The 57,671-nt window shown below is 44.6% G+C and carries 52 protein-coding genes and 1 other annotated feature (1 of these 53 only partly in view); of the genes, 39 read left to right on the top strand and 13 right to left on the bottom strand.

All coding sequences use genetic code 11. The features are described 5' to 3' along the window. Positions 1-140, top strand: partial view of a phosphotransferase gene (locus tag ACNAZ4_RS15340; protein ID WP_415815680.1) — the end only. 634 nt of this gene lie to the left of the window's left edge; the window shows 140 of its 774 coding nt (coding positions 635-774); its start codon lies off the left edge, out of view; it ends in the stop codon at positions 138-140. 7 nt (positions 141-147) lie between these two features. Here the strand turns inward: ACNAZ4_RS15340 and ACNAZ4_RS15335 are convergent, their stop codons facing one another. Continuing rightward, positions 148-426 carry a YtzH-like family protein gene (locus tag ACNAZ4_RS15335; RefSeq protein WP_415815678.1) on the bottom strand — a complete coding sequence of 93 codons (279 nt, stop codon included), beginning with the start codon at positions 424-426 and terminating at the stop codon, positions 148-150. A 147-nt stretch (positions 427-573) separates the two neighbouring features. Between ACNAZ4_RS15335 and trmB the strand changes: the two genes are divergently transcribed. Both trmB and ACNAZ4_RS15325 read left to right on the top strand, forming a co-directional pair. After that, a complete protein-coding gene (trmB, locus tag ACNAZ4_RS15330) occupies positions 574-1,218 on the top strand; it encodes a tRNA (guanosine(46)-N7)-methyltransferase TrmB (protein ID WP_415815676.1) in 645 nt (214 codons plus the stop codon). Positions 1,219-1,506: 288 nt separating this feature from the next. Continuing rightward, positions 1,507-2,346: a YtnP family quorum-quenching lactonase gene (locus ACNAZ4_RS15325; RefSeq protein WP_415815674.1), complete on the top strand. Its 840-nt coding sequence runs from the start codon at positions 1,507-1,509 to the stop codon at positions 2,344-2,346. Positions 2,347-2,378: 32 nt separating this feature from the next. Here the strand turns inward: ACNAZ4_RS15325 and ACNAZ4_RS15320 are convergent, their stop codons facing one another. After that, positions 2,379-2,693 carry a PepSY domain-containing protein gene (locus tag ACNAZ4_RS15320; RefSeq protein ID WP_214709135.1) on the bottom strand — a complete coding sequence of 105 codons (315 nt, stop codon included), beginning with the start codon at positions 2,691-2,693 and terminating at the stop codon, positions 2,379-2,381. A gap of 203 nt (positions 2,694-2,896) precedes the next feature. Between ACNAZ4_RS15320 and ACNAZ4_RS15315 the strand changes: the two genes are divergently transcribed. The 8 genes from ACNAZ4_RS15315 (at position 2,897) to murC (ending at position 13,894) form a co-directional block, all read left to right on the top strand. Then, positions 2,897-3,970 (top strand): M42 family metallopeptidase, encoded by a 1,074-nt coding sequence (locus ACNAZ4_RS15315; RefSeq protein WP_415815672.1) that lies wholly within the window; start codon positions 2,897-2,899, stop codon positions 3,968-3,970. Between the two features lie 102 nt (positions 3,971-4,072). Beyond that, positions 4,073-4,600: a DUF84 family protein gene (locus ACNAZ4_RS15310; protein WP_415815670.1), complete on the top strand. Its 528-nt coding sequence runs from the start codon at positions 4,073-4,075 to the stop codon at positions 4,598-4,600. Positions 4,601-4,781: 181 nt separating this feature from the next. Continuing rightward, positions 4,782-5,285: a hypothetical protein gene (locus ACNAZ4_RS15305; protein ID WP_415815668.1), complete on the top strand. Its 504-nt coding sequence runs from the start codon at positions 4,782-4,784 to the stop codon at positions 5,283-5,285. 1,067 nt (positions 5,286-6,352) lie between these two features. Further along, positions 6,353-6,667: a thioredoxin family protein gene (locus ACNAZ4_RS15300; RefSeq protein ID WP_415815666.1), complete on the top strand. Its 315-nt coding sequence runs from the start codon at positions 6,353-6,355 to the stop codon at positions 6,665-6,667. 86 nt (positions 6,668-6,753) lie between these two features. Next, a complete protein-coding gene (locus ACNAZ4_RS15295; protein WP_415815664.1) occupies positions 6,754-7,548 on the top strand; it encodes a DUF1444 domain-containing protein in 795 nt (264 codons plus the stop codon). A 205-nt stretch (positions 7,549-7,753) separates the two neighbouring features. Further along, positions 7,754-11,149: a DNA translocase FtsK gene (locus ACNAZ4_RS15290; RefSeq protein WP_415815662.1), complete on the top strand. Its 3,396-nt coding sequence runs from the start codon at positions 7,754-7,756 to the stop codon at positions 11,147-11,149. Between the two features lie 84 nt (positions 11,150-11,233). Next, the gene (locus tag ACNAZ4_RS15285) at positions 11,234-12,352 is read left to right on the top strand and encodes a nicotinate phosphoribosyltransferase (protein WP_415815660.1); all 1,119 of its coding nucleotides are present in this window, start codon (positions 11,234-11,236) and stop codon (positions 12,350-12,352) included. A gap of 240 nt (positions 12,353-12,592) precedes the next feature. Continuing rightward, positions 12,593-13,894: a UDP-N-acetylmuramate--L-alanine ligase gene (gene murC, locus ACNAZ4_RS15280; protein WP_415815658.1), complete on the top strand. Its 1,302-nt coding sequence runs from the start codon at positions 12,593-12,595 to the stop codon at positions 13,892-13,894. 197 nt (positions 13,895-14,091) lie between these two features. Here the strand turns inward: murC and ACNAZ4_RS15275 are convergent, their stop codons facing one another. Next, on the bottom strand, positions 14,092-15,207 hold the full coding sequence (locus ACNAZ4_RS15275) for an aminopeptidase (RefSeq protein ID WP_415815656.1): 1,116 nt from the start codon (positions 15,205-15,207) through the stop codon (positions 14,092-14,094). A gap of 476 nt (positions 15,208-15,683) precedes the next feature. Here ACNAZ4_RS15275 and ACNAZ4_RS15270 point away from each other — a divergent pair, with 476 nt between their 5' ends. The 3 genes from ACNAZ4_RS15270 to ytxJ all read left to right on the top strand — a co-directional run bounded on the left by ACNAZ4_RS15270 (position 15,684) and on the right by ytxJ (position 17,140). Next, positions 15,684-16,163, top strand: coding sequence for a DUF948 domain-containing protein (locus tag ACNAZ4_RS15270; protein ID WP_415815654.1), 480 nt, complete (start codon positions 15,684-15,686; stop codon positions 16,161-16,163). 18 nt (positions 16,164-16,181) lie between these two features. Further along, positions 16,182-16,664 carry a YtxH domain-containing protein gene (locus ACNAZ4_RS15265; protein ID WP_415815652.1) on the top strand — a complete coding sequence of 161 codons (483 nt, stop codon included), beginning with the start codon at positions 16,182-16,184 and terminating at the stop codon, positions 16,662-16,664. 146 nt (positions 16,665-16,810) lie between these two features. Then, complete coding sequence (gene ytxJ, locus ACNAZ4_RS15260; protein ID WP_415815650.1) at positions 16,811-17,140, top strand: bacillithiol system redox-active protein YtxJ; 330 nt, start codon at positions 16,811-16,813, stop codon at positions 17,138-17,140. A 215-nt stretch (positions 17,141-17,355) separates the two neighbouring features. Here ytxJ and ACNAZ4_RS15255 read toward each other — a convergent pair whose 3' ends face one another. After that, positions 17,356-19,521 (bottom strand): cell division FtsA domain-containing protein, encoded by a 2,166-nt coding sequence (locus ACNAZ4_RS15255; protein WP_415815648.1) that lies wholly within the window; start codon positions 19,519-19,521, stop codon positions 17,356-17,358. A 360-nt stretch (positions 19,522-19,881) separates the two neighbouring features. Here ACNAZ4_RS15255 and ACNAZ4_RS15250 point away from each other — a divergent pair, with 360 nt between their 5' ends. Together ACNAZ4_RS15250 and ccpA are read left to right on the top strand one after the other, a co-directional pair. Next, positions 19,882-20,955: a bifunctional 3-deoxy-7-phosphoheptulonate synthase/chorismate mutase gene (locus tag ACNAZ4_RS15250; protein WP_415815645.1), complete on the top strand. Its 1,074-nt coding sequence runs from the start codon at positions 19,882-19,884 to the stop codon at positions 20,953-20,955. Between the two features lie 262 nt (positions 20,956-21,217). Continuing rightward, complete coding sequence (gene ccpA / locus ACNAZ4_RS15245) at positions 21,218-22,216, top strand: catabolite control protein A (RefSeq protein ID WP_415815643.1); 999 nt, start codon at positions 21,218-21,220, stop codon at positions 22,214-22,216. A 374-nt stretch (positions 22,217-22,590) separates the two neighbouring features. Here ccpA and ACNAZ4_RS15240 read toward each other — a convergent pair whose 3' ends face one another. Genes ACNAZ4_RS15240 through ACNAZ4_RS15230 form a run of 3 tightly spaced genes read right to left on the bottom strand, consistent with a single transcriptional unit; the run spans position 22,591 to position 25,086 of the window. Continuing rightward, positions 22,591-23,763, bottom strand: coding sequence for an acetoin utilization protein AcuC (locus tag ACNAZ4_RS15240; RefSeq protein ID WP_415815641.1), 1,173 nt, complete (start codon positions 23,761-23,763; stop codon positions 22,591-22,593). Further along, positions 23,760-24,407 carry an acetoin utilization AcuB family protein gene (locus ACNAZ4_RS15235; protein ID WP_415815639.1) on the bottom strand — a complete coding sequence of 216 codons (648 nt, stop codon included), beginning with the start codon at positions 24,405-24,407 and terminating at the stop codon, positions 23,760-23,762. The genes ACNAZ4_RS15240 and ACNAZ4_RS15235 overlap by 4 nt, the downstream gene beginning before the upstream one ends. Before the next feature lie 46 nt (positions 24,408-24,453). After that, entirely contained in the window at positions 24,454-25,086 is a 633-nt protein-coding gene (locus ACNAZ4_RS15230) for a GNAT family N-acetyltransferase (RefSeq protein ID WP_415815637.1), read from the bottom strand. A 224-nt stretch (positions 25,087-25,310) separates the two neighbouring features. Here ACNAZ4_RS15230 and acsA point away from each other — a divergent pair, with 224 nt between their 5' ends. After that, positions 25,311-27,029 (top strand): acetate--CoA ligase, encoded by a 1,719-nt coding sequence (gene acsA, locus ACNAZ4_RS15225; protein WP_415815635.1) that lies wholly within the window; start codon positions 25,311-25,313, stop codon positions 27,027-27,029. Between the two features lie 106 nt (positions 27,030-27,135). Here the strand turns inward: acsA and ACNAZ4_RS15220 are convergent, their stop codons facing one another. Next, on the bottom strand, positions 27,136-30,060 hold the full coding sequence (locus tag ACNAZ4_RS15220; RefSeq protein WP_415815633.1) for a transglycosylase domain-containing protein: 2,925 nt from the start codon (positions 30,058-30,060) through the stop codon (positions 27,136-27,138). Positions 30,061-30,202: 142 nt separating this feature from the next. Beyond that, positions 30,203-30,421, top strand: a binding site (T-box leader). Between the two features lie 72 nt (positions 30,422-30,493). Here ACNAZ4_RS15220 and tyrS point away from each other — a divergent pair. Then, positions 30,494-31,753, top strand: coding sequence for a tyrosine--tRNA ligase (gene tyrS / locus ACNAZ4_RS15215; RefSeq protein WP_415815631.1), 1,260 nt, complete (start codon positions 30,494-30,496; stop codon positions 31,751-31,753). 257 nt (positions 31,754-32,010) lie between these two features. On the opposite strand, the gene rpsD is transcribed toward tyrS, so the two are convergent. Continuing rightward, positions 32,011-32,613 carry a 30S ribosomal protein S4 gene (gene rpsD / locus ACNAZ4_RS15210; protein ID WP_041965450.1) on the bottom strand — a complete coding sequence of 201 codons (603 nt, stop codon included), beginning with the start codon at positions 32,611-32,613 and terminating at the stop codon, positions 32,011-32,013. A 452-nt stretch (positions 32,614-33,065) separates the two neighbouring features. On the opposite strand from rpsD, the gene ACNAZ4_RS15205 reads away from it, so the two are divergent. Both ACNAZ4_RS15205 and megL read left to right on the top strand, forming a co-directional pair. Further along, the gene (locus ACNAZ4_RS15205) at positions 33,066-34,952 is read left to right on the top strand and encodes a sensor domain-containing diguanylate cyclase (RefSeq protein WP_415815628.1); all 1,887 of its coding nucleotides are present in this window, start codon (positions 33,066-33,068) and stop codon (positions 34,950-34,952) included. A gap of 291 nt (positions 34,953-35,243) precedes the next feature. Continuing rightward, positions 35,244-36,455 carry a methionine gamma-lyase gene (megL, locus tag ACNAZ4_RS15200; protein WP_415815626.1) on the top strand — a complete coding sequence of 404 codons (1,212 nt, stop codon included), beginning with the start codon at positions 35,244-35,246 and terminating at the stop codon, positions 36,453-36,455. Between the two features lie 53 nt (positions 36,456-36,508). Here megL and ACNAZ4_RS15195 read toward each other — a convergent pair whose 3' ends face one another. Continuing rightward, positions 36,509-36,988, bottom strand: a complete 480-nt coding sequence (locus tag ACNAZ4_RS15195; RefSeq protein ID WP_415815624.1) for a GAF domain-containing protein — start codon at positions 36,986-36,988, stop codon at positions 36,509-36,511. A gap of 153 nt (positions 36,989-37,141) precedes the next feature. Here ACNAZ4_RS15195 and refZ point away from each other — a divergent pair, with 153 nt between their 5' ends. Further along, positions 37,142-37,777, top strand: coding sequence for a forespore capture DNA-binding protein RefZ (gene refZ / locus ACNAZ4_RS15190; RefSeq protein ID WP_415815622.1), 636 nt, complete (start codon positions 37,142-37,144; stop codon positions 37,775-37,777). Positions 37,778-37,802: 25 nt separating this feature from the next. Here the strand turns inward: refZ and hisJ are convergent, their stop codons facing one another. Next, on the bottom strand, positions 37,803-38,600 hold the full coding sequence (gene hisJ / locus ACNAZ4_RS15185; RefSeq protein WP_415815620.1) for a histidinol-phosphatase HisJ: 798 nt from the start codon (positions 38,598-38,600) through the stop codon (positions 37,803-37,805). A 203-nt stretch (positions 38,601-38,803) separates the two neighbouring features. On the opposite strand from hisJ, the gene ezrA reads away from it, so the two are divergent. From ezrA to rarD, 7 genes are all read left to right on the top strand, one after another. Then, positions 38,804-40,495 (top strand): septation ring formation regulator EzrA, encoded by a 1,692-nt coding sequence (gene ezrA / locus ACNAZ4_RS15180; RefSeq protein ID WP_415815618.1) that lies wholly within the window; start codon positions 38,804-38,806, stop codon positions 40,493-40,495. A gap of 129 nt (positions 40,496-40,624) precedes the next feature. Further along, positions 40,625-41,770: a cysteine desulfurase family protein gene (locus ACNAZ4_RS15175; RefSeq protein ID WP_415815616.1), complete on the top strand. Its 1,146-nt coding sequence runs from the start codon at positions 40,625-40,627 to the stop codon at positions 41,768-41,770. Next, positions 41,767-42,975, top strand: a complete 1,209-nt coding sequence (gene thiI, locus ACNAZ4_RS15170) for a tRNA uracil 4-sulfurtransferase ThiI (protein WP_415815614.1) — start codon at positions 41,767-41,769, stop codon at positions 42,973-42,975. The genes ACNAZ4_RS15175 and thiI overlap by 4 nt, the downstream gene beginning before the upstream one ends. Positions 42,976-43,066: 91 nt before the next feature. Then, the gene (locus ACNAZ4_RS15165; RefSeq protein WP_214708315.1) at positions 43,067-43,273 is read left to right on the top strand and encodes an alpha/beta-type small acid-soluble spore protein; all 207 of its coding nucleotides are present in this window, start codon (positions 43,067-43,069) and stop codon (positions 43,271-43,273) included. 195 nt (positions 43,274-43,468) lie between these two features. After that, positions 43,469-45,049 (top strand): acyl-CoA synthetase MbcS, encoded by a 1,581-nt coding sequence (gene mbcS, locus ACNAZ4_RS15160; RefSeq protein ID WP_415815612.1) that lies wholly within the window; start codon positions 43,469-43,471, stop codon positions 45,047-45,049. Between the two features lie 103 nt (positions 45,050-45,152). Further along, positions 45,153-45,458, top strand: a complete 306-nt coding sequence (locus ACNAZ4_RS15155; RefSeq protein ID WP_415815610.1) for an iron-sulfur cluster biosynthesis family protein — start codon at positions 45,153-45,155, stop codon at positions 45,456-45,458. Positions 45,459-45,784: 326 nt separating this feature from the next. Further along, positions 45,785-46,720 (top strand): EamA family transporter RarD, encoded by a 936-nt coding sequence (gene rarD / locus ACNAZ4_RS15150; RefSeq protein ID WP_415815608.1) that lies wholly within the window; start codon positions 45,785-45,787, stop codon positions 46,718-46,720. Between the two features lie 234 nt (positions 46,721-46,954). Here rarD and ACNAZ4_RS15145 read toward each other — a convergent pair whose 3' ends face one another. Further along, the gene (locus ACNAZ4_RS15145; RefSeq protein WP_415815606.1) at positions 46,955-47,755 is read right to left on the bottom strand and encodes an NAD kinase; all 801 of its coding nucleotides are present in this window, start codon (positions 47,753-47,755) and stop codon (positions 46,955-46,957) included. A gap of 144 nt (positions 47,756-47,899) precedes the next feature. Here ACNAZ4_RS15145 and sppA point away from each other — a divergent pair, with 144 nt between their 5' ends. The 11 genes from sppA to ACNAZ4_RS15090 all read left to right on the top strand — a co-directional run bounded on the left by sppA (position 47,900) and on the right by ACNAZ4_RS15090 (position 57,242). Continuing rightward, positions 47,900-48,910 carry a signal peptide peptidase SppA gene (sppA, locus tag ACNAZ4_RS15140; protein ID WP_415815604.1) on the top strand — a complete coding sequence of 337 codons (1,011 nt, stop codon included), beginning with the start codon at positions 47,900-47,902 and terminating at the stop codon, positions 48,908-48,910. Positions 48,911-49,278: 368 nt separating this feature from the next. Then, positions 49,279-49,728 carry an RDD family protein gene (locus tag ACNAZ4_RS15135; protein ID WP_415815828.1) on the top strand — a complete coding sequence of 150 codons (450 nt, stop codon included), beginning with the start codon at positions 49,279-49,281 and terminating at the stop codon, positions 49,726-49,728. 74 nt (positions 49,729-49,802) lie between these two features. Beyond that, a complete protein-coding gene (locus ACNAZ4_RS15130; RefSeq protein ID WP_415815602.1) occupies positions 49,803-50,498 on the top strand; it encodes a DUF2953 domain-containing protein in 696 nt (231 codons plus the stop codon). Positions 50,499-50,516: 18 nt separating this feature from the next. After that, on the top strand, positions 50,517-51,023 hold the full coding sequence (gene ytfJ / locus ACNAZ4_RS15125; protein WP_415815600.1) for a GerW family sporulation protein: 507 nt from the start codon (positions 50,517-50,519) through the stop codon (positions 51,021-51,023). 151 nt (positions 51,024-51,174) lie between these two features. Further along, positions 51,175-51,675, top strand: a complete 501-nt coding sequence (gene tpx, locus ACNAZ4_RS15120) for a thiol peroxidase (RefSeq protein ID WP_415815598.1) — start codon at positions 51,175-51,177, stop codon at positions 51,673-51,675. A gap of 315 nt (positions 51,676-51,990) precedes the next feature. Further along, the gene (locus ACNAZ4_RS15115) at positions 51,991-52,986 is read left to right on the top strand and encodes a class I SAM-dependent methyltransferase (protein ID WP_415815596.1); all 996 of its coding nucleotides are present in this window, start codon (positions 51,991-51,993) and stop codon (positions 52,984-52,986) included. Positions 52,987-53,239: 253 nt separating this feature from the next. Beyond that, positions 53,240-54,427: an acetate kinase gene (locus tag ACNAZ4_RS15110; protein ID WP_415815594.1), complete on the top strand. Its 1,188-nt coding sequence runs from the start codon at positions 53,240-53,242 to the stop codon at positions 54,425-54,427. Positions 54,428-54,619: 192 nt separating this feature from the next. Continuing rightward, positions 54,620-55,456, top strand: coding sequence for an EcsC family protein (locus ACNAZ4_RS15105; RefSeq protein ID WP_415815592.1), 837 nt, complete (start codon positions 54,620-54,622; stop codon positions 55,454-55,456). Between the two features lie 3 nt (positions 55,457-55,459). Continuing rightward, positions 55,460-55,972 (top strand): MogA/MoaB family molybdenum cofactor biosynthesis protein, encoded by a 513-nt coding sequence (locus ACNAZ4_RS15100; RefSeq protein ID WP_415815590.1) that lies wholly within the window; start codon positions 55,460-55,462, stop codon positions 55,970-55,972. Between the two features lie 596 nt (positions 55,973-56,568). Then, complete coding sequence (locus tag ACNAZ4_RS15095; RefSeq protein WP_415815588.1) at positions 56,569-57,078, top strand: GNAT family N-acetyltransferase; 510 nt, start codon at positions 56,569-56,571, stop codon at positions 57,076-57,078. Further along, positions 57,075-57,242, top strand: a complete 168-nt coding sequence (locus ACNAZ4_RS15090; protein WP_415815586.1) for a hypothetical protein — start codon at positions 57,075-57,077, stop codon at positions 57,240-57,242. The genes ACNAZ4_RS15095 and ACNAZ4_RS15090 overlap by 4 nt, the downstream gene beginning before the upstream one ends. Positions 57,243-57,280: 38 nt before the next feature. Here ACNAZ4_RS15090 and ACNAZ4_RS15085 read toward each other — a convergent pair whose 3' ends face one another. After that, a complete protein-coding gene (locus ACNAZ4_RS15085) occupies positions 57,281-57,598 on the bottom strand; it encodes a hypothetical protein (protein WP_415815584.1) in 318 nt (105 codons plus the stop codon). Between the last annotated feature and the right edge of the window lie 73 nt (positions 57,599-57,671).

The following is a 57,671-nucleotide window of genomic DNA, read 5'->3' as shown; positions in this document are numbered from 1 at the left end:
TCAGCCTGACACAGAACCTCAGGCTGCGAATGAAATGGTACGCGCTGGCCCAGTCGCTCTCATCGATTCAATGGCATAAAAACCAGAACCGCATTCCAGAAATGGAAAAATGGATTGATTTTTTAAAGGGACTTTTTTAATTTTTTCTTATGAGAATTGACCGATATCATCCACCCATTGGGATAACTGATTCCGGTTCGTTTCGATATGCTGTTCCAGGTCAGAGGCATTGACGCCGTTCTGGCTGTACTGATAAACATCCTGGAGAATCGTTTTGATGTTGCCATCCACATTCGTGTTGACCATCAGCGATTTGATCAGACGTTCCAACTGTTGATACTCTGCAACAGATCCGCAGCAGTCAGTATGCTGGTTGCTTAAAATATCCTTTAATAAATTTACCTGGTCATGGTGGCTTATAGGCACAATGATCACCCTTTCTTTTAAAAGGAATTCACATATAGATTGTGGATTCCTTTTTACGTTTATGCAGCCGGGAGAAATTTCACCTTGAAAACAGCTGGGTTGCATGATATTGTTTGAAACGAATGAAAATAGTACAGAGGTGTCAGTATGAGACTAAGAAACAAGCCTTGGGCTAAAGATAAATTGCATGAATATTCGAATTTAGTGATTCAGGAGCCGGAAAGCCATCGCGGCAATTGGGGAGAGGTTTTTGAAAAGGATCAGCCGCTCCACATCGAAATCGGTACCGGGAAAGGCCAATTCATTACAGGGATGGCCAGAGCCAATCCGGATGTTAACTATATTGGTATTGAATTGCAGGAAAGTGTGATTGTCAGTGCGCTCGACAGGCTGATTGAAGAAGATTTGCCAAACTGCAAGCTGATGAATGTGAACGGAGCAGAACTTGCCAAGTATTTTGAAAGCGGGGATGTCGACCGGGTTTATTTGAATTTCTCTGATCCATGGCCAAAAACACGCCATGAAAAACGCAGACTGACGTTCAAATCTTTCCTTGAAGTATACGAATCCATTCTTGTGAAAAATGGTGAAATCCACTTCAAGACGGATAATCAGGGTCTGTTCGAGTACTCGCTCGTAAGCTTTTCACATTACGGCATGAAGCTGAATTACGTCAGCCTCGACCTGCACAACAGCGATTTTGAAGGCAATATCATGACCGAATACGAAGAAAAATTCTCGTCACGAGGCAGCCGGATTTACCGATGCGAAGTGCAATTTATTTCTGAATAATGAAGACGAACAAACCGGGAGATTTTTTATCGACCGGTTTTTTAATTAAAAAAAATGCAAGTTATTTTCCAGTTCGCCAATAAACCTTTGAAAATGGCCAATAAAAATTTATTTTCGCCATTAAAATCTTAAAAATCGCTAATAAAAAGGAATGCCAATAAAAAGAAATCCGATTGATTGATCACTCAAAATTGATCGCCCCAATCCTGTTAAACCAAAAATAGAAGCTGAATTATTTAAAAATTTAAAATCCAAGTGTTACAATCATAAGAAAAAGGGGGATTGGTTATGGAAAACCTGGAGCTTGGAACTGTAAAGCTGAGGTGGCTGAACGGCGGGGTGACCCACTTGGATGGCGGAGCGATGTTCGGCGTCGTACCGAAAGCGCTTTGGACAAGAAAATATGAAGTGAATGATAAAAATCAAATAGAATTGAGGACAGACCCGATTTTGATTCAGGCAGAGGGAAAGAATTTCCTGGTTGAAAGCGGGATCGGAAACGGGAAACTGAATGAGAAGCAGAAACGCAATTTTGGTGTCCTTGAAGAATCAAGCCTTGATGCCGGACTTGAAAGCCTGGGGCTGACAGCCTCTGACATTGATTATGTTTTTATGACGCATATGCACTTTGATCATGCCTGCGGGCTGACGAAAGAGGTCAATGGTGAACTGGAACCTGTTTTTGAAAATGCGAAAATCATCACCTCGAAGATTGAGTGGGATGAAATGCGCAATCCGAATATTCGTTCCAAGAGTACATACTGGAAAGAAAACTGGCAGGGGATTGAGCAGCAGGTTGAGGCTTTCGATGAAGAATGGTCGTTTGGGCCGCTCAAGTTGGTCCACACAGGAGGACACAGTGAGGGCCATTCGATACTGATCATTGAGGATGGGGATTCAACCGTGGTCCATATGGCTGATATCATGCCGACCCATGCCCATCAAAACCCTCTCTGGGTAATGGCATATGATGATTACCCGATGGATTCTATTTTTGCCAAACAGAAGTGGTTTGAATATGGAATCAGCAGGAACGCCTGGTTCACATTTTACCATGATTCGGTTTACAGGGCGGTCAAGTTCGACGAGGCTGGTAAAAAAACTGAAACCATTGAAAGAAAAAAATAGACCTGCCGCGGCAGGTCTGGATTTCATTTTGTTTAATTTAATGGGTATGCATCGAGGATTGCTCCTGTTGACGCATCTGCGATGAATTCGAATTGCTCAACCTTGCCGTCAACATTGCGTGAGATTCCGCCTTTGTATACCTGGTATTCAATTGGCGGTTTGGAGTATGGTTCGACCGTCATATTGATCCATGAACCGCTGATGGGCCCGGATTTTTTAAAAGCGGCCTTTGCATCATTCAGTACTTTATCAGCTGAGACTGTTTCTTTTTGTGAGGCAAGTTCCTTTACGGCATACGCACCAGCAAGGCCGGCGCCAACGCCAAGGACAAAGGCTTTCCAGTTCATAGTCAAGTACCTCCAAGGTTATATATGGAATTTCAAGTTATCTCCATCATAACAAATCCGTATGCAGGAGCAAAGGATTAATGACTCCTTATATAGGTGGATGGCCAGGAATAAGACTGGCAAGTATCGGGAATGTTCTGTAAAATGGATGATATACATATTGTTTAGCAAAACTAAATTTTTTGGTGAAAAGGAGCAGTTAAATGAACGAGCAAACATTAAGCCTGTTTAAAACTTTAACCGAATTGCCAGGAGCTCCAGGCAATGAGCATGCCGTACGCAAATTCATGCGCGAGCAGCTAGGACAATACTCTGATGAGTTGATCCAGGATAAATTGGGAAGTGTGTTCGGAGTGAAGAAGGGAAATCCTGATGGACCGAAAATCATGGTCGCCGGCCATATGGACGAAGTCGGTTTCATGGTCACATCGATCACGAAAAACGGAATGATCCGGTTCCAGACTCTTGGCGGCTGGTGGAGCCAGGTGCTACTGGCTCAGCGTGTGCAGATCATCACGAACAATGGACCGGTTACTGGTGTGATCGGCTCGATCCCGCCGCATCTATTGGATGAGGCAAAACGCAACAAACCGATGGAAATCAAGAATATGCTGATTGATATCGGAGCAGACGATAAGGAAGATGCCATCAGGATCGGCATCAAGCCGGGGCAGCAAATCGTGCCGATCTGTCCGTTCACACCGATGGCAAACGAGAAGAAGATTCTCGCAAAAGCCTGGGATAATCGATATGGCTGCGGCCTGGCGATCGAATTGCTAAAAGAAACAAAGGACATCCAATTGCCGAATATGCTGTATTCCGGTGCGACTGTCCAGGAGGAAGTCGGTCTAAGAGGCGCTCAAACGGCTGCCAATATGATCGACCCGGACATTTTCTTTGCGCTAGACGCAAGCCCGGCTAATGATATGTCAGGGGATAAAAATGAATTCGGCCAACTTGGCAAGGGAACATTGCTGAGGATTTTAGACCGCTCAATGGTCACGCATCGCGGTATGAGGGAATTCATCCTCGACATGGCTGAAACAAATGATATTCCTTACCAGTACTTCGTTTCCCAGGGTGGAACCGATGCGGGCAGGGTCCATACTTCCAATCAAGGGATCCCGAGCGCGGTCATTGGCATCTGCTCACGCTATATCCATACGTCAGCATCCATGATCCATGTCGATGACTATGCGGCAGCGAAGGAATTGCTCGTCAAACTTATCAAGGCAGCTGATAAAACAACGGTTGAAACGATTAAAAATAATAGTTAATCTTACCAGACAAATAACGGTCGAAACTCAAAAATATTCTTACTCGTAATGAGGAGCAGCTGATCACTGCTCCTTTTTCATGGATGAAAGGTGGAATTGTATATGAAAGTGGCAGTAGGCTCAAAGAATCCTGCGAAAATCAATGCAGTAAAGGAAGCATTTAAAGAATCAGCTTTCGAGATTGTCTCGATTGATGCACAATCTGGTGTAAGCGACCAGCCGATGTCAGATGAGGAAACCATCAAAGGTGCTGTCAACAGAGCCATCGAGGCTGCCGAAAAAGTGGGAGCGGAAATTGGCATCGGCCTCGAAGGCGGAGTCCAGCAAACGCCATACGGACTGATGCTTTGCAATTGGGGGGCTTTGGCAGTGAAAGGGATGGACCCGATTATCGCCGGTGGGGCGAGGATTCCGCTCCCTGATGAAGTAGCACAGCAATTATTGGCAGGCTCCGAACTGGGCCCCGTGATGGACGAGTATGCCAAAAAACAGAATGTAAGTAAAAATGAAGGAGCTGTAGGGATTTTTACAAACGGACAAATCAACCGCAGCGAAATGTTCACACATGTCATGAAGCTGCTAGCAGGTCAATTTGAATATAGAACGAAGCAAAACGATAAGACAGTCTAAACAGGCTGTCTTTTTATTTGGAAACCAACTAAAAATAAGTTGAAAATAAAGATTTATCGACAAATTTCTGAAAAATGTCTTTATTTCCAACAAAAAATGCTTTTGAAGCCTTGTAAGTTAACAAACAAGCAAGGTATGATAGAAACGGAGTGGTTAAGTCCTTAGCAAGGGGGAAAAAAGTATGATGAAGTTCAGAAGGGCATTTGGGCTCGTTATAGTAGGAGTATTTCTGCTGAGCGCTTGTTCTGCCTCGTATTCGGAACAAAAGGCTGAAATAAAAAAAGAAGTTTCCGATACATTTGAAAGCCAGCCTGAGAAAACGAATAATAGTACGAAAGACATAGATTACTACTTGCCATCAAATTTTAAGGTTGAAGAGGAAACGCCAAATAATGTCTTGTTCGAAAATGGATCTAAGACCTATATCCTTTTCTATAACCAACACGAGAAAAAAGACAGTAAAGTAGTCTATGACTCCACTGTCAAGCAGCAGAAAGAATGGGACGGCAACGAAACATTCAGTAAAAATGGCAAATTCGGCTATATGCTGGTCAAGCAGCTGAAAGAAAATCAATATCAGTTAATTGTCGGCATCGGCGGTGTCAAGCTTACCACAGAAACCGAAAACGTAAAAGAAGATGCAGAAGCCATGATGGAAATCGCGAATTCTGTCAAAGTAAAGTAATCTCAATCTTACGCTGTCTGAAGCTAATTTAAGTTCAGACAGCTTTTTGTTTTTTTTCGTGAGAGAGCTGTCCGAAGTAGGGCTAAGTTCAGACAGGTTTTTGTGTTTTCCCACCAGAGCTGTCCGAAGTAGGGCTAAGTTCAGACAGNTTTTTGTNNTTTTCCNCCAAAGCTGTCCAAAGTAGGGCTAAGTTCAGACAGCTTTTTGTATTTTCGCGCNAAAGCTGTCCGAAGTAGAGCCAAGTTCAGACAGCTTTTTGTCTTTTCCCGCCAAAGCTGTCCGAAGTAAGGCTAAGTTCAGACAGCTTTTCGTCTTTTCCCGCCAAAGCTGTCCGAAGTAGGGACGAGTTCAGACAGCTTTATGTATTTTCGCGCAAAAGCTGTCCGAAGTAAGGCTAAGTTCAGACAGCTTTTTGTATATTCTCACAAACGTTGTCCGAAGTAAGGGCAGGTTCAGACAGCTTTTTGTATTATCGTGCCAAAGCTGTCCGAAGTAGAGCCAAGTTCAGACAGCTTTTTGNAATTTCCCGCCAAAGCTGTCCGAAGTAGAGCTAGGTTCAGACAGCTTTTCGTATTTTCGCGCAAAAGCTGTCCGAAGTAGGGACGAGTTCAGACAGCTTTATGTATTTTCGCGCAAAAGCTGTCCGAAGTAGAGCCGAGTTCAGACAGCTTTTTGTATTATCGTGCCAAAGCTGTCCGAAGTAGAGCCAAGTTCAGACAGCTTTTTGTCTTTTCCCGCCAAAGCTGTCCGAAGTAAGGCTAAGTTCAGACACCTTTTCGTCTTTTCCCGCCAAAGCTGTCCGAAGTAGAGCTAAGTTCTGACAGTTTTTCGTGTTTTCCCGCCAAAGCTGTCCGAAGTAGAGCCAAGTTCAGACAGCTTTTCGTCTTTTCCCGCTAAAGCTGTCCGAAGTAGAGCTAAGTTCAGACAGTTTTTCGTATTTTCCCAAGTAGGGCCAGGGTTTGCTGATCCAGGTAAAAGTCCCGGTGCGTAATCAGATTAGTTTCTTTTTTTATCATGCATGGGTACAATAAGAAAAGTAAATGGAGATTTAATCGGGAGGTACCACTATGAAAACTTTGGAGTCAATGGAACAATTCGAAACGTTGAAAAACGATGGAAAACATATATTTTTATTCACTGCGGGCTGGTGCCCTGACTGCCGTGTGATCGAGCCGGTTTTGCCTGACATTGAAAGCAAGTACAGCGAGTATGAATTTGTCTCAGTCGATCGTGATGATTTCATAGATCTTTGCATCCAAATGGATGTCTTTGGAATCCCAAGCTTTGTCGCGTTTGAAAATGGCAAAGAACTTGGCCGATTTGTCAGCAAGAACAGAAAGACACAGGCTGAAATCGAAAACTTTATTGAAGGCCTCGCTTAATTCTTTCCCTCCATCTTTTGAGGTGGAGGGAAATTTCATGTAAAATGAGTTGCAGAAACTCCTTGAGAAATGGAGGGATCCCAGCAATGGACAGCAGAAAAATGCGTAAAGAACTTGAGAACCGCCTGCAGCATCCTGACCGGACTTTTTCCTATGACCGGGAAAAGGACACATTAAGGATCGAAAATAAACATACTGGGCGAGGGATCACGATTGCCCTTCCAGGAATTGTCGCCAAGTGGCAGGACCAGAAAGAAAAGGCAATTGATGAGGTTGTTTATTATGTTTCAGAAGGCTTGGGTGCAATGGAGAGCCAGCTTGAGCTGTCTGGCAAGGAAAAGAACATTTTCCCTGTCATCCGCTCGACATCATTTCCGTCAGAAGCAGAGGAAGGGGTTCCTTTCCTTTATGATGACCATACCGCTGAAACCAGAATTTATTATGCTTTGGATTTAGGCACTACATACAGGCTGATTGATTCGAAGCTTTTGAAAAAAGAAGGATGGTCAGCTGAACAGGTCCGGGAGACGGCTTTGTTCAATGTCCGTTCGCTTTCCGTCAAACTGAAAGAGGACCGTGTGGCCGATAACACCTTTTACTTCCTCAATACCAATGATGGCTATGATGCGAGCCGCATCCTGAATACGAGCTTTTTGAATGAAATGAAGAAAAGAATGAAGGGGACCATGGCTATAGCCGTTCCCCATCAAGATGTCCTGATCATTGTTGATGTGGAAAACAACACAGGCTATGATATCCTGGCCCAGATGACAATGAGCTTTTTTGCGAGTGGAAGGGTGCCAATCACAGCCTTAAGCTTCTTATATGAAGACGGAGAATTGGAGCCAATCTTCATCTTGGGCAAAACAAAAAAGGAATAGCACCGACAAGAGATGAAAGCCCGATAATCCGGGCTTTTTTCCTTTATGTCCTTATGATGTAAGGTTTTGTAAATATCTGAGCCTAAAGTTGATTCTTACTGAAGAATTCTTCTCGTAAAAAATGCTCATTCTTTCAATTTATCTCGAAAAATATTGAATTACTGTTAAAATAAAGAATGAAATGCGAAAGAAAGAGTGATTTAAATTGAGTTGGATTAAAAAAATTTTTACGATGTTCCAAAATGATGATGATGAATTTGAAGATATTGAGAGAGAGCAGCCAGTCCAAAAACTAACTAAACAAGAGCGCTCCGAAAAGAAAGATCTTGAAGCAAAGGTATTATACCAGTATCCAAAGGGGCAGTTCAGGTTCCCTTTGATTCCTGATGGCCAGCCAGGGAATGAGAATCCGAGAAAAGAACGGAAAGAAAGGGTTAGTCCTGCTGAAGAAATAAAGCCATTTATCAATGAAAAAGGCTCGATCAGCTTTAAAGGTGACAGCATCACGCAGATGGACTCCAACCCGAAACCGCGGCGCAAAGCTGTAGTGAATACTAAAGACAAAGACAGAACAGCAAGAGCGGGGAAAATGAAGGAACCGGTCAAGCCTGTAAGACATGAGGAACCTGCTTCGAAATTCCGCTATGAGCCGAGAAAAGACAGCGGGCCGAAATTCACACAGCCATTCAAGCCGACGGAGATTCCTTCACCAATCTATGCATTCAACAGGCCGCCCAGAAAAGACCAGAATCAAAAGAGCCTGGAAGATGTAGAGTTTGAATTGACCGGGTTTGAAAAGCCTCAGGAAAACAAGGGAACAAGACCTGTTCGAAGGGATATCGATTTAATCCATAAAGAGCCGGTTCAGGGAGAACGGCCAGAACAGTTGGAAAAGCAGAATGAAATAGTGAAGCAACAGCCTGTTCAAAATGGAATGCAGAATGAAATAGTGCAGCAACAGTCTATTCAGAATCCGATGCAAAACGAAATAGTGCAGCAACAGCCTGTTCATATTGGGATGCAAAACGAAATAGCGCAGCAGCAGCCTGTTCATGTTGAGATGCAAAATGAAATAGCGCAGCAACAGTCCACTCAGATTGAAGTGCAAAAGGAAAGTCTGCCAGAACAGCCAGATCTGGAACAGGATCGATACATAGAAGATGATCTTGCAGAAACCCAGGACCTTGAGGCAGCTGAAATAGAGGATGAAATTGAACAATTCAATCTGGAAGCCGAAGCACTCGATGTAATTCTTCACGGTGAAGTGAACGATAATCAGGTTTCTGGAAATGGTCTGGTATATGGCGATAAATTAGAAGAAGATGTCAAAAGCCAGGCTGAATCTGTGGAGATCGATGAAATTACAGAAGTATTGATTCCTCGTCAAAGCGAGCCAAAGTTGGCAGAGTTTGAAGAAGATACAGATGTTTTTGTTCCTCGTCAAAACGAGCCGGAGTCAGCAGATGTTCGTGAGGATGCAGAGATATTCGTTCCTCAAGCAGAAGCGGGTAAAGTACAGGAACCGATAGAAATGGGCGCTCCATCAATGGAAGATGCTGTCGAGATGGAGGCTCACCCAACCATCGCAGAGGATGATTCCCAGCCAATCGCAGCCGAAGAGACGGTATCTTATACAGAGATAGTCCAGCCTACTGAAGCTGAGGATCTTCATTTGCCTGAAAACTCATTTGAAGAGTCTGATACGGATCAAGGCGTCGAGAAGGAAGAGGGAAAACCGGCAGAACCAAAAAGGCAGCTTCCTTTCAATGTCCTCATGCTTAAGCAGGATAAAAGAAAATGGGAAGCACGCAATATGTCTAAATATCCTTCTTTCATGACAGATGGGAGAAGAGCAGATGGGCAACAGCAGCCAAGTGAAGGCATGAAGGAAACCCATGAAAGAACAGTAACTGAGGATTCTTCATCAGCTGTCACTGATTCTCCAAATATTGTCATGCCGGCCAATCCGCCAGCAGAAGCAAATACTGATGTCCAGTCACTCGAACGTGAAGCACAACCAGCAGCACAGGAGAAATTGAATGGCGAACCAGTAGCGGATGTAGAAAAGGTGCAGCCAATAAGCCAGCCGGCTGAAGAGTTGGCACCATCTCCGGTAATGGGGAATGAACAAGAAGGAAGTAAAAAGGATGATTCTTCTGAAATCCATCCGGCAGCGGTATATGATTTCCCGCCGCTTGATTTGTTGAATCCCCCTGTGTTCAAGGCTCCGGATCCGGAATGGCTGGCAGAACAGGAACATATGCTCAATGAAACGTTGAGGAACTTCAATGTCGGCGCAAGAGTGGTCAATGTGACTCAGGGCCCTTCTGTAACCCGATTTGAGGTCCAGCCTGAACCTGGTGTGAAGGTCAATAAAATTACCAACCTGTCAGATGATATCAAGCTGAGCCTCGCAGCGAAGGATATCCGGATTGAAGCGCCGATCCCTGGAAAGCACACGATCGGGATAGAGGTGCCGAACCATTCGAGCAGGCCGGTATTATTGAGTGAAATTTTACAGTCTGCAGGGTTCATGGACATTGAGTCTCCTTTATCGGTAGCGTTGGGACTGGATATTGCCGGAAATCCGATTGTGACTGATCTGAAGAAGATGCCGCACGGACTGATTGCCGGTGCGACTGGATCAGGAAAAAGTGTCTGCATCAACACGATGCTGGTCAGCCTGCTTTATAAAGCCCATCCAGATGAGGTGAAGCTGCTGCTGATTGACCCAAAAATGGTTGAACTGGCACCATATAACCGAATTCCTCACCTGGTAAGTCCGGTCATCACTGATGTAAAGGCAGCGACAGCCTCGCTCAAGTGGGCAGTTGAGGAAATGGAACGCCGTTACGAATTGTTCGCACATACAGGTGTCCGCGATATCAGCAGGTTCAATGAACTTGCCGAGAAGCATCGAAGGTTTTCTGATAAGCTGCCATATATCGTCATTGTCATCGACGAGCTGGCAGATTTGATGATGATGGCACCAGGCGATGTCGAGGAAGCAATCTGCCGTATTGCCCAAAAAGCGCGTGCCTGCGGTATCCACTTGATCATTGCGACACAGCGGCCATCCGTCGACGTCATTACAGGCCTGATTAAAGCGAATGTCCCTACAAGAATAGCGTTCTCTGTTTCCTCACAGGTGGACTCAAGGACGATCATTGATATCAGCGGGGCAGAAAAGCTGCTTGGCCGCGGGGATATGCTGTTCCTTGAAAATGGTTCATCAAAGCCATTTCGTCTGCAGGGCACATTCGTAACGGATAATGAGATTGATGACATTGTTGCATTTGTCAGGGAGCAGAGGGATCCACAATACCTGTTTGAACAGGAAGAACTGCTGAAAAAAGCCCAGGTGACCGAAGACGAAGATGAGCTTTTTTATGAAGCCTGTGAATTTGTCATTGACCAGGGAGGCGCTTCTACTTCAAGCGTGCAGCGCCGTTTCAAGATCGGCTATAACCGCGCAGCGAGACTGATTGAGATGATGGAACAGCAGGGATTCATCTCCGAAGGAAAGGGAAGCAAGCCTAGGGACGTCCTTATAACGGCTGCGGACCTCGAGTCTCTCCAGGAAACTAGTACATTCAATTAATAAATGGTATTCTTTATTAGCATGTACTTATAATAAGGAATAACTGATTATAGAAGTTGGGTTGTTATTGAAGGAGCTTTTTGGATGAAGGAAATTGAATTGAAAATGCAGGGGAAAATCAGCCGCCTGACCAATCATACATTCAAGTTTGATGAAAGGATCCGGGATGGCTGGTTTTCAGCCGTGTATTTTCTCAAGACTCAAGAGCTAGTGAAGAAATACCATGAAGACAATATCATCACCATGCAATTTTTTCAGAAGGATGAGGCAGTCCTTTGCGGAACAGATGAAGTAATCGCCCTGGTAAAAACGTTTGCCGACCGTCCTGAGGAACTCGAGATTTACTCGCTGAAGGATGGAGATAAGATTTCTCCATTCGAAACGGTCCTGACCATTACCGGTCCTTACCAGAGTTTCGGGTATCTGGAAGGAATCATTGACGGCATCCTGGCCAGAAGGACCTCTGTGGCAACGAATGTTTATAATGTCGTCAAGGCCGCAAGCTATTCCGGCAAGCAAAAACCAGTGATCTTCATGGGCGACCGTGACGATCATTATACGACACAGGCTGGAGATGGGTATGCTGCCTATATCGGAGGAGCCACAGCCCAGGCAACACACGCGATGAACGAATGGTGGGGCAAGCACGGTATGGGAACGATGCCTCATGCTTTGATCCAGATGTTCGACGGTGACATTGTGGCAGCAACAAAGGCCTATCATGAAACTTTTCCGCATGATGATTTGATTGCGCTGGTGGATTATAATAATGACGCGATTACAGATTCATTGAAAGTCGCGAGGGAATTCGGGGAAAAGCTAAAGGGAGTAAGGGTTGACACATCCCGTACGATGATCGACCAGTATTTCCTCCGCAACCAGCACCTGCTTGGAACTTTCGATCCCCGAGGCGTGAATGCTGAATTGATTTTTGCATTAAGAAAAGCCCTTGATGATGAAGGGTTCCATCATGTGAAAATTGTCGTGAGCGGCGGCTTCAGCGAAAAAAGGATTCTTGAGTTTGAAAAGCATCATGTTCCAGTCGACATGTATGGAGTCGGCGGCAGCCTCTTGAAATTGAAGATTGGTTTTACCGGAGATAATGTGATGCTGAATGGGAAACACCAGGCGAAATCAGGGAGAAAGTTCAGGCCCAACCCTCGTCTTGAAAAAGTTGAATTCGAAAAGATATGGAAAGTTTAACAGATACCCATTAAGGGAAAATATACATTTATCCATGATTAAGAATTCTATAATGATTTTGAAATAAGAATGAAACTGTGTTAAATACAGTAATGATGTTATAATGATTCAATACATGAGAGATAAGATGGATGAAATCAAGTTTTGCGGCAACAGTTTCATATAGAGACGGCCAAATGAGCAAAACAGGATATCTGTCATATACTGTGTTACATACAGACGTTGTTGGAGGTTCTTTATATGACTATTTACCATTTTGTAGGTATAAAGGGGTCTGGAATGAGTGCTTTGGCTCAAGTTCTCCATGATATGGATTATCAGGTGCAGGGCTCCGATTATGACAAGCACTTTTTTACCCAGGTGGCCCTTGAGAAATCTGGAATAAAGATCCTTCCGTTCAATAAGGATAATATACAGCCTGGGATGACAATCATTGCCGGCAATGCCTATCCGGATACCCATGAAGAAATTCAGGAAGGAATGAAACTGGGCCTTCCTATCATCAGGTACCACCGCTTCCTTGGTGATTTCATGCAGAACTTTACGAGCGTGGCGGTTACAGGGGCACATGGCAAGACCTCGACTACAGGTTTGCTTGCGCATGTGATGAGGGGGGCAAAGCCTACTTCCTTCCTTATTGGCGATGGAACCGGGAAAGGTGACAAGGATGCTCAATACTTTGTATTCGAAGCCTGCGAATATCGCCGCCATTTCCTTTCCTATTTCCCTGATTACGCCATCATGACGAATATCGATTTCGACCACCCGGATTACTTCGCCAATATCGAGGATGTCTTCTCAGCTTTCCAGGAGATGTCATGGCAGGTTAAAAAGGGTATATTCGCATGTGGGGACGATGAACAGCTTCAAAAAATCCAGGCAAAGGTGCCAGTCGTATTTTATGGCTTCGGGGAGGAAAATGATTTCCAGGCTCGAAATATCATTAAATCCACAAGTGGGACTACCTTTGATGTCTTTGTCCGGAATACGTTCTATGATTCGTTCTCGATACCGGCATTCGGAGACCATAATGTGCTGAACTCACTCGGGGTCATTGCATTATGCCATTATGAGAATATCGATTCGAAAGTCATCCAGGCACAGCTTGAAACGTTTGAAGGAGTTAAAAGAAGATTCTCTGAGAAGAAGGTTGCAGACCAGATCATCATTGATGATTACGCACACCATCCAACAGAAATCAAAGCAACCATCGATGCGGCAAAGCAAAAGTATCCGGATCGTGAAATCGTCGCTGTATTCCAGCCGCATACCTTTACACGGACCCAGGCATTCCTGAATGAGTTTGCCGAAAGCCTGAACAAGGCTGATAAGGTATATCTATGCGAAATCTTCGGGTCTGCCCGTGAGATTCACGGCAAACTCTCGATCACTGATCTGAAAGAAAAAATCGATGATGCAGAAATCATCACTGAAGATGATACAACCTTGCTGAAGGAGCACGGCAACGGAGTTATCCTGTTCATGGGTGCAGGAGATATCCAGAAGTTCCAGGAAGCATATGAAAAACAATTGCAAGTGTAAACGAAAAGCGTAAGCGCCTTGGTCAGCTTCGACAAGCGCTGGAGGGCTTGACAGTGAAGTCGTTCCTTGACTTCATTGGCAGGACCGTAGCGTCTCGAGGAGCAAGGCGCTAGAGCTGGACAATTCTCAAATGAAAAAATTAATACTTACTGATACTAAAAAGGATGCGGCCAAGTGAGCCGCATCCTTTTTTGGTGTTATTTTAAATTTTCGGGGTTCAAGCCTTCCAGTTCCGGAATGACAAACACTCCGTCTTTTCGGACCAGGACATCATCGAAGTAAATTTCTCCGCCGCCATAATCTGGGCGCTGGATATTGACCATATCCCAGTGAATGTTGGAATGGTTGCCATTGAATGCATCGTCATAGCATTGTCCAGGTGTGAAGTGGAAGCTTCCGTCGATTTTTTCATCGAACAGGATGTCCTGCATTGGGTGAAGGATATATGGATTCACGCCAATCGCGAATTCTCCAACATACCTTGCTCCTTCATCGGTATCGAAAATCTTGTTGATGCGTTCTGAGTCATTCGCTGTTGCCTCGACGATTTTCCCATCCTTGAAGGTCAGCTTCACATTTTCAAACGTGAATCCCTGGTATGGAGAAGGAGTATTGTATGTAATCACTCCATTGACCGAATCGCGGACAGGAGCTGTATAAACCTCGCCATCTGGGATGTTCAGCTCACCTGCACATTTGACCGCCGGAATATCCTTGATGGAGAAAGTCAGGTCTGTTCCTGGTCCAGTGATTCTTACTTTGTCTGTGCGGTTCATCAAATCAGCCAGGCTGTCCATTGCCTTGTCCATTTTGCCATAATCAAGGTTGCAGACATCGAAATAGAAATCTTCGAAAGCTTCGGTGCTCATTTTAGCAAGCTGTGCCATTGCTGAGTTCGGGTAGCGAAGGACAACCCATTTCGTTTTAGGAACACGAATGTCCCGATGGACTTTTTTGCCGATTGTACCGCCATGGATTTTCATTTTGTCCGCAGGGACATCAGCATGTTCGTTGATGTTATCACCGGAACGAAGCCCGATGTAGGCATCCATTTTGCTCATCACATTGGCTTCGAAGTCCGCGATCATGTCGAATTGCTCCTGCTGTGCACCCATAAGCAGCGCACGGTCAACCTGGTGGTCCTTCAAGGATACGAACGGATATCCGCCAGCCTCGTAGGCTTCTTTTACCAATGCGGTAACTAGCTCACGCTGAAGCCCGAAGTTCTCGATCAGGACCTTTTCTCCTTTTTGAAGCTTGACAGAGTAATTGATCAGGTTTTTCGCAAGTGTTTGAATACGTGGGTCTTTCAAATGAATCACTCCTAAGTATGTAAATATAAACACATAATCATATTGTAACCGAAACACCGAAATTTGTACTGTTTTCCTTTTAAGACTTTTGACAGGATGGGCAGTGGAAGGGGATGGTGTCAAGAATAGCTTGGGATTTTGACAGGATGAGCAGTGGAGTGGAAAAGCTGTCAAAATAGACGCGGAATCTTGAAAGGTTGACCTGGAAAAGTAAAAAAGCTGTCAAAATCAGCTTCGAGTTCAAAGACCGTATGCCAGTTAGTTCTATTAAAGCTCCATGAAATCAAAATCCTCAATCGTAATCTTCCGTTCCAAACCTAGAAATCCAATCTATCTGCTGGAATTTTCTGTGTAAGAAAGATATTCTAAAGGAGGAAGGAAAAGGGGCTGTGTCTATTGAAATAGTTAATGGACAAGGTGGTTTACGTCGCCTTATGCTGGGTAAAATGTACATATGCTAACGGAGGTGTTCAACAGTGGAAATTATTTTGTATTTAAGTGTTGCAGTAATAGCAATCGCATTCTTAGTTTTGGTAGTTTCATTATCCAAAACTCTAAAATCTTTGCAAACAACGTTAGACAGTGTGTCAGGTACGCTTGACGGCCTGGAGAAGCAGTTGGATGGCGTGACTCGTGAAACAACGGAGCTTCTGCACAAGACTAACAATTTGGCTGACGATATTTCAAGAAAATCTGAGAGCTTGAACGGTGTCATTAATGCTGTGAAGGATGTAGGAAATTCTGTTCAGAGATTCAACCAATCGATTCATAATGTCCAAACTATGGTTGACGTTCAGATTGACAGGAATAAGGACAAGATTTCACAGGTTGTCCAGTGGAGCAATGTGTTCCTTGAATTGAAGGATAAGTGGCAGTCAAAAAAAACAGCTCGCATTGACCATCAAATGGAAGGTGAAGAGATGGTAGCGAGGCAAAGAGAACGTGTCCGGTATTAAATGAAAGGTGGAGATAGAATGAACAGGGAACAGAGCCAATATGATGTAAATGGATCAATGAGGGACAATAACAGTAATAACAGTAATTCCAGGGATTTTGTCACTGGTGCGATTGTTGGAGGACTTGCAGGGGCACTCGCCGCATTATTGCTTGCTCCCAAGTCTGGGAAAGAGTTAAGAGGATCGCTCAATGAGCAATCTTCTACTCTTAAAAACAAAAGCGTTGACCTTGCTTCTGTAGCGAAGGAAAAGGCAAGCGGCCTGAAGGAGACTGTCACACAGCAATCTTCTAATCTCGTGAGCAAGGTGAAGGATATGAAGAACCAAAATGGTACAACTTCTTCCGTTTCCGAGGAGGACCAGCTGCAGGAAGTGCCAACTTCCATGGCTGAGACAAGCTCAATGGATCATACGCATACTGCCACTGGTGAAGAAATCCAGAAAAAGCTTGAAGAAACACAAAAGGCTTTTGATGAAACAGAAAACAAACTGAATCAGTAAGTTTGTCTTGTAAACGGTGAAGTGGTAAGATTACTTCACCGTTTATATTTATTTAAAGGGCTTTTTTCGCTTAAAAAAATTCTCTGAAAAGATTAATTGGGAATGAAAAATGAAGCGATCAGAGCCATGAAAAAGGAGAGAGTAGGATGCAAAGGATTAATTCCATCGAAGAATTCGACAAGATTGTCGATGCTGGTGAAACGTTCTTCATGCTGAAACACAGCACAACCTGCCCGATCAGTGCAGCTGGATATGATGAGTTTGCCAAGTTCGAAAAAAACAGCTCAGACCAATTATATTATTTAACTGTCCAGGATTCACGCGATCTATCAAACCATATTGCTGAGAAATTCCATGTCAAGCATGAATCGCCCCAGGCCATTCTGTTTGTTAATTCCGATGTGGCATGGCATGCTTCCCATTTCAAAATCACAGCAAAATCAATGGCTGCGGCAAAAGAAGAGAATGTAAAGTAAAAAAGACTGTTTTCGTAAAGATTGTTGTTAAAATCCTAAAGCCGATTTTAAAGTGATAATAGCCATTGTGTTTGTCGGTACTAAGTTTGCAAGCTCTTTTCTCATAAGAGTCGTGCATAATGTGAACCATCTTAGGTAATTCAATCCTATTTTGTAGCCAATAGCAACAAAGTCTGAGAAAAGAGCCATAAAAAAACATCCGGATGGATGTTTTTTTACTTTATGCTAATCGGATTTTCAAAGGAGATGTTCAGTTCGTCTCCTGGTGCAAGGCAATCATCAAACGCTGCTTTTTCACCGTTTTTCAACAACGTGAATCCGCGGCTCTCTTTAGGGATTTCTATCTGGGCAAAATTGAAAACATCCTGGAAAATGAATGGCTGCGCTTCTTTTTGTTTAGTGGTGATCTGGTCACCGTTATAGATTCTCTCATCCATCCCGAGTTTGACGCCATCTCTGAAGAACTCAAGTACTAGGTGCTCAAGCTGAATTTCCTGCCCATTGAAGATGATCGTCATAGTTTCCGTGGATTTAATGCCAAGAACCTCTGAAAGTCTCCTAAGTGTCGGTTCTGTCCCCTTTTCAAAACGGATGTTATCCAGGTGGTCAAATTTGTTATGAAGACTCGCTTGCCTATCATTCACAAAGATTCTTCCCGTGAACTCCGTGATTTTTTGTTCTGTCCCGTCAATCTTGATATAAAATGGGCGTGTATCCATCAGCATTTCTGCCTGCTTGAGCTCCTTCAATGCGTCTTCGATCGTCTCTGCCATCATAAAGGAGATTTCGTCCCTGTCTGCCACTTGCTGTGAAAGTGAAATCGGGACAGGAAGGCCATTGCAGGTCAATTTGGAGCTTATTTCATACCTGTGACCATTGATGATAATGGTTTTTGCAGGAAGCTCTCCAATCAAGTCTTGAAGTGCCAATTCAGGTCTGACTCCGTCCTCGCCCTTCACGACAGTCAGCTGGTCTCCTCTATCCACCTGGTCATCAAACGTACAAGGTGAACCATTTTTAAGTAATACAGGGGGCTGCCCATGTTTGCCCGGAATGGTGACATTCTTGCCATTCAGGCTGACGATCATCGCTAGTCCAGGCTTGCCATATAGCTTATTCATTTTGATGCCTGCGGCGAGCAGACAGTCTCCCACCGTCAATTTATTGACTTCGAAAAGCCTCACCGGCTGTCCATTCACGTATACCGTATGATACTGGACAGGGGATTGCTTTGCTGCGATCGCGATTCCGATTGGCGTGACAAGTTCGGGGCCTTTCGCGATATGGCTTGCAAATGAAACAGATGAAATGGCATCAAGACCCCGGATGGCAACCCTGTTTTCAGGCAGGTTCAGTTTGTCGGCAAGCCTCCTGGTCAAATCAGGTGTAAGGCTTCCACCCCCGACAAGCATGATTGCTTTAGGAGATTTATCGTTATTCAATCTCAGGATTTCATCACCAATGGTTCCTGCCAGGCGGTCAATTGCAGGAGTGATCCTCTCGATCGCTTCCGTTTTGCTGACAACCGTCTCGAATCCAAGTATATCGGTGATGGTAATAGATTCATTTTCGAGCAGCTCCCGTTTTGCTTTTTCAGCAAGAGGGAAGTCAAGCAGGAATTCATCGCTCACGGCTTCTGTGATTTCATCTCCAGCAACAGGCACCATTCCATAGGCGATCACTGTCCCTGAATCCGTGAGTGCGATATCGGACGTTCCGGCACCGATATCGACGAGGGCCACATTCAATCTTCTCATTGATGCAGGGATCAATACATTGATTGCGGCAATCGGTTCAAGTGTCAGGGCATCCATTTCCAGGCCAGCCCGGTCCAAAGCGGCGAGCAGTGACTCCACCACGACTTTTGGCAAAAAGGTTGCGATGATTTCAACAGATGCCTCGGATCCGCGCTGATCGATCAGGCTTCCAATCACTTCTCCATCCAGCTGGTAATAAAGTACAGAGTATCCGACACAATAATAGTGATGACTCAATTCATTGCTTTTTTCCCCAGCGACGGCAGCCTGTGCATGCTGGACGGCGCTGAGTTCAAGATGGAGGATATCTTGTTTTGAAAACATTGGCTTGCCGCTAATATCAACGACTGCTTTTGAACGTTCCGTTTTAAGCGCACGGCCGGCAGCAGCCACACAGACCTTTGTCAACGGGCCATGTGAAACCTCCAATTCTTCTTTGATTTCCTGGATGATGCTAGATACGGAAAGTACGTCGTGGATCTGTCCGTCAAGCATTGATCGATCCTTATGTTCACGGATAACGATTTCAATTGCTTCATAATGTCCATCAGATTCTTCGAGGATGATTCCGACGACGGAACGCGTCCCGATATCTAACGCAAAGAGTTTATTATTTACATGCAAATTCGTGCACCCTCTAACTTAAAGTCTCATATGATGCTTTATCGCTTAAAAGCGTTTAATTATTAAAGAAAAATGCGTGACAACTAAATTTTTTTCAGATATAATTACCTTTATTAAATTGTACAGCTTCAGCCATCGGTAATTCAGAGGTCTTTTTTACATAAGGCTCTCCTACTATTATCGGTTATGAGATGCCTATGCTTTAGGGAAGGGCTTCAGAAAGCCGGCCCTTTAAAAAAATGTATCATACAACTCTATTGCTATAAAGAAGATTCAGGTTGATTTTACGGTTTAAGCCTGGCATGCTTGATGATTCTTATAGTTAGGGCTAAAATGAATTTCGAAAGGACGGGACAGAAAATGACAAAAAATCTTGACCAGCTTAGAAATCGTGTGGATGAATTGAATTTAGAGCTTCTCTCATTAATCAATGAAAGAGCCCTGCTCGTCCAGGAAATTGGCCGTGCAAAAGAAACACAGGGTGTCTATCGTTATGATCCTGTTCGTGAAAGGGAAATGCTCGATCTGATCAAGGAAAGCAATAACGGTCCTTTTGAAAATTCAACTATTGAACACATCTTCAAAGAAATCTTCAAAGCGGGACTCGAGCTTCAATCAGATGACCACCGAAAAGCTCTTCTTGTTTCCAGGAAGAAAAAGCCTGATGATACGATCATCGATATTAAGGGATTGAAAATCGGCGACGGCACCCCGGATTTTGTTTTCGGCCCATGTTCAGTTGAATCATATGAACAAGTAGCCACAGTGGCGGAAGCGGTTAAAGCGAAAGGTTTCAAACTGCTTCGCGGCGGAGCTTTCAAACCAAGGACTTCACCTTATGACTTCCAGGGTCTAGGTGTCGAAGGCCTGAAGATTTTAAAAAGGGTTGCTGATGAGTATGATCTTGGTGTTATCAGTGAAATCGTTACACCTGCGGACATAGAAATAGCCGTGGACTATCTGGACGTCATTCAGATCGGTGCCCGCAATATGCAAAACTTCGAACTTCTTAAAGCTGCAGGGGCAGTGAATAAGCCTATCCTGTTGAAGCGTGGACTTGCCGCTACGATTGAAGAATTCATCAATGCAGCTGAATACATCATGGCGCAGGGAAATGGCCAGATCATTCTTTGCGAGCGCGGGATCCGGACATATGAAAAAGCGACCCGGAACACACTTGATATTTCTGCAGTGCCAATCCTGAAAAAGGAAACACATCTTCCGGTCATGGTAGACGTTACCCATTCAACAGGCAGAAGGGATCTATTGCTGCCGGCAGCCAAAGCTGCACTGGCTATCGGAGCAGATGGCGTCATGGCAGAGGTGCATCCAGATCCAGCAGTCGCATTGTCCGACAATGCACAGCAGATGGACCTTAAACAGTTTGATGAATTTTTGGAGGGATTGAAATCCACTCCATTCGTGAGGATATAAAGTTTTGAAGCCTTCCTTTCTTTAGAGGAAGGTTTTTTTATTGACCAAACAGGGGTAACTTAAAAAGAAAACTGCCGAAAAGAACGATATAAAAATACATAAAATTAAGCTGTTCAGATTGCGGGATTGGTGTGGATATCGTATGATTAATAACATAATTAAACTTGTACATATAATCACAAACTTAAAAAATGATTATTGTTGCAATTTTTGCTGTAAACTAAGCAAAAAGTGCCGTTTATTACCTGAAGGAGTGAATTAGATGAATATTACAATATATGATGTTGCACGGGAAGCGAACGTTTCAATGGCAACGGTTTCACGTGTTGTCAATGGAAACCCGAATGTTAAGCCAGCTACAAGGAAGAAGGTCATGGAGGTCATTGACCGTCTCGGCTACCGTCCGAATGCCGTTGCCCGGGGACTGGCAAGCAAAAAGACGACAACTGTCGGTGTGATCATTCCCGACATTGCGAGCCCATTTTTTGCAGAGCTTGCGAGGGGCATTGAAGATATTGCTACAATGTACAAATACAATATTATCTTGAGCAACTCTGACCAGAACATTGAGAAAGAACTTCACTTGCTGAACACCATGCTTGGCAAGCAAGTGGACGGAATTGTGTTCATGGGCGGCAATATTAAGGCCGAACATGTAGAGGAATTCAAAAAGTCCCCTGTCCCAATCGTCCTCGCTGGATCGATTGAGGAAACAGGCGAAATACCATCGGTCAATATCGATTATGAGCAGGCGACATTCGATGCGGTTTCTGCTTTTGCAGAAAAGGGTCATAAAGAAATCGCATTCGTAATTGGACCACAGATCGAGCCAATCAATAAGGATAAAAAACTCGAAGGCTATAAGCGTGCATTAAATGATGCCGGAATACAATATAATGAAGATCTTGTTGTTGAAGGAGACTATACGTATGATTCAGGCCTTGAGGCCATTGAAAGAATCCTCGAGCTCGACAAGAAGCCAACAGCAATCCTTGTCGGGTCGGATGAAATGGCACTTGGAGTCATCCACGGTGCTTTTGACCGCGGTTACAGCGTTCCAGAAGATTTCGAGGTAGTGGCATCGGACAATACAAGATTGACATTGATGGTACGCCCGCAGCTTACAACGATTGTCCAGCCTTTGTACGATATCGGAGCAGTAGCCATGCGCTTATTGACGAAGTACATGAACAAAGAAAAAGTGGATGAGAACATCGTAGTCCTGCCACACAGGATCGAGAACAGAAATTCAACGAAATAATTCAGAACCCCTTGCAGAAGATGCAAGGGGTTTTTTTTTAGCAAAACAAATGAAATCAACGTGAATTCCTCTCATTTTCTGAGGAATTCACTCGCGATATTAAAAAAATACTGCAAAGGCTTATGATATTGAAGATCACGGTTGCTCTTATAACCTAAGAGCCTACAAATTAAAATAATTCAACCACATTTTGGATTAATTCGATCACTTTTCAAATTAATTCGTCCACATTTTCGGTTTTTTCGACCACATTTCTAATTAATTCAACCACTTTTTTAATTAATTCGTCCAACTCAAGATAATGAACTTGACCGGCCGCATATCTCCCATCAATAAAACAAAAAAACCGGGGAAATACTCACCCGGTTTTGCATTTAAACGGTTTCTGATTTTTTATTAGAGCGGATTGGATACAAGGCTTTTTCGACTGTCTGGGCATTTTTTTCGGTAATTTCAGGTTTCCGCGGGATTGGCGGATATAGGTTTTCTGGATCATCCCATTCAAGCGGCAATTCAACAGGCGCCTGATCCTTCCATGCATCAAGCCATTCCTGCGGCAAACTGCCATAACAGTTTGAGTTTTCAATCATCTCGAGCCAGATCAGTGACCAGGCTCTTGGCACCACGCGCCAGATGTCGTAGCCTCCGCCGCCGACCGCAATCCACTTGCCGCCGCAATATTTATGGGCAACCTCATGGGCGAGCTTGGGAATCTCCCGATAAATCTTCATCGTCGCCGACAGATGGGTCAATGGATCAAGGTAGTGGGCATCGGCACCATTTTGCGTCAGAATGACATCAGGCTTGAAGAATTCCACTACTTCAATCAATGAATTTCGATAAGCCTCTAGCCATGATTCATCCTCTGTGAAAGCATCCACCGGGATGTTGAAAGAGTATCCGTAGCCTTTGCCTTGTCCGCGTTCATTCACATTCCCTGTACCGGGGAAGAGGTAGCGCCCGGTTTCATGGATCGATAATGTGCAAACATTCGGGTCATCATAGAATGACCATTGCACACCATCACCGTGATGGGCATCGGTATCGACATATAATACCCGTGCATTGTATTTTTCCTGAAGGTACTTGATTGCAACAGAACTGTCATTGTAAATACAGAAGCCCGAAGCCTTGCCACGGAACCCATGATGCAGGCCGCCGCCTAGATGCAAAGCATGGTCAGCTTTCCCTGACATGACATGGTCCACTGCAGTCAGCGTGCCGCCAACGAGCAAGGCACTTGCTTCATGCATGTTGGTGAAGATTGGTGTGTCTTCTGTTCCCAGTCCATATCCTTCCGCGGTTTCACCTTTAAGCTTTCCCTGGCCAGCAAGCTTAACAGCGTTTACAAAATTGGGATCATGGACGAGATGGAGTTCCTCATCCGTGGCCATCCGTGGCGGGACAATCTGGCTGTCCTCGATTGCCCCGATTTTACGCAATAAATCCAGCGTAAGCTTCAACCGCATCTGGTTAAAAGGATGGTTGCTGCTGAACCGGTAGTTCAGCAGATCGTCTGAAAAGACGAACACAGAGCGGTCGGTCATGATGAAACACCCGGGAGATTAGGCCAGAGTACTTGGTGTCCCGCTTTTTTTAAATCCTCGATTACTGCGATGGGATTCATCGTCTGAATCCTTACGACGAGGATTTTGTACCGCTCGTCTTTTTGGTCAGGGTAAACAAGGACACTTTGGATATTTGCTTTCCGCATGCTGATGACGGATGCTATCTCGCAAAGCATGCCTGCTTTGTTAGGGACTTTAACTTCAATCTGGGATCCGGGCTGGTGGGCGCCTGTCAGTTCCACAAGCGTATGGAGCAGGTCTGTCTCTGTCACGATCCCCACAAGCTTCCTGTCATTGATGATTGGAAGGCAGCTGATATTATGTTCATAGAACACCGCTGATATTTCCTCGACAAAGTCCAATGGATGCCCAGTGATCACATTTGTGGTCATAATGGACTTTACCGGATTATCAAGCTGGCCCTTATGTTCGTCCCAATGGAAAACCGATGGGGCAGCGTCCTTGATGTCCCGATCCGATACAAGCCCGATCACTGCGTGGTTTTTATTCACGATTGGGATATGCCGGATTTTATTTTCCGCCATCAATTTGATCGCGGCTGCAATGGTATCCTCAGGAAAAAGCGTCGTGACATTCTTCTTCATAATTTCCTCGACGATCATGATTCCTTCCTCCTTGAATGATGAGGTGTCTTTCAAGCTGAAAACTTTAATACATAAAACGGTTCATGAACCGCAGCTGATCGAATTTTTGCACAGATTCAGGCTGGATTCTTTTCCCGATCCGTGCCATCAAGCAGTTTGCTGGATGGGAGCTGATTTCGGGGTCATCCGTCGCATACCAGACAAGACCGCCGGCATTCATCATTTTCTCCATGACTTTTCGATATTCCCATACATTGAGGCCAGTGCCTTTCAGGTCCCAATGCCAATAATACTCAGTCGTGATAATGATATAATCTTCCATTGCGTCATCCATCATCGAGACCATCAGCAAGTTCTTGCCAACTGCGCTTCCGCGGAATTCAGGTATGACTTCGATTGCACCAAGTTCGATCAAGTCTTCCATTTTTCCCTCAGACCATCTCTCAAGCGGGTCTGGATACAGATAAGTAACATAGCCGACGATCATATGGCCAGAACGGGCAACGATGATCCGGCCCTCCGGCAGTCCGGCGATTTCAACCAAAGCCTTGTGCTGCTGGGCTGGAGGACGGAAAGCTACCAAATCTTCATGAAATTCATAGTTTGCCAGTTTCTCCGGGGAAATCGGGCCTTCAATGATCAAACGGCCATGCGGAGTCTTCAGTTCTTTTGCGTTATAAATCTTTTTATGTTCCATTCAGTCACCACCCGTCAACAATTCAAACGATAATTCTATTATACATAAAATCTAACAAATAAAAGCGCTTTCACAAAATTTTCTGTATTCTGGCAACGACTTTTCCTGCAAGAAAGGCTGACAGGGAAGAGGGATTTATTTTCTACTAATTTTTTAAAAATTGAGAAAATCGAATTTTTATACTATAATGTATTTTAAATAAATAAGCCAAGGGGGATGGATAGATGAAAGTGGAAGCGCTGCCAGTGACGCAAGGGAATCATAACTTAAAAAATTATGAAGAGCTTCATGGCCAATTTGATTGGGGTGAAGCTGAAAAAGAGTTTTCCTGGTCTGATACAGGAAGGGTCAACATTGCATATGAAGCAATTGACCGCCATGCAGAAAGTTTCAGGAAAAATAAGATTGCGCTATATTATCAGGATGGGGTGCGCAAGGAAAAATATACATTCAAAGAAATGAAGGAACTTACCAATAAAGCTGGTAACGTATTCAAAACATATGCTGATGTGGAAAAAGGGGACCGCGTATTTATCTTTATGCCTCGTTCTCCAGAACTTTATTTTGCTGTCCTTGGGGCTGTAAAACTGGGTGCGATTGTAGGCCCATTGTTCGAAGCATTCATGGAAGGAGCTGTCCGGGATAGGCTTCAGGACAGCGGTGCAAAAGTATTGGTTACGACACCTGAGCTTCTTGAGCGGGTTCCTGTCGATGAGCTGCCAGACTTGAAGCATATTCTTCTTGTTGGTGACAACCTGGATGCAAATAGTCAATATGTTGATTTTAAACAAAAGCTTTCAGAAGCTAGCAATAAGCTTGATATTGAATGGGTTGACCGCAAGGATGGCCTGATTTTGCATTATACCTCCGGATCGACTGGAAAGCCAAAAGGTGTCCTGCACGTCCATAATGCGATGATCCAGCATTATCAGACTGCTAAATGGGTCCTGGATCTGAAAGAAGAGGATGTCTACTGGTGCACAGCGGATCCAGGCTGGGTGACAGGTACATCTTACGGTATTTTCGGACCTTGGCTTGCAGGAGCATCAAATGTAATCATTGGCGGCCGTTTTAACCCGGAAACATGGTATAAGATGATTGAACAGTATGGAGTGACTGTCTGGTACAGTGCTCCGACGGCTTTCAGGATGCTGATGGGTGCCGGGGATGAGGTCGTGAAGAAATTCGACCTGAGCTGTCTTCGCCATATCCTGAGTGTAGGCGAACCGCTGAACCCTGAGGTAGTCAGATGGGGAATGAAGGTGTTCAACCTGCGCATCCATGATACATGGTGGATGACTGAAACTGGCGCACAGCTGATCTGTAACTATCCAAGCATGGAGATCAAGCCTGGCTCGATGGGCAAGCCAATCCCGGGTGTTCAAGCTGCAATCGTTGATGACCAGGGAAATAAACTGCCTCCATACAGAATGGGCAATCTTGCAATCAAAAAAGGCTGGCCTTCAATGATGCATACAATCTGGAACAACCCGCAGAAGTATGAGTCTTACTTCATGCCTGGTGACTGGTATGTTTCCGGTGACTCAGCGTACATGGATGAGGACGGATACTTCTGGTTCCAGGGACGGATTGATGATGTCATCATGACCTCTGGTGAACGTGTTGGACCATTTGAAGTAGAAAGCAAGCTTGTTGAACACCCTGCAGTCGCTGAAGCGGGTGTCATCGGCAAGCCGGACCCAGTGCGCGGCGAAATCATCAAGGCGTTCATCGCATTGCGTGATGGTTATGAGCAATCCGACGAGTTGATCGAGGAAATCCGCCAATTCGTGAAAAAAGGTCTTGCAGCACATGCAGCACCTCGTGAAATCGAATTCCGCGATAAGCTTCCTAAGACACGAAGTGGTAAAATCATGCGTCGCGTGCTGAAGGCATGGGAACTTGACCTTCCAACCGGCGACCTGTCTACAATGGAAGATTAATAGAAAGTGATAAAAGAGCGTGAAACCGGGTTTCACGCTCTTTTTCTGCAGAAAAATAAGCACCGCATCCTGAAAGGAAGCGGTGCTTATTTTTTATTGATCTATGCTAGTTGCCATTTCCTTCGCCTTCTCCGCCGCCGCCATCGCCATCTCCAGGCGGTTCTGGTGGATCATCCGGCTTAGGTTTAGGATCTGTCGGTGGAGGATCTTTCGGTTTAGGATCCTTTGGTTTATTTTTATCGTCTTTCGGTTTGTCATCCTTTGGAGGATCCTTAGGCTCTGGTCTCTGGCCGATTTCAATGATATTCGATGGTGCGGATTCTTTTCCAGCTATATCGACAGCTGTGACATAGAATATGCCGTCTCCTGCATTGAAACTCAGTTTTTCACCTGCTTTGATGCTTCCGACTTTTTTCTTGTTGTTATAGATTCGGTAGCCGACAATATCATTCTCAGGGTGCTTGCCCCAGGTGATTTTTTTTCCTGAAAGCTTGATTCCAAGACCTGCAGGAGTCTTGCCATTTTCACTCAGCTTATCATTAGCAACCAGGATCTTGTTCCAGGCATCCTTCTTAGGGATCAACTGCTGCGGGTCCCTGATTTTATGGCCGATGTAGCTTTCCATATATTCTGGGTTCAAAATGACACCAGTATCTGTAAATTCTGCTGGTGTGGAGTCAAGGGCAATGTACCTCTTGTCTCCAACTCTTACAAATTTGTTTTCAACCAGGCTGTCATCCACTTTTGTCGGTGCGTATTTCGCAATGAAATAGTCTGATTCCACAAGGCCTGCTTTCGAACATGCACTTGAAGGAAGCAAACCGGAAACAGCACAATAGGATCGCTTGACAATACCGCCAGGCATTTTGAAGCGTTCTTCAGGATCGACCAGCTTAGGGTCGACATCATAGGCTGCATTCATCAGGTCAGCCCAAATGTATTGAGTTCGTACACCATATGAAAGATTTTTATATCTTTGTTCAAGTGCTTTAGGTGTATCGTAACCAAGCCATACCCCGAAGGAGACATTCGGATTGGTAGCGACAAACCAGGAATCAATATATTCATGTCCAGTACCTGTCTTGCCAGCCCAGTCAGAAGCGAATTTCAATCTTCCTTTTACAGCGGTGGCAGTACCGCGGTTGATGACGTCACGCATCATATCGATGGTCAGGTATGATGTCTGCGGACTGAAGACATCCACTGGTTCGGATTTATGCTGGAAGACGACTTCGCCATTTTTGTCGACGATCTTCTCGATCATATATGCATCGATGAATTTTCCGCTATTTGCGAATGTACCGAATGCGTTGGTGTTTTCTTCAACAGTGACACCGCCGCGAAGGGAACCGATAGCAGTCGATAAATTGGAATAATCATCAGGCTGGAGATTTGAGAAGCCCATCTTATCCAGGAAATTAGCAGGTCTCTGGCCGATGATGCTCTTATAGGCCAGGACAGCAGGCACGTTGTAAGACTTCGTCAGTGCATATCTGGCAGAGGTCAAACCGCTGTATCTCATATCATAGTTATTAGGCCAAGGTTTGCTCTTTCCATTTAAAAATACTTGAACATCCGGTAAAACAGTACCTGGATGTAATTTCCCGAGCTCCATTGCAGGAGCATAGACGAGAAGCGGCTTCATCGTCGAACCGTTCTGTCTTGGAGCCCTTGTAGCGTGGTTCGTCTGTTCACGCTTGAAGTTGCGGCCGCCAACAAAGCTGATGATTTTACCGGTTTTGTTTTCAATCAGTGTGGCGCCGATTTCCACAGGTTCTTTGACTATCATAGTTTTGTCCGGATCATCAGGATCAGGAACTTCCTGTGGCTTTTCGCTTCCATAGTAAGGGTAATTCTTCGCAGTGTCCTGCATCTTTTCATAAATCTCTTTATTGATGGTTGTGTAAATCTTATAGCCGTTCTGGCGAAGATCACGGTTGGCAAGTGCCTCGTATTCAGCCATCAAATCATCATCTTTTTTCAAATCGTCTTCTTCATAACCATCACGTTCAGCTAGAAGTTTAGCCAAAATATCAATTGAGCGTTTCTCGATTTCAAAGGTAAGGAAAGGATACTCCTCAATTGTGTTATCACTCGGAACCTCTTTGACAAAGTCCTTCGTGATGTCGTAGTTGATTGCTTCCTTGAATTCGTCATCCGTAATGAAACCGGCACCATGCATCCGGGTGATAACCGTCTTGTATCTTGACAGGCCGGGTTCAAGTCCTGCAGCATCCTTAAGCTTGCCGTGATTGCTGCTGAATGGGGTGTAGCCAAATGGGCTCTGTGGAAGTCCCGCGATAAAGGCAGCCTGAGGCAGAGTCAAGTCTTTCGCGTCTTTTCCGAAAATCCCGTTTGCCGCAGCCTGAACGCCGGCAATATTGCTGCCGTTCGCGTTACGGCCGAAGGTAGCGACATTCAAATAGGCTTCGAGAATCTCTTTTTTATCGAAGAATTTTTCGAGGCGGAGGGCGAGAAGGATTTCTTTCGCTTTACGCTCGAATGAAACTTCATTCGTCAGGATCTGGTTCTTGATGAGCTGCTGCGTCAATGTGCTTCCACCTGAGGATGTCGCTGAGTTCGTGACCTCCTGGAAAAGGGCGCGCATGATGGCTTTTGGCACGACCCCATCATGTTCGTAGAAATACTCATCTTCTGTTGCCACGATCGCATTGACCAAATACTTTGACATATCGTCAAGCTTTACTTCCTCGCGGTAGAGGTCAGTCCTGAGTTTGCCAAGATAAACATCGTTATCAAAATATAAGTCCGAAGTCTCTTCATAGTTGTAAATATCTTTCTTCATATTTTCATATGGTCGGATTTGCTCATCTTTGACAAGGGATGCAAAATACCCGGCGCCTGTTCCTGCGGCAAAACCTCCACCGAGGACCAGCACAATAATCAATAACAGTAACATGTTCCAGACAACCGAGTAAGTAATCCGGGCTCCTTTTACGGTCTTTTTATTCGTAAAAATAGCACCAAAGGATTTAAGCTTCTCTTTCCAAGGCTGTTTTCCTTCATGCATTCATATCATTCCCCCTAAAATCACATACATTATAGCATAAAGAAGCTGTCGAATAGACTGTAATCTTAATTTTTCTGAAAACTTATGTCGAATTTGACAACATCTATTGCTTTGTGGTAAAAATGCTTTATTAACTTTATAGGGAAAAGCTGTGAAGGGAATGAGTAGTGCTTCTGTCCATGTTCCAGAAAGCCGGCGGCCGCTGTGAGCCGGTACAAACAGAAGGATGAATTACCTCCCCGAGCGCCGCAGTGAACTGGAATACATAGTAGCCGCGGACGGTTTAACCGTTATTTTATGGAGTGGAAGACTTTTACTTAGTTTTCAAGCCGGGTGGTACCGCGCATTTAGCGTCCCTGCATTTATTGCAGGGGCGTTTTTTATTTGCGCAAAAATCTGGTTGCGAAATATATTCTTGAATGGAGGAAAACAAATGGAATTATTAAAAGATCTCGAATGGCGCGGGATTATTTACCAGCAAACAGATGAAGAGGGAATTAAGGACCTGCTTTCGAAGGAGAAGATCTCTCTTTACTGTGGTGTTGATCCAACGGCGGACAGCATGCATATTGGGCATCTTCTTCCGTTCCTGACACTGCGCCGTTTCCAGAATGAGGGGCACCGTCCAATCGTGCTTGTCGGCGGAGCAACCGGTTTGATTGGCGACCCAAGCGGCAAAAGTGAAGAGCGTAAATTGCAAACGCTCGAACAAGTCCAAGTGAACGTTGATGGAATCAAGAAGCAGCTAGGGAAAATTTTTGACGTTGAAGGCGAAAATGGAGCGCTCATGGTCAACAACTACGACTGGGCAGGTTCCATGGATGTCGTGACATTCCTGCGTGACTTCGGCAAGCATGTCGGCGTAAATTACATGCTGGCAAAAGATACGATCGCTTCAAGGCTGGAAACAGGGATCTCGTTCACAGAATTCACCTACACGATCCTGCAGGCAATGGATTTCTTCCATTTATACGAAAATCACGACTGCAAACTGCAGATTGGCGGAAGCGACCAGTGGGGCAATATTACGACAGGCCTTGAGCTGATCCGCAAAATGTCTGCAGAAGGGTCAAAGGCGTATGGAATGACGATTCCACTCGTGACGAAGGCTGACGGCACCAAGTTCGGCAAGTCGGAAAGCGGCGCTGTATGGCTCGATCCTGAAAAAACGTCACCATACGAGTTCTACCAGTTCTGGATCAACACTGCCGATGCAGATGTTGTGAAATACTTGAAGTTCTTTACTTTCTTAGAAAGAGAAGAAATCGAAGCGCTCGAAAAAGCAGTCGAGGAAGAACCGCATCTGCGCCAGGCACAGAAAGCTCTTGCTGAAGAAATGACTCGCATGATCCATGGTGAAGAAGCCCTTCAACAGGCAATCAGGATTTCAGCAGCACTTTTCAGCGGCGACATCAAAAACCTGAGCGCCGATGAAATCAGGCAGGGCTTTAAAGATGTTCCTTCTTTCACAGTAGAAGGTGGAGAAGAACAAGGATTGGTCGACCTGCTGGTGGCTGCTAAAATCTCGCCATCCAAGAGGCAGGCACGTGAAGATGTATCAAACGGAGCAGTGTCCCTTAATGGAGAGCGCGTAACCGATACAGCATACATCCTAAGCGATGCAGACAAAATCGAAGGCCAGTTCACGATCGTCCGCCGCGGCAAGAAGAAGTACTTTATGATTAAGTACTAATGCTTTGGGCAAAAGAAGGAATGACGGACAAAAATCACTGGTGAAAAGAGAAAACTGTCCATCATGAGGGTTATGACGGACAAATATCGATTGTGATCCGAGAAAACTGTCCATCATGAGGGTATGACTGGATATACTATAAAAACGGCCACTCTGGTAAACAGGGTGCCGTTTTTTAGTTGAGTAATGAATGCTAATGAGATGATCCTAAAACAAAAAAACCCAGCCTAATCGGCTGGGTTTTTGAATGCACTCTATTAACGAGAGTAGAATTCAACGATAAGAGCTTCGTTGATTTCAGCTGGAAGTTCAGAACGCTCAGGCATACGAGTGAAAGTTCCTTCTAGCTTGTCTGCATCGAAAGTTAAGAAGTCAGGTACGAAGTTGTTTACTTCGATTGCTTCTTTAACTACATCAAGGTTGCGAGACTTTTCACGAAGTGTGATTGTCTGGCCAGGAGCTACGCGGTAAGATGGGATATCTACACGTGCGCCATCAACCATGATGTGGCCGTGGTTTACTAACTGGCGAGCTGCACGACGAGTGCGAGCAAGACCTAGACGGTAAACAACGTTGTCAAGGCGAGCTTCAAGAAGGATCATGAAGTTTTCACCGTGCTTACCAGGCATTTTGCTTGCTTTGTCGAACAAGTTACGGAACTGGCGCTCAGTAACTCCGTACATGTGACGAAGCTTTTGCTTCTCTTGAAGTTGTAATCCGTATTCGGATAATTTTTTACGCTGGTTAGGACCATGAGGACCTGGTGCGTAAGGGCGTTTTTCTAATTCTTTACCTGTACCGCTTAGTGAAATTCCAAGACGGCGGGATAGTTTCCAGCTTGGGCCGGTATAACGAGCCATGAATGACTCCTCCTTAGTTTTTATTTTGTAAAATAAAAACAGATTGTGATTAAGCATTTATGGGTATTTTGTTTTCATGTACCTTCGCCCTAGCAGCAGCGGGTTACGAGATACACCATCAAACACTGTCCGAGGAACAAAATACATACATAATGAAGATCACATAGGCTGCGATATTTTACACAAAGAGTATTATATAATTTTTATTCGTATAAAGTCAAGGGGATATTTTAAGTCATCACCTTTTCAACTTTAAATTCTCCTGAAAACTTTGGTTATTATATCATACTATTTTACTAGGTCTATGATATAATAAATAGTAATTATCTTCTTTTTCAAATATTTGGATATTACCTAGCCACGTGATGAATCATTTTGTCTCAATCAGGCTGCTGCCTGTAAAACAGCTACTCACAAATCGCTGTGAAGTGATTTTAAAACAGGTGATACATATGGAAGAATTAATAGAACGGGAAACGATATTGGAACTGAAAAGCAGGTTCTTTGATTTGATCAGCACTGGCAGATTATCCTCCTCGGAAATCCTTACGCAAATGTTGATTAAGCTGAAAGAACTGTTGCAGGCAGCTGAAGTCGACTTATTCAGATGTGAGGAATGGACGAAAGGCATGCAGCTTGAGGCCACGACGCGCACCGAATTGGATGAGGGAGTGGCGGGTGGTTTTCAGGATTGCTTCATAAGCGATCTGACTGAAGCACCGCAATCCTTTATCAAGAATCCAGAGTCATTTCCGCAATATGATTTAGTGTTTGTCATGGATGCAAGAGAAAATGTAAAGAATTTATGTGCTGTGCAACTGAATGGCGCTTCACTCGGCTGCTTTTCGGACAGCCTTCTTAATAAGCTTGCTGACGAGTGCGCCTTGTTTATCCAAAAAATTCATATCCTTGCTGAGACAACGGAAGAAGAAAAAAGGTATAAACAATTATTCAGGGTGACAAAAAAATTCCACTCGACGATGGATATGGATGCTGTACTTAGTGAAATCATTTCCACATTGAGGGAAGTTTACCCTTCCTTCACCTATTACCTCCTGCTGTCGCATGACCATCAGGGCTACGGTGGGCTGCCGGTCAAAGATCTTGAGTACGACAGCGAGAACGAGACGGCGATGCAGGCGTATGTGAGCGGACATATCCAGTTCGAGGACTCAGTCACTGATAAAAATTCGATTATGTATGCACCTTTAAAAGGAAGACAAGGTGTATACGGTGTTCTGCAGGTCATTGCCCCGAACTCGCTTGTATTCCCGCAAAATGAAGTGGAATTCATTAAGCTTCTTGCGAATACTGCCGGCAGCGCCCTGGAGAATGCGAAGCTTTATGAGCAATCAAGGAAGCTGATTGCCGATTTGCAGCTAATCAACGAAACATCTCATCAACTGAATACAAGCCTGCGCCTGACAGATACGATGAAGTTCATCTGCGGCCAGATCATCAAGTCCTTTGATGCCCGGGAAGTCGGTTTCATTATGCTAGATGAAGACAATCATGATTACTCCGTCCTTCAAGGGAGCACCAGTTTCTTCTTTTCAAACGAGGCTTCCGATTATATATTGAAAGTCGCAAGACGGGTCAAACAGGATATGGAGCCGTTATTCATAGGGGATATCTCATCAGATATCAGGGATGTTTCTTCACATTTCCGCTCGGTAATGTGTGTTCCTATGATCCAGAGCGGAGATTTAAAGGGTTTCGCACTTGTCATGCATGAGGAGCCTTATCACTTTGCGTTTGACACATTCAAGCTGCTTCAGTCGCTCATCCATCATTCGACGCTGGCTTTCACCAACTCCATGCTTCGCGAAGAGTTGGAGAGAATGGTCGTAACGGATCATTTGACAAAGCTGTATTCCCGCGGGTATCTGGATGATAAAATGAATTTGTCGATGCTTGAGGATGCACAGGGAACTTTCATCTTAATAGATATTGATAATTTTAAATGTGTGAATGACCAGTACGGACACCAGGTTGGTGACGAGGTACTCATCCAGCTGGCGCGGCAGATCGCCAAAAATATCCGCGGTACGGATATTGGTGCCAGATGGGGAGGGGAAGAACTCGCGATTTACTTGCCGGGGGCCCCTCTGGAAATCGGTGTCATGATTGCCAACAGACTTGTCGATAAAGTCGAAAAACATACGACCCCAAATGTCACGATTTCATGCGGTGTATCCACATGGATCAGGGGGCAGGAAGATACGACCAAGACTGTGTTCAAAAGGGCGGACCAGGCGCTTTATAAAGCAAAAGGCTCCGGAAAGAATAAAGTAGTGGTCCAGAATGAAAACCAGTTAGGCTATAGTGATAAGGTTTAACCTCACTTTTAGTAATGTCCAGCTTCAGCGCCTAGCCCCTCGAGTCGTTTCGGTCCGCCCAATGAAGTCAAAAAGCGACTTCAATGTGCGGCCCTCCAACGCTTGTCGGGGCTGACCAAGGCGCTTACGCTTTTCTTAGTAGCACTCAGAAATGAGTGCTTTTTCTGTTTAGCAGACCACAGGACTTTTTCAGCTGCTGTGAGTGAAATCACTTTCCATATGAGGGTAAATATCATATCCTGATTATGGGGGTATTTTGTAAACGCTTACAAGTATATAGGAGGAATCGGAATGGGAGAGAAAAGATTCGAAACAGAAGTAATCCATGCAGGATATAAATCAGACGAATTCAGGGGAAGTCTTGCTCCTCCGCTATTTCAAACAAGTACGTTCACTTTTGATACTGCTGAGCAAGGGGCAAGGCGTTTTGCGGGGGAGGAAGAGGGATTCATTTATTCCCGCCTTGGGAATCCTACTGTTGCCATGCTGGAAGAGCGGATGGCGGTGATTGAAAAAGGGGAAAAAGCCCTTGCGTTCGCATCGGGGATGGCTGCTGTCTCAGCAATATTAGTAGCGCTGACACGTACAGGCGACCATATTCTTTGTTCACAGGGAGTGTATGGATGTACGTTCGGACTTCTGCAGCTCATGAAAGAAAAGTATGAGATCAACCATGATTTTTCAATGATGTCGACGAGAGAAGAAGTATTGGCCGCTATTACCCCGGAGACAAGAGTCATCTATATCGAGACACCGATTAACCCAACAATGAGACTGGTAGACCTGGAGATGGTCGCGGATGTTGCAAGGGAAAAAGGAATTCCGGTAGTTGTAGATAATACATTCAGCTCACCTTATCTTCAGAATCCGCTTGAGCTTGGATGTGATTTTGTCATCCACAGCGCAACGAAATATATTTGCGGTCATGGAGATGTGATTGCAGGTTTAGCGGTAGGACCTAAAGAAATCATGTCCAAAATCGCGATGACCACCCAGAAGGATATTGGCGGGGTAATTTCACCTTTTGATGCATGGCTGCTGCTTCGCGGCTTGAAGACTCTGCCTGTGAGGATGGATCGGCACTGTGAAAATGCTGAAAAACTGGCATCCTATCTTTCGGGGCATCCGGCAGTGGAAGAAGTCATTTTCCCTGGCGATCCAAAGCATCCTGACTACGCGATCGCGAAAAAGCAAATGCGCAAACCAGGCGGCTTGATTTCTTTCAATATAAAAGGCGGCCAGAAAGAAGCCCAGGCATTCATCAACAAATTAAAACTCATTAAAATAGCTGTCAGCCTCGGTGATGCAGAAACATTGATCCAGCATCCGGCAACAATGACCCATGCGGTCGTGCCGAAAGAGGCGAGAGAAAAAATGGGGATCAAAGAAAATATGCTAAGGCTTTCGGTTGGTCTGGAAGCATGGGAAGATATAAGGGATGACCTAGAGATGGCATTTGAATCAGTGAGGAAAGAAAGCACAATGGAAACAGGGTCAATTTAATAAACAATGAACCCCTCTCGTAAATTCGAGAGGGGTTCAATATGTTCTTCCATTTAGATATATTGTGCAAGCACTTCAACGAATTCCTCAAGCTTTTGCTGGTCCAATTCATCGAAACGGTTTTTTTCAGGCGAGTCGATATCGAGAACACCGATCACATTTCCGTTTTTCAGGATTGGTACGACGATTTCCGATTGTGAGGCAGCGTCACAGGCAATATGTCCAGGGAAGGCATGGACATCTTCAACTCTTACTGTTTCCTTCTTTGATGCAGCCGTTCCGCAAACCCCTTTTCCGAGCTTAATCCTTACACAGGCAGGAAGTCCCTGGAACGGTCCGAGGACAAGCTCACCATCTTCCATCAGGTAAAACCCCACCCAGTTGATGCGGTCAAGAAACTGGTTCAAAAGCGCAGATGCATTGCTCAGATTCGCAATTGCATTCTTTTCATCCTCAATGAGTGCTTTCAGCTGTTTAATCACCAAGTCGTAATTTTTTTCAGTGTTAGCGCTGTATGTTTCGACGTTAAACATCGTTATTCCCCCTGATTCTTGAAGTTTTATTCTACATTGTATCAAAAAACGGCGAAACAATGGAGACTTTGTCGAGCTTTTTATAAAGGAAATTTAAATCATTTCCAGAAAGGTAAACAGTAAGGTTAATTGCGGAAAGTGAGGGGCGGAGCAATGAGAAAAAATTCAAAAGCTGCGATTATTGATGCGGCCATCTACTTATTCAATACGAAGGGGTTCAATGGAACATCAGTGAGGGACATTGCAGCAAGGGCAGACGTGAATGCAGCGAATATCTCATATTACTTCCAGAACAAGAATGGTCTCCTCGAAAATTGTTTTACTGTTTTTTTTGAAAGCTATCTTAAAGAGTTGGAACAAGGGTTTGCGTTTCTTGAATATGGTTCGGAGTACTGTCTGAATGCGATGGTTGGAAATGTATTGAGATACCAATGCGAAAACATCCAATTGACCAGGTTCATTTTACGGGAAATGACGATCGACTCGCAGGTGGTCAGGGAGATTATGTCAACCTACCATGTGAAAGAGCGCTATATGTTTAAAAAGGTTCTCGAAACCGGGATTGAAAAAGGGGAATTCAAAAAGCATTCGGTCCTGTACAGTATCCTGCAGTTGAAAGGCCTTCTGCAGATGCCGTTTTTGAATACCCACTATGTCACTGAAGTTCTGCATGTGCTTCCACATGAAAAATATTTCGCAGACAAATACAGCGATGAGATTTCACAGTGGATCAAAGGTACTCTCTGCACGGACCAGCAGGTCCACCAGAAAATGCTGATTAATATATAGGAAACCGGTGAATATGCCGGTTTCCTTATTTTTTTATTTTCATATATTCCAGTCCTTGTCCCAACTCCTTCACCTGGTGGGCATCCGATCCATACACAAGAGGAATCCCGCGTTTTTTCGCTTCGCCGATTACCCAATCCGGAGGATAAGGGTTGCGGCATAATGGCTTTGCCGTCCCTGCTCCGTTATAATCCAGCTCATAGCCAAGCTCTGAAACCTTGTCCAGGATTTCGATGATTTCTCCTGTGCATTCATTGCTGAGCGGATATTTAAGCCGGAACTTATTGGCCAGGGTCATATGCCCGATTCTTTTAGGCTTATAGGGCCCCAAATCGGCGAGGATCGACTTCATTACGGTTTGATAATATTGCCGGTGAACGTTTTCTACTGAACCGTAATCTTTTGCCATCTTCCCGAAATGGTCTGGACTGTAATCCAGGCAGTCATATGTACCGGACTTGTTCTTTAAAAAATGGACCGATAGAACGCCGTCATCAAGAAGCGGTCCGTATTTGTTCAGGAAATCAGTTGTATCATTTTCATACCCTTGTATAAAATCAATCTCGAATCCGGTATTGATTTTAATTTTTCCAGTATATCTCTTCTTCGCTTCTGCGATTGTTTGAAAATATGAATCCAGGTCTTCGATTGCCATTGCGCTGTCCTGTATGGGGGTTGGGTCCATGAATCCTTCCGGCAATGGCGCATGCTCCGCGAATGTGATTTCACTGTAGCCAAGCTGGAGGGCCCTTTGAATATATTCATCGATTGTGTCATCTGTCCCATGAGGGCAAAAAGCGGTGTGGACATGTCCGTCTTTCATGAAAATACACCTCCTGAAGTATATTCTATTGAGAGATTTCAAGTGAAATCGGCCTAATTCGGATAATTTCAACAAAAAATATCAATTTATTAGTCAAAAAATGTCGTTTACATGGTAATATAATTACATTATACACGCAATTAACAATCGTATTTATATAGAAGGATTTCAGTCTTGGAATTTGTGAGGCCAGGGGGATAATAATGGAGTACATAATTGGCGGTATCGCGATACTAATCATTCTTTTTTTAATCGGCTATTTCATGAAACGGAAATATTACAGTGAGGTCGACCGCTATGAATCGTGGAAAATCGATATCATGAACCGTCCTGTACTGGATGAAATGTCAAAGGTCAAGCAGCTGAACATGACTGGGCAGACAGAGGAACTTTTCGAGCGCTGGCGCCAGGAATGGGATGAGCTTGTCACTTCCAAGCTGCCGGGCATCGAGGATTATCTGTTCGACGCGGAAGAGTATATCGATAAGTACAGGTTCAAGAAGGCGAAGGAAGTTCTGGCAGTCATTGACCGGAAACTGACGGAAACGGAAGATAAGATCAAGAAGATTCTTGGCGAATTGAATGAACTTGTCGGAAGCGAAGAAAAGAACCGCGAGGAAATCGATGGCCTGAAAGAGCATTACCGAGAGAGCAAGAAGAACCTGCTCACACACCGTCACAGTTACGGAAGCGCAGAGGCCAGCCTCGAGTCAGTCCTTGAAGAGATCCAGGCAAAATTCATCGAGTTTGATGAAAAGACTGATAACGGAAATTACCTTGAAGCAAGGGAAACGGTGCTGTCCATTCAGTCATTGCTTGAACAGGTAGCCGCGAAAATGGATTCCATACCTGCCCTTCTGCATGATTGCCAGTCGGCGATCCCGGTCCAGGTTGGCGATCTGAAAGATGGTGTCAGAGAGATGAAGGAGCAGGGGTATGTCCTGGATCATCTGAATGCTGATACCGAAATCGAGGAAATCAGCAATGAATTGGCCGGATACCTTGCCGCCATAGAAAAAGGCGATGTCGAGAACGCTGAACAGGGCATCCAGGGTCTGAAGGAACGGCTTGAAAAACTGTTTGATTTGCTTGAGGAGGAAGTCCTCGCTAAACAATATATTACTAACACCGAACATGTCGCAAAGGAAACCCTTGTAAAAGCAATCAGCGAAAACAAGACACTGAAGGAAGAAACAAAGCATATCCAGGAGAGCTATCATCTGACTGAAAAAGAACTGTCTGCCCAGACGCAAGTCGAGCAGCAGCTTAAGGGCTTGCTGAAGCGCTTTGAACTGATCGATCATAGGATCACGGAAAACGATACAGCACAAAGCCTGATTAAAGTAGAACTCCAGGAAGCGAAAGAGCAGCTGGACAAGCTTGTCGAAGAGCAAAAAGAATTGATGGAAAAATTAAGCGCCCTGAGGAAGGATGAGATGGCTGCAAGGGAGAAAGTGAGGGGACTTTCAAAAAAAATCACCGAACTGATCCGCACCGTCTCAAAAAGCAATATGCCTGGCCTTTCACAAGAATATAAATATCTGCTGGAAGATTCCCATGAGAGTATCAAGCAGGTCAACGAAAAGCTTGAGGAAAAGCCACTGGATATTCCTGCAGTCCAGCAATATCTCGAAATTGCCGTTCTGACAGTGGAAAAGCTTGAAACTTCAACAGAAGAAATCGTCGAGACAGTCATGCTGGCTGAGCGTGTCATCCAGTATGGAAACAGATACCGCAGCCGATACCCTTCTGTCGAAAGAGGATTGCGAGAAGCAGAAGAGCATTTCCGGAACTACGATTACCGCGATGCCCTTGAACAGGCAGCTACTTCAATTGAAGAAGTCGATCCAGGTGCAATGAAGAAAATCGAGCATTTGCTGTCCGAGAAACAGTGACAAAACATGGTCTCCATATGGAGGCCTGTTTTTTTGGGATCAGGATTTTGAATTTTTCATCATTTCTCATTGAAAAGTTATTATGATATGATTTTTAGTTAGCAAGGTCTTGGACAAGGGGGTATACCGATGATCTATTTGGACAACAGCGCAACGACCAAACCTTATAAGCAAGTATTGGATTCATTCATTAAAGTTTCAGAGGATTACTATGGAAATCCATCCTCTCTTCATAAAATCGGCGGGCAGGCAGAAAAGCTGCTCCAGCAGGCTCGCTCCCAGGTATCCAGGCTGCTGGAGGTCAAAGAAACGGAAATCCTGTTCACTTCAGGCGGGACAGAGAGCAATAATCTCGCAATCAAGGGCATTGCGATGGCTCACCGCGAGAGAGGCAGGCATATTGTTACAACAAGCATTGAACACGCTTCTGTCCATAACGCCATGGTCCAGCTTGAATCGCTCGGATATGAAGTAACCTATGTAAAACCAGATTCGAATGGCTTTGTCAGTGCCGAGTCAATTCAGCAGGAACTTCGTGATGAAACGATCCTTGTGTCTGTGATGCATGTCAATAATGAAGTCGGCACAATCCAGCCAATTGAGGAAATCGGGATGGTATTGAAGAAGCACCCTAAGGCATTTCTTCATGTTGATTTCGTCCAGGGAATAGGGAAGGTTCCTTTGAACTTATACAATTCCGGAGTCCATTTAGCCACGCTTTCCGGACATAAATTCCATGGACTGAAAGGGACGGGCGCCTTGTTCATAAAAGAAGGGGTGATGCTGTCCCCATTATTTTCCGGCGGCAATCAGGAATGGAAGCAGCGAAGCGGTACCGAGAACGTAGCAGGTATGGTCGCGATGGCAAAAGCGCTCAGGATGACGATTGAACTGAGAGAAGAAAAGCTGGATCAAATGAAGTCAGCGATGGGCAAATTAAGGGATGGCATCAGTCAAATCAAGGAAATCACCATTCATACTCCGGGGGAAAACTGCGCTCCCCATATCCTGAATTTTTCCATCGGCGGATTGAAGGCCGAAACATTCGTTCATGCACTTGAAGAGAAAGATATTTATGTTTCAACAACAAGCGCCTGTTCCTCAAAGAAAAAGGCCGCCAGCAAGACGCTGCTTGAAATGGGCGTGCCTGCTGCACAAGCGGAGAGTGCCATAAGGATCAGCCTGACTTACAGCAATACAGCAGAAGAAGCAGAAATAGCGGCAAAGGCAATTGCCGAGACTGTAAAACATTTAAGCGAGGTTATTAAGAAATGATGTATGACCGTATACTGGTCCGGTATGGAGAAATATCGACCAAAGGAAGAAACAGAAATAAATTCATCGACCGCCTGAGAAAAAATATCAAGAGGGCTTTGAGTGAATATCCAAATGCAGCAATAAAAGCGGAACGCGACAGGATGTTCATCCTGCTTCATGGTGAGGACAGCGACGGGATTGCAAAGAAACTGAAGGAGATTTTCGGGATCCAGTCCTTCAGCCCGGCCGTTAAAGTGGATAAAGATCTTGAGAAGATGAAGGACGCTGCTCTTGAGCTCTTCAAAAAAATCCACAAGCCTGGACAGACATTCAAAATATCCGCCAAACGAGCTGATAAAACCTTTGAATTGGATACGAACGGAATCAATTCGGAATTCGGTGGCCATATACTGAGGAATGTGGAAGACCTAAAAGTCGATGTAAGAAACCCTGATATCAACCTTCAGATTGAAATCAGGAAAGAAGCAGCCTATATTTCAGCTGAAACGATCAAGGGTGCAGGAGGGCTTCCTGCTGCGTCCGGAGGCAAAGGAATGCTGATGCTATCCGGAGGGATTGACAGCCCTGTTGCCGGTCACCTGACCATGAAGAGAGGCCTTGAAGTGGAAGGGGTTCATTTTTTCAGCCCGCCTTTCACAAGTGAACGTGCCAAGCAGAAGGTGATCGACCTGTCTGAAAAGCTTGCTGAAGTGAATGGCCATTTCGCGCTCCATATCGTGCCTTTCACTGAAATCCAGCAGGCCATTCACAAGCAGATCCCAGAAAACTATACAATGACAACGACAAGAAGACTGATGCTCAGAATAACGGATGCCATCAGGGAAAAGCAGGGAGGCCTTGCGATCATAACTGGCGAAAGCCTCGGGCAGGTGGCCAGCCAGACACTTGAAAGCATGTATGCTATCAACGAAGTGACAACGACACCAATCATCCGGCCGTTGATCACGATGGACAAGCTGGAGATCATGGATATCGCACATAAAATTGATACCCATGACATATCGATCCGCCCTTATGAAGATTGCTGCACAGTCTTTGTCCCATCATCGCCTAAAACGAAGCCTAAGCTCGATAAAGTCCAGAACTATGAAAGCTTTTTCGACTTTGAGGAAATGATCCAGAGAGCCGTCGAAGGTACGGAGCGGATCATCGTCAAACCGGCTTCTGAAAGAGCGGATAATCCGGTGGATGATCTATTTTAATTTGTTAAGAAATTGTGAACAATTACCAATAAAAGTTTTGAATTAAGCCATGTGTTTCTACACACTCTATACTCACAAGGAGGTGAAACACATGGCAAACAACAACAGCTCAAATCAACTTCTAGTTCCTGGCGTAGCTCAAGCTCTTGACCAAATGAAGTACGAAATCGCTTCTGAATTTGGTGTACAGCTTGGCGGAGAAACTACTTCTCGCGCTAACGGTTCTGTAGGAGGAGAGATCACTAAGCGTTTGGTTCAAATGGCTGAACAGCAACTTGGTGGCGGATTCTCTCGCTAATCTAAAATAGAATAATATGGCTACAAAGAGCGGGGCAAATGCCCTGCTCTTTTTTTTTTGTCGGAAGAAATTATTTTAAAATAACATTATCATATAATTTTAAATTTTTAAATAATTTAGTATAATGGGACGTGGGGATATATGCTTGTCACTTCATCCAGAGACAAGCCAAAAATTATAATCAGGGGGAAGAGTATGAACAGAGAACAATTGATGGCACCTCAAAAGTATAATTTAGTATCAGAAATGGAGCGGTTTGCACAGGATCCAGCGAGAAAGGCGATCCTCTGGGAAAATGAAACAGGAAGTGCGAAAGAAATTACATACCAGGAGCTGCTCAATAACGCCAATAAAATTGGAAACGTTTTCTTGGGGAATGGTTTGACGAAGGGGGATGTCGTCCTTGTCGTCGTACCGAGGCTGATTGAAGCGTATCAGGTTTATATTGCATCGCTGAAAATGGGTCTTGTGGTCATTCCTAGTTCCGAAATGCTAAAGACAAAAGATTTTCAATACAGAATCAGCCATGGCGATGTAAAAGCCATCGTCAGCTATGCCCCTTTTACAGGAGAGTTCGATGGAATCGAGGGAGTGGAAGAGCTGCCTAAATTCATCATTGGAGGAGAAAAAGAAGGCTGGGTTCATTTAGATGAAGAAATGGAGTCTGCTTCTGAAGACCTTACGCTTGCCGACACGGACCGTAATGATATGGCATTCCTGAGCTATACATCCGGTACGACGGGCAACCCTAAAGGTGTTGTCCATACTCATGGATGGGCTTATGCACATTTAAGGACAGCGGCAACAAATTGGCTTGGAATAGAGGATGGGGACACTGTCTGGGCTACTGCCGGTCCTGGCTGGCAAAAATGGATCTGGAGTCCGTTCCTGTCTGTCATGGGAACAGGAGCTACAGGCCTCGTCTACCAGGGCAAATTCGAGCCGCAAAAGTATTTGTCACTTCTGCAAAAATACCATGTAAATGTACTTTGCTGTACGCCTACAGAATACAGGCTGATGGCCAAAGTCGAAAATATTGGTGATTACAGCCTGCCAGGTCTTCACAGCGCGGTATCCGCCGGTGAACCGCTGAACCGTGAAGTCATCGACACATTCAGGAAGCATTTTAACGTCGATGTGCGCGACGGCTATGGCCAGACAGAAAACACACTGCTTGTCGGCGTAACGAAGGGCATGGAGTTAAAGCCAGGATCGATGGGCAAGCCTACACCTGGGAACAGGGTAGAAATCATCAATGAGAACGGGGAACCATGTGCACCCGGTGAAGTTGGCGATATTGCTGTCCATATCGAAACACCTGCTTTATTCAAGAACTATTACAAAGATCCAGAGAGGACAGCCATGCAGTTCCGCGGCGACTATTACGTAACAGGCGATAAAGCGAGCATGGACGAAGAAGGATATTTCTGGTTCGAGGGCCGAGGGGATGACATCATCATCAGCTCCGGTTATACCATTGGACCTTTCGAAGTCGAGGATGCACTCGTTAAGCACCCATTCGTAAAAGAATGCGCCGTTGTCGCCTCACCTGATGAAATCCGCGGACATATCGTCAAGGCCTTTGTCGTCCTGCGTGACGGTGTCAGCTCAGACCAGGAAAATCTGGTCGCTGACCTGCAGCAGCACGTCAAGGATTTGACAGCGCCATATAAGTATCCTAGGAAAATCGAGTTCCTTGAAGAACTTCCAAAGACAACTTCAGGAAAAATCCGCCGCATTGAGCTGCGCAAGAAAGAATTAGAAGGCGCAAGATAATAGAAATACCAAAAAGCAGGCCTCGGCCTGCTTTTTTTGATTGCAATTTCAATGCGTGACACATCAGAACTAGGGTATATTTTATATGAAAGGGTGAGCTGATATGAAAATCGAAATAAAAGAGGCAGCATTGGAAGAATTAAAAAAAGTCCACTTTGGTAAAGGTGAAGGGATTAGGATATTAGCAGAGTTTGTCGGCACCTGTTCGATTGCAACAGATATCCAGCTGCAGATCGAAGGAAAGCAGGAAGATGATGAAGTGCTCTCCGCAGACGGTATCCATTTTTTTGTTCCGAAGAAATCGGTTGAATCCCTTCCGGATAAAATCTCTTTGGATTTCAAGCAAGGTCTTGGCTATAAGATTTCCTCCCCGGAAGAAACATTTGGCTATAACTTTAAATTAGGCTGATTTCGTGAAGATTGTTGTTAAAATCCTAAAGCCGATTTTAACGTGATAATATGCCATTTTGTAGTTCGGAATTAAGTGCGGAGGCTCTTTTCTCATAATTAGCTTTAATTTTTTGAAGAAAAATATGGTCTTTCAATCCAATTTTGTAGCCAAAAGTAACTAAGTTTGAGAAAAGAACCTTAATTAAACTCTCGGTCCTAGCGGAAGCCGGACAAGCGATATGGAGATAATGTCTTTAATTGGTTCAAAAAAAGGATTGTCATGCCGCAGCATCCCCCTTATAATGAATATTATTTCGAGTCTAGAAAGATTAGGGGGATGTTCGGATGAATAATAGGACCGAACAACAGGCTGGCGTCTTATACGCAGCTTTTTCATATATTTTGTGGGGGATCCTGCCGGTTTACTGGAAGCTTCTGCAACATGTGAACGCGGATGAAATTCTTGCGAACCGCGTATTCTGGTCGTTTTTCTTTGTTATCTTGATCTTGCTGCTGAATAAGAAGTGGAGTCTTTTTACAGGAACGCTCCTGGGGCTTTCGCAGAACAAAAAGCAGCTGGCGGCACTGGCGATAGCATCGATCTTGATCAGCATCAACTGGTTCATCTATATTTGGGCTGTCAACAGTGATCAAATGATCGAGGCAAGCCTTGGTTATTATATTAACCCGCTTGTCAGTGTACTTTTAGGTATGGTTTTTCTCAAAGAAAGATTGAGCATGCTGCAGTACGTTTCATTTCTTCTTGCGGCGATCGGTGTGCTGATCATGACGATTTCTTATGGGCAATTTCCTTGGATCGCTTTATCACTCGCTATTTCTTTTGGCCTGTACGGACTGGCCAAGAAATTGATCAAGGTGGATTCGTCGGTCGGCCTCGCGCTTGAGACACTGGTCGTGATGCCGTTATCGGCGATTTACATTGGCTATCTGGTGTCCCAGGGGACGAATTCGCTGTTCTCCGGTTCATGGACAACAACGCTGCTGCTCGCTGGTGCAGGGGCGGCGACGGCAGTTCCTTTGCTATTCTTTGCAAAAGGTGCACAGAGGATCCCGCTCGCTACGCTTGGCATCCTGCAATATATCGCCCCAACTTTGACGCTTATACTGGGTGTCTTCGTCTATCACGAAACATTTTCGTCGGTCCATCTGCTTGCCTTTACCTTCATCTGGTCGGCATTAATCCTGTACTCATTAACACGGACAAAACTGGCAGCGGCCCTGAGCCTCAAGTGGAAGAAAGAAAAAGGAATGCATATGTAAAGGCTGTTTTCGTAAAGATTGTTGTTAAAATCTTAAAGCCGATTTTAACGTTATAATACCCATTTTGTAGGCCGGTACTAAGTTTCAAGCTCTTTTCTCATATATAGTCGTGAATTGTGTGAACAATCTTAGGTAATTCAATTCTATTTTGTAGCCAATAGCAACAAAGTTTGAGAAAAGAGCCTATGTAAAAGAAGAGAGCTGCGGAAATCCGCAGCTCTTTTTGCTGTTATCTTATAAAAACGTCCGCTTCACTTTTTCCCAGAAAGAGTTGTCCTTGAGTTTAATTGTCTTGATGAATTTATTGCTCAACTTCACATCGAATTTTTCAACATGCTGGATGCTCAATGCTTCGTTATCCATTCCCATGATAGGATAATCGTTGCCGTCCTGGGCAACCTTGAAAGTAAGCTTACGGTCGCCGCTCAGGATGAAGGATGAGCCGAGTGTCCGGTAATGGTTATTGTTCACTGACGCAAGCTCACTGACTTGCATGCACGGCAGCAGCGGATCGACTACAGCTCCATTCACGGATTTATTGTATGCGGTGCTGCCTGTCGGTGTTGCGACGATCATCCCGTCACCACGGAAGGTTTCGAAATGTTTGTCATCGATGAAAACATCCATCACGAATGCCTTAATGATCGCGGATCGGACGCTGAATTCGTTCAGGCACTCAAATGAAGTGTCTCCGTCGATGGTTACCTCAATTGTCGGGTATCGCCTTACTTCAATTTCCGAATTATTAGAGGCCTGGATCATCTTATCGGTATCTTCAAGATGGAAATCACAATACATATTGAGGGAGCCGGTGACAGAAATGCCTGCATAAAGGCAATCTTCCCGGAAGCCCGTTTTTCTCACTGCCTGCAGAAAGGTGCCATCATCGCCAATGCTGACGATAATATTGGCTGTCTTGTGGTCAGTGACGATATTGAAATCATACCTGCGAGCGAGTTCGTAAAGAGGTTCGACTTTTTCCATCATAGTTGTGTCTGGCGTATGGTGAAAATAAATATTGCGGCGATCTGGCATTGCTTATTCCTCCAAACATTATGTATTTCTTCCATATTTTTACCCGCTTTTAAAAAGTTTTGCTAAAATAAAGGTTATTGACATTAGTTTATCATTTTTTCATAAAGTTTTGAAAGTACAAGGAATTTTCAAGGGGGATTCAAAATGAATGGTAAAAGGTGGGCGGCATTAGGAATAGCCGTTGGTTTATTTATTGCATCAACTGTGATCAATTTTCTTTCAACATTCGCATTCAGCGACGCAGAAAATGTGTTCGAAGATATGTTCGCAGTATCGAATGAAATGTTTGCTGAGGAAGTCATCGAAGAGGGAGACATGCTGAGCAAAATCGCAGTCCTGTCCATTAATGGAGTCATCCAGGATACGGGGGATGCGCAATCTTTCTTTGAAAGTCCGCTCTACAATCATCGGGCATTCATGGAACAGCTTAATTATGTAAAAGAATCGGATGATGTCAAAGCCATCATCCTGCAGGTGAACTCTCCGGGGGGAGGCGTCGTGGAAAGCGCAGAAATCCATGACAAGATCAAGGAAATCCAGGAAGAGACGAAAAAGCCGGTTTATGTTTCGATGGGTTCAATGGCAGCATCAGGCGGTTATTATGTGTCTGCGCCTGCCGATAAAATTTTTGCCAGCCCCGAAACACTGACAGGCTCACTTGGCGTCATCATGCAAGGGATAAATTACGCAGGACTTGCCGAGAAGTACGGAGTCGAATTCACCACCATCAAAAGCGGACCGTACAAAGATATCATGAGCCCTACAAGGCCGATGACTGAGGAAGAACGTGATATCCTTCAGTCCATGATCAACAACTCTTATGAAGGATTCGTCAAAGTCATTTCTGAAGGGCGCGGCATGTCGGTCGAGCAGGTCAAAAAAATCGCGGATGGCCGCATATATGATGGACGCCAGGCCAAGCAGCTGAATTTGATCGATGGCTTCGGATATCTTGAGGATGTCATCGAGAAGGTCAGGAAGGATGAGAAGCTTGGCGATGCAACTGTCGTAAAGTATACGGAAAGCGCGGGCCTCGGCTCGTTCTTCAGCATGGGAGCACAGAAAATCATGGGGAAAGACGCAGAAATGGCAGGCTTGATGAAATTATTGTCCCAGCCTAATTCTCCACGTCTAATGTATTTATACGCAGAATAGGGGGGCAAAAAATGAATTCCAACGAATTTGAAAAAGATCGAAGTAAAGATCAAGCTGAATTTGGACGGAATGGCGTTCAAGGAGATAATGGCAGCATCCCGGCAGATGTTGATCATTCAGATAGAGAACACGTCGCCATCCCGGCAGATGGTGATCATTCAACTAGAGAACACGAAAGCATCCCGAGTGAAGCTCATCTGTCAGATAGAGAACACAACAATATCCAAACTGAAACTGGAAAGAATGACAACATCCCTACAGAAGCTGACTCTTCATATAATCAGGAATACGATAGCATTCATACTAAGGGCAATATTACTGGGAAATCAACACCACAGGCAGATTATACAAATGGAGTTACTGATGGAATAGGCAGTCCTGCTGCTGGGAATCATCTATTTTCGGGCCAATATGCCGGGTTCTGGACGCGTTTTTGGGCCTATCTGCTTGATTTGATTGTCATCGGCAGTATCAACAGGATGATCATCCATCCTATCTTCATGGCATTGGATGTTCCTTTGGTGAAGGATGGAATCTTTTCGCCGGTGACCATCGCGACAGCTGTCGTTTTCTATTTGTATTTTGTCCTGATGACAAAATACCTCGGCCAGACACTGGGGAAAATGGTGTTTGGACTGAAAGTGGTGGAACTGGACGGCAAAAGCCTGACATGGGGCACTGTCATTTTCCGCGAATGGATCGGCCGCTTCATTTCAGCGACAATTTTGGTGCTGTATGTTGTCGTTGCCTTTACAAACAAGAAACAGGGATTGCATGACCTGTTCGCCGATACAACTGTTATATATGAACCACGCTAAAATGAACCTGCTTCGGCAGGTTTATTTTTTTGCCTTTTTGTTGATAATAATAGGCTGAAAGGTTGTGGAGGACGATGAAATGGGTGCTGCTCATCATACTGATTCTCACGGTGCTGGCAATTATAATTCTTGTAACCAAAGTTAGGGTCCATTTAGATTATTTCCACGGCAATGATAATGATCATTTTAAAGTCATCATAAAAGCATGGGGTGGGCTTATAAGGATAAAGATGGAGATTCCCGTTGTAAAAGTGGATGACAATTCCCCGACGATCGTTACGGAGGAAAAATTAAGTGTAGGCCCAAAAGATAAGCTGAAACAAGAGAAAACATCGCAGACTGATAAAACGGACCTGTTAAATAGTATCAAGGATTTCAACCAGTTAGTCATACATGTAGTCGGCCTTCATAAAATCATCAGGGACTTTTTGAAAAAGGTAACAGTTCGGAACATAGAGTGGCATACGATGGTCGGGGTAGGCGATGCAGCGGCGACAGGAGTGCTCACAGGTGCTTTCTGGGCAGTGAAAGGTGGTGCTATTGGGTTTCTAAGCCATTATATGAAACTCAAAGAGATGCCGGTAATGACCATCACCCCTAGTTTCCAGCATGCTGTTTCCATTACTAGTTTTAAATGTATGTTTCAAGTCAGAGTCGGGCAAGCTATTTTAGCAGGAATAAAACTGGTTAAATATTGGAAAGGCGGCTGGCCAGAGTTTAAGTCAAAGCCATTGTCCCACCTTTCCGGTGATAATACTAATTCTGTCTAAATTAAGGAGGAAACAGGAATGTCCGACCATCCAATTCAAGGACTAATGACTACTGCCATGGAAAGTTTAAAAGAAATGATTGATGTCAACACAATCATTGGAGACCCTGTAGAAACACCGGATGGAAGTGTAATCCTGACAGTTTCAAAGGTGGGGTTCGGGTTTGCGGCAGGAGGCAGTGAATTCGTTTTAGAAAGTTCAAAGGGAGGTTCTGGCGGATCTGGCGGATCTGGTGGCGCAGGAGGACAATCAGGAGGACCTCAGCATCCATTCGGCGGCGGAAGCGGCGGAGGGGTATCCATTACGCCAATCGCCTTCTTGATCGTAAGTTCAAGAGGCGTCAAGATGCTCCATCTGGATGAAAGCACCCATCTTTACGAGAAGATTCTTGATCTGGCACCGCAAGCAGTGGAAAAAATCCAGCAAATGATGTCCAAGAAAGACCAGGGCAGCCAGGAAAACAGCCAGCACAATAATCATAGCCAAAACGACTATAGCGGACCAAAAGCTGATCTAGAGTTTTAAGACAAAGCTGCCTTTTCAGGTTGAAGAGGCAGCTTGCTTATGTCAGGAGAACGGCCGGAGTGACGGCTCGCATTTTCAAAATAATTGCAAAAAAATTCTTTAAAAGATATATTAACACTGTACATAAAATGGACAAGGAGGATGAGCAGGTATGGCATCTGTTACATTTAAAGGGAATCAAGTTACATTGTTAGGAAACGAAGTAAAAGTTGGGGACCAGGCACCTGATTTCAAAGTGCTTGCAAATGACCTTTCCGAAGTGACTCTCCAGGATTCAAAAGGACAAGTTCGATTGATCAGTGTGGTACCATCACTTGACACAGGCGTATGCGACGCACAGACACGCCGTTTCAATGAGGAAGCTGCAAACCTTGATAACGTCAAGATTCTTACAGTAAGCGTAGACCTACCATTCGCACAAAAGCGCTGGTGCGGAGCTGCTGGAATCGAGAACGTCCAGACTCTATCAGACCACCGCGAACTTTCATTCGGTGAAGCATATGGGGTAGGAATCAAGGAACTTCGCCTGCTGGCTCGCGCAGTATTCGTTGTTGACTCAAACGATAAAGTAACTTACGCAGAATATGTAAGCGAAGCAACAGACCACCCGAACTATGAAGCAGCAGTAGAAGCTGCAAAACAAGCAAACTAAAACAACCAGTCATCATAGAACAAGCCGCAGGATAAAACTGCGGCTTGTTTTGCTATTCTGATTGGACAGAGGGAATGCTGTAAACGCGAAAAGTGTTTGATAGAAGGTGTCTGAAGGACAAAAAAGAAGGCTCGTCTTGAGAATAGTGTCTGATATAAACTCATTCTAATGCATCAACAGGATCTGAATCCCAGATTGTACATAAGCTTCTCATGACACATGCTCCCGGGTTGGCCATTCCAGCCATATGCCTTGTATAGAACACGAAACATGGCTAAAATAGATAAATATCTATTCAAATCAGGAGGAAGTAAATTGAGTATGACTCCGGTCGAACAATTATTTACCGCATTCAATACTACAGCGGACATTTTAAAAGAAGAACTTTCATGTACATATTTGGAGGCGCTGGCTGAAACTGGGGAAAATATTTTCCAGGGCACGGTGCTTCAGGACGAATTAGATGAAGTCACGAAGAAGAGGCTCGAAAAAGTTTACGAGGATATCGATCTTGATTCTTTTAGCAAAGAGGAAATCCGCAAAGGCTTCCAGCTGGCGATTCTGAAGGGCATGAAGGAGCACATCCAGCCGAATCACCAAATGACACCCGATTCTGTTGGCATGTTCATTGGCTATTTGGTCAGCAAATTTATCGACAAGAAAACATTCAGACTGCTTGATCCGGCTGTCGGAACCGGAAATCTCCTGGCAACGGTTTTGAACCAGCAGACAGACAAGCAAATCGATTCTATCGGTGTAGAGATTGATGATCTGCTGATCCGGCTTGCCTTTGTCAATGCTAATCTCCAGAAGCATCCGGTTGAATTTTTCAATCAGGACAGCCTTGAACCATTGTTTGTCGACCCGGCGGATGCGGTCGTTTGCGATCTTCCAGTCGGCTATTATCCTAATGACCTCAGGGCCGGGGAATATAAAGTAAAAGCCAAGGATGGCCATACGTATTCGCACCATATGTTCATTGAGCAAAGCACAAAGCATGTAAAAGAGGGCGGCTACCTGTTTTTCATGATTCCGAATGGTCTTTTTGAAAGCGAACAAGCCTCAATGCTGCATGAGTTCATTAAGAACCATCTGATTGTCCAGGGAATTTTACAGCTTCCAGCTTCTCTGTTCAAAAACAAGCAAGCAGCCAAAAGCATCCTCATACTGCAGAAAAACGGAGAGGAAGTTCAGCCTCCAAAACAGGCTCTGCTCGCCGAGCTGCCTAAATTATCAGATGGACCAGCAGTCAATCGGATTCTCGGTAAAATTGACCAATGGTATAAAGAAAATAAAAGTTCAGTAAAATAACGAAAGGACCGGCTGATGCCGGTTCTTTTGCTGCTCAAAAGGGTAAATACACAGTGAAAATATTTTTTTCTAATCCTTAGAAGTATCTGAATAAAAACTCATTTCACATTTAAGCAAGCTTTTCTTGAAATGTGAAAAAGACAGTGTTTAAATGGGGAATTGAGAGATATATTCACGGCCTGTAGCACACAATAAAGGTGTACTATTTCACTGTATTTTTAATCAGGTTGTTATATAAAAGGAGCGGTACAAAATGGCAAAAATCATTGCAATCAATGCCGGCAGTTCTTCACTAAAGTTCCAACTGTTCGAAATGCCGAGCGAAGAAGTTATCACAAAAGGAATCGTCGAAAGGATCGGCCTGAAGGATTCGATTTTCACGATCAGTGTGAATGGAGAAAAAAACAAAGAAGTTACAGACATCCCGGACCATGAAGTTGCGGTAAAAATCCTTCTTGATAAACTGACAACACTTGGTATCATCCAGTCACTTGATGAAATCGAAGGAATCGGCCATCGTGTCGTTCACGGCGGCGAGGAATTCAGTGATTCTGTCTTGATCACAGAAGAGGTTTTACAAAAAATCGATCAGCTTTCCGAGCTGGCACCACTGCATAATCCGGCAAACTTGACTGGTATCCGCGCGTTCCAGCAGGTACTGCCAAATGTTCCGGCGATTGCTGTTTTCGATACAGCGTTCCACCAGACCATGCCTGAAAACTCATTCCTATACAGCCTTCCATATGATTACTATAAAAAGTACGGAATCCGTAAATACGGTTTCCACGGAACTTCACACAAGTATGTCTCCCAGCGTGCTGCTGAAATGCTTGGCCGTCCAGTGGAGCATTTGCGCCTGATTTCCTGTCACCTTGGGAACGGTGCAAGTATCGCCGCGATCGAAGGCGGCAAATCCATTGATACATCAATGGGCTTCACTCCGCTTGCTGGTGTGACAATGGGTACTCGGTCAGGAAATATTGACCCTGCCTTGATCCCATACATCATGGAAAAAACAGATAAGAGTGCAGATGAAGTATTGAATGTCCTGAATAAAGAGAGCGGTATGCTTGGTGTTTCCGGATTCTCAAGTGACCTTCGCGACATCGAGGACGAAGCGGAAAAAGGAAATGACCGTGCTGAGCTTGCACTGAAAGTATTTGCGGACAGAATCCATAAATACATTGGTTCATATGCAGCCCGCATGTGCGGTGTTGATGCCATCATCTTCACAGCAGGTATCGGTGAAAACAGTTCAGCAATCCGTGCTCGCGTATTGCAGGGACTAGAGTTCATGGGCATCTACTGGGATCCGGCACTGAACAAAGTGCGCGGGGAAGAAGCGTTCATCAGCTATCCTCACTCACCGGTGAAAGTAATGGTCATCCCTACAGACGAAGAAGTCATGATCGCACGCGATGTTGTGCGTTTGGCAAAATAAATTGATTTCAGGCAGGAGCTGGGTGCTCCTGCCTTTTTTATGGTCCGGAATAATTATCAGCCGGACCTGAGTGCTCACGCCTTTTTTATCGGGCTGAATAATTATCGGCCGGACCTGGCAGGGCTGACCGGGGCACTTTCATTTTTGTTGTGCTATACTGGAAGAAAATTCACACTTGCTGGAGGGTTTTCAATGCCTTTGACTCAACGGGAACTAAAGGTGCTGGATGAATTGAATGCTTGGGAGAACAAGCTGTATGACTATGAGCCGAATGATTTTGAACTGGCGTACGACCGGTATCTTGAACGCTCTTTTACTTCATTGCCTGTCGAGGTTCAGGAGCGCTTTTTCACTCTGTTCGACAGCTGGCTTTTCCACCTTCATTCTTTGATCCAGGGCTCGCAATTGCAAATGGATGCCAAGGAACGGATTCTTTCTGCAGGACGGGTGTTCAATCCGGACCTCGATACCATCAAGGATTTACGAGAGCTGCCTATTGAGCAGCTGGAGTTCATTGCCAAGCAGCAAATTGCCCGCCATAGACTGTACTCCTTTGTACAGGGAGGAATGTCAGGCAGCGGCGGAAACCTTGTGCTGGGAGTCGATATGCCAGCGATGGCGGTCATCAACCTGCGGATTGTCCAGCTGGTGGCGATGACATACGGGTTCGAGGTGAACACGCCGTTTGAGATGATGGTCGCCCTGAAGGTCTTCCATACTGCCACGATGCCTTCAAGGATGCAAAGTGCCGGCTGGGAAGAGTTGAAAAATGACCTTGACCAGGCTGAAGACTTCTATTTTTACGAAGGAAATGATGATCTTACAGACGTAACATGGCTTGAACAGCCGATCAAACAGATTTTTAAGGGAATGGCGATTCTAATGTTCCGCAAAAAGCATGTTCAGGGGATGCCGATCATCTCGATGGCAATCGGTGCAGGTGCAAACTATCAATTGACAAGGAGAGTCACCGATTTTGCCCATAAGTTCTATCAAATGAGATACTTCAAGGAAAAAGGGGCATTGTAGGAAATGAGCATACAAGAACATAAGCAGGCTGCGCCAAGCCAGGTGCGCTGCAAAGTCATAACAGTAAGCGATACAAGGACACCCGAAACAGATAAAAGCGGGAAATTGATGATGGAGTTCCTTGAATCAGCTGGCCACAAAATCGTCGATTATGTGATTGTCAAAGATGAAGCAGAACCGATCAAGTCAGAAGTCCTCAGTGGTTCTGCCAATCCAGAGGTGGATGTCATCCTGACAAACGGCGGTACAGGAATCGCCAAACGGGACGTCACGATCGAAACAGTCCAGAGCATCTTTGAAAAAGAAATCCCGGGATTCGGCGAGATTTTCCGGATGCTGAGCTATCAGGAGGATATAGGCTCAGCGGCATTGCTGTCACGCGCCGCAGCAGGAGTCGTCAATGATGTAGCAGTCTTCTCCACACCAGGCTCAACAGGAGCAGTCCGCTTGGCCATGGAAAAACTGATCATCCCAGAAATCGGACATGTGGTGAGAGAATTGAAGAAGGATTTATAATTACTAAACGGATGGAATCTTAATGGATTTCATCTTTTTTTGTGGTGAAAAGGGAATTGGTAAAAAAATGTAGAATTAAGTAGAGGAGTTTCCAGAGAAAAGGAAGTAGAAGTGTTGATATAAGGAGACTTATCCTGACAGTGGTGGGCCACCAGCTGATAGGTAGAGAGAAATACGAGGACGCTGTAAAAAAGCCCTGGATTATGACAGGTATGAAGTAATCTGAGTAAAAGCTGTCAAAATAACCGCTAAATAAAGACAGGTTTGAAGCGTACGGAGTAAAAGCTGTCAAAAAAACCCTGGATTCAGACAGGTTTAAGGCACGAGGCAGAAAAACTGTCAAAAAAAGCCCTGAATTCTGACAGGTTTGAGGCTATTCAGAGGAAAAGCTGTCAAAAAAAGCCCTGAATTCTGACANGTTTGAAGCNNTCAGNATAAAAGCTGTCAAAAAAGGCTCTGAATTCTGACAGGTTTGAAGCAGTCAGTATAAAAGCTGTCAAAAAAGGCTCTGAATTAAGACAGGTTTAAGTATTTAAATGAAAAGCTGTCAAAAAAGCTCTGAAATAGGTTTGAAGGGAACAAGGGGGAAAATGGAAATGTTTAAGTTAATAGAAATAAATAAAGATGAAGAGTTATTAAACCAAGTAGCGGTTTTATATCAACAAGTATGGGCTCAAGAAGACCTTTCGATCAAGGAACGAGTTCTGAGGCATGCAGGTTATGCTGGCTACAGAGGTTTTGTGGCAATTTCCAGTCAAGGGGAAGTGGCTGGGTATGCATATGGCTATTCTTCTCTGCCGGGCCAGTATTATCATGGATTGCTTTCAGAAGCGATACATCCAGAAGAGTATCAAACCTGGCTGACAGATTGTTTTGAATTCGTCGAATTGGGTGTGCTTCCGGCATTCAGGAATCAAGGGCTGGCAAAAGAGCTGGTAAATCGCTTGCTGGATGGAGCAGGTCATGAAACAGCAGTATTAACAACACAACTTGATAACAATTCTGCTAGGAGGTTATATGAAACTCTGGGATGGGGCGTCATAAAACAGTCCTTTTACCCTTCTGAAAATGCACAACCCTATGTCATTATGGGAAAGCAATTGTGATAAAACTAATCATTGCTTTGATTTTTGCTGTAATCGGAAGTATTCTGATTGGTTCCTCTGTCAATGAACTCGGCCAGGTGGGAAATGGACTGATTAAGGTGCTGGGTGCGATTTTTCTCATTAGCGCGATCAATATAGGCAGGAAACAGAGATACAAAAAATAGCCTGGAGCTCCCAGGCTATTTTTATGCAATTGAACATGTTATCCGTGCATCTTCTCTGATGTAATATCCTGATGTGTTCGGTACCAGAGCCAGAGGTCGTTGATGATGGATGCGAGCTCGGCAATTTCGCTGTTCAATTCACAGGATGTCACAAAGTTGCTTTCATTGGAGAGCTGTGCTTGTTTATGGTTGATGGTTTTTTCGAGCTCGGCAATCCGGTCTGGAATGCTTCCGCGTATTTTTTCCCAGTGAAGCAGGATGGCGTGCTGTGTATCAAGGTCATATTCTTCCCAGGTCTTCTTAAAATCAGGCAGGGGTATGCCCAGTCGGCTGTTAAAAAGAAAATATTGATCCATTCGTGAAGCCCCCATTCCGGTAAACATGCTTACATTCTACTATACTTTTATTTCCTCATCTACATTAGCCAAT

The sequence above is a fragment of the Mesobacillus thioparans genome, assembly GCF_965138835.1.
Classification (GTDB): Bacteria; Bacillota; Bacilli; order Bacillales; family Cytobacillaceae; genus Mesobacillus; species Mesobacillus thioparans.
Note: the sequence above shows the minus strand (reverse complement) of the source record. Positions and strands in the feature narration are given on the sequence as shown.

What these genes read in the sequence shown, in the direction of transcription:
- megL (WP_415815626.1), top strand. Translation starts at nt 35,244, where the DNA reads ATGGGAGAGAAAAGATTCGAAACAGAAGTAATCCATGCAGGATATAAA.
- mbcS (WP_415815612.1), top strand. Translation starts at nt 43,469, where the DNA reads ATGAACAGAGAACAATTGATGGCACCTCAAAAGTATAATTTAGTATCA.
- ytfJ (WP_415815600.1), top strand. Translation starts at nt 50,517, where the DNA reads ATGTCCGACCATCCAATTCAAGGACTAATGACTACTGCCATGGAAAGT.
- ACNAZ4_RS15325 (WP_415815674.1), top strand. Translation starts at nt 1,507, where the DNA reads ATGGAAAACCTGGAGCTTGGAACTGTAAAGCTGAGGTGGCTGAACGGC.
- acsA (WP_415815635.1), top strand. Translation starts at nt 25,311, where the DNA reads ATGAAAGTGGAAGCGCTGCCAGTGACGCAAGGGAATCATAACTTAAAA.
- ACNAZ4_RS15320 (WP_214709135.1), bottom strand. Translation starts at nt 2,693, where the DNA reads ATGAACTGGAAAGCCTTTGTCCTTGGCGTTGGCGCCGGCCTTGCTGGT.
- rpsD (WP_041965450.1), bottom strand. Translation starts at nt 32,613, where the DNA reads ATGGCTCGTTATACCGGCCCAAGCTGGAAACTATCCCGCCGTCTTGGA.
- ACNAZ4_RS15315 (WP_415815672.1), top strand. Translation starts at nt 2,897, where the DNA reads ATGAACGAGCAAACATTAAGCCTGTTTAAAACTTTAACCGAATTGCCA.
- rarD (WP_415815608.1), top strand. Translation starts at nt 45,785, where the DNA reads ATGAATAATAGGACCGAACAACAGGCTGGCGTCTTATACGCAGCTTTT.
- ytxJ (WP_415815650.1), top strand. Translation starts at nt 16,811, where the DNA reads ATGCAAAGGATTAATTCCATCGAAGAATTCGACAAGATTGTCGATGCT.
- ACNAZ4_RS15310 (WP_415815670.1), top strand. Translation starts at nt 4,073, where the DNA reads ATGAAAGTGGCAGTAGGCTCAAAGAATCCTGCGAAAATCAATGCAGTA.
- ACNAZ4_RS15155 (WP_415815610.1), top strand. Translation starts at nt 45,153, where the DNA reads ATGAAAATCGAAATAAAAGAGGCAGCATTGGAAGAATTAAAAAAAGTC.
- thiI (WP_415815614.1), top strand. Translation starts at nt 41,767, where the DNA reads ATGATGTATGACCGTATACTGGTCCGGTATGGAGAAATATCGACCAAA.
- ACNAZ4_RS15220 (WP_415815633.1), bottom strand. Translation starts at nt 30,060, where the DNA reads ATGCATGAAGGAAAACAGCCTTGGAAAGAGAAGCTTAAATCCTTTGGT.
- ACNAZ4_RS15240 (WP_415815641.1), bottom strand. Translation starts at nt 23,763, where the DNA reads ATGACCGACCGCTCTGTGTTCGTCTTTTCAGACGATCTGCTGAACTAC.
- ezrA (WP_415815618.1), top strand. Translation starts at nt 38,804, where the DNA reads ATGGAGTACATAATTGGCGGTATCGCGATACTAATCATTCTTTTTTTA.
- ACNAZ4_RS15165 (WP_214708315.1), top strand. Translation starts at nt 43,067, where the DNA reads ATGGCAAACAACAACAGCTCAAATCAACTTCTAGTTCCTGGCGTAGCT.
- ACNAZ4_RS15085 (WP_415815584.1), bottom strand. Translation starts at nt 57,598, where the DNA reads ATGGATCAATATTTTCTTTTTAACAGCCGACTGGGCATACCCCTGCCT.
- ACNAZ4_RS15195 (WP_415815624.1), bottom strand. Translation starts at nt 36,988, where the DNA reads ATGTTTAACGTCGAAACATACAGCGCTAACACTGAAAAAAATTACGAC.
- ACNAZ4_RS15230 (WP_415815637.1), bottom strand. Translation starts at nt 25,086, where the DNA reads ATGGAACATAAAAAGATTTATAACGCAAAAGAACTGAAGACTCCGCAT.
- ACNAZ4_RS15205 (WP_415815628.1), top strand. Translation starts at nt 33,066, where the DNA reads ATGGAAGAATTAATAGAACGGGAAACGATATTGGAACTGAAAAGCAGG.
- ccpA (WP_415815643.1), top strand. Translation starts at nt 21,218, where the DNA reads ATGAATATTACAATATATGATGTTGCACGGGAAGCGAACGTTTCAATG.
- tyrS (WP_415815631.1), top strand. Translation starts at nt 30,494, where the DNA reads ATGGAATTATTAAAAGATCTCGAATGGCGCGGGATTATTTACCAGCAA.
- ACNAZ4_RS15175 (WP_415815616.1), top strand. Translation starts at nt 40,625, where the DNA reads ATGATCTATTTGGACAACAGCGCAACGACCAAACCTTATAAGCAAGTA.
- ACNAZ4_RS15235 (WP_415815639.1), bottom strand. Translation starts at nt 24,407, where the DNA reads ATGATCGTCGAGGAAATTATGAAGAAGAATGTCACGACGCTTTTTCCT.
- hisJ (WP_415815620.1), bottom strand. Translation starts at nt 38,600, where the DNA reads ATGAAAGACGGACATGTCCACACCGCTTTTTGCCCTCATGGGACAGAT.
- tpx (WP_415815598.1), top strand. Translation starts at nt 51,175, where the DNA reads ATGGCATCTGTTACATTTAAAGGGAATCAAGTTACATTGTTAGGAAAC.
- ACNAZ4_RS15300 (WP_415815666.1), top strand. Translation starts at nt 6,353, where the DNA reads ATGAAAACTTTGGAGTCAATGGAACAATTCGAAACGTTGAAAAACGAT.
- ACNAZ4_RS15100 (WP_415815590.1), top strand. Translation starts at nt 55,460, where the DNA reads ATGAGCATACAAGAACATAAGCAGGCTGCGCCAAGCCAGGTGCGCTGC.
- ACNAZ4_RS15110 (WP_415815594.1), top strand. Translation starts at nt 53,240, where the DNA reads ATGGCAAAAATCATTGCAATCAATGCCGGCAGTTCTTCACTAAAGTTC.
- ACNAZ4_RS15265 (WP_415815652.1), top strand. Translation starts at nt 16,182, where the DNA reads ATGAACAGGGAACAGAGCCAATATGATGTAAATGGATCAATGAGGGAC.
- ACNAZ4_RS15095 (WP_415815588.1), top strand. Translation starts at nt 56,569, where the DNA reads ATGTTTAAGTTAATAGAAATAAATAAAGATGAAGAGTTATTAAACCAA.
- sppA (WP_415815604.1), top strand. Translation starts at nt 47,900, where the DNA reads ATGAATGGTAAAAGGTGGGCGGCATTAGGAATAGCCGTTGGTTTATTT.
- ACNAZ4_RS15130 (WP_415815602.1), top strand. Translation starts at nt 49,803, where the DNA reads ATGAAATGGGTGCTGCTCATCATACTGATTCTCACGGTGCTGGCAATT.
- refZ (WP_415815622.1), top strand. Translation starts at nt 37,142, where the DNA reads ATGAGAAAAAATTCAAAAGCTGCGATTATTGATGCGGCCATCTACTTA.
- murC (WP_415815658.1), top strand. Translation starts at nt 12,593, where the DNA reads ATGACTATTTACCATTTTGTAGGTATAAAGGGGTCTGGAATGAGTGCT.
- ACNAZ4_RS15105 (WP_415815592.1), top strand. Translation starts at nt 54,620, where the DNA reads ATGCCTTTGACTCAACGGGAACTAAAGGTGCTGGATGAATTGAATGCT.
- ACNAZ4_RS15250 (WP_415815645.1), top strand. Translation starts at nt 19,882, where the DNA reads ATGACAAAAAATCTTGACCAGCTTAGAAATCGTGTGGATGAATTGAAT.
- ACNAZ4_RS15145 (WP_415815606.1), bottom strand. Translation starts at nt 47,755, where the DNA reads ATGCCAGATCGCCGCAATATTTATTTTCACCATACGCCAGACACAACT.
- ACNAZ4_RS15295 (WP_415815664.1), top strand. Translation starts at nt 6,754, where the DNA reads ATGGACAGCAGAAAAATGCGTAAAGAACTTGAGAACCGCCTGCAGCAT.
- trmB (WP_415815676.1), top strand. Translation starts at nt 574, where the DNA reads ATGAGACTAAGAAACAAGCCTTGGGCTAAAGATAAATTGCATGAATAT.
- ACNAZ4_RS15305 (WP_415815668.1), top strand. Translation starts at nt 4,782, where the DNA reads ATGATGAAGTTCAGAAGGGCATTTGGGCTCGTTATAGTAGGAGTATTT.
- ACNAZ4_RS15285 (WP_415815660.1), top strand. Translation starts at nt 11,234, where the DNA reads ATGAAGGAAATTGAATTGAAAATGCAGGGGAAAATCAGCCGCCTGACC.